The 57,671-nt window shown below is 33.8% G+C and carries 55 protein-coding genes and 1 tRNA gene (1 of these 56 running past the window's edge); 38 read left to right on the top strand and 18 right to left on the bottom strand.

The genetic code is table 11. The annotated features are described in order from the left end of the window. From sov to BLV91_RS14265, 13 genes are all read left to right on the top strand, one after another. Positions 1-6,713, top strand: partial view of a T9SS outer membrane translocon Sov/SprA gene (sov, locus tag BLV91_RS14325; protein ID WP_091434479.1) — the 3' portion only. Its footprint begins 445 nt before the window's first position; 6,713 of the gene's 7,158 nt are visible here — the last part of the coding sequence; the start codon falls outside the window, past its left edge; it ends in the stop codon at positions 6,711-6,713. 87 nt (positions 6,714-6,800) lie between these two features. Next, positions 6,801-7,181, top strand: a complete 381-nt coding sequence (gcvH, locus tag BLV91_RS14320; RefSeq protein ID WP_091434549.1) for a glycine cleavage system protein GcvH — start codon at positions 6,801-6,803, stop codon at positions 7,179-7,181. A gap of 13 nt (positions 7,182-7,194) precedes the next feature. After that, positions 7,195-7,557, top strand: coding sequence for a VanZ family protein (locus tag BLV91_RS14315; protein WP_245709714.1), 363 nt, complete (start codon positions 7,195-7,197; stop codon positions 7,555-7,557). A gap of 209 nt (positions 7,558-7,766) precedes the next feature. Then, positions 7,767-8,510, top strand: coding sequence for a deoxyribose-phosphate aldolase (deoC, locus tag BLV91_RS14310; protein ID WP_091434478.1), 744 nt, complete (start codon positions 7,767-7,769; stop codon positions 8,508-8,510). Positions 8,511-8,530: 20 nt separating this feature from the next. After that, positions 8,531-10,654: a gliding motility protein RemB gene (locus tag BLV91_RS14305; RefSeq protein WP_091434476.1), complete on the top strand. Its 2,124-nt coding sequence runs from the start codon at positions 8,531-8,533 to the stop codon at positions 10,652-10,654. Between the two features lie 174 nt (positions 10,655-10,828). Beyond that, positions 10,829-11,731 (top strand): heme o synthase, encoded by a 903-nt coding sequence (cyoE, locus tag BLV91_RS14300; protein ID WP_175514020.1) that lies wholly within the window; start codon positions 10,829-10,831, stop codon positions 11,729-11,731. Positions 11,732-11,733: 2 nt separating this feature from the next. Then, positions 11,734-12,321 carry a cytochrome c oxidase subunit 3 gene (locus BLV91_RS14295; protein WP_091434472.1) on the top strand — a complete coding sequence of 196 codons (588 nt, stop codon included), beginning with the start codon at positions 11,734-11,736 and terminating at the stop codon, positions 12,319-12,321. 42 nt (positions 12,322-12,363) lie between these two features. Continuing rightward, positions 12,364-13,392, top strand: a complete 1,029-nt coding sequence (locus BLV91_RS14290; RefSeq protein ID WP_091434471.1) for a cytochrome c oxidase subunit 3 — start codon at positions 12,364-12,366, stop codon at positions 13,390-13,392. Positions 13,393-13,410: 18 nt separating this feature from the next. Beyond that, positions 13,411-13,761, top strand: coding sequence for a cytochrome C oxidase subunit IV family protein (locus BLV91_RS14285; RefSeq protein ID WP_091434469.1), 351 nt, complete (start codon positions 13,411-13,413; stop codon positions 13,759-13,761). Between the two features lie 87 nt (positions 13,762-13,848). After that, on the top strand, positions 13,849-14,490 hold the full coding sequence (locus BLV91_RS14280) for a hypothetical protein (RefSeq protein ID WP_091434467.1): 642 nt from the start codon (positions 13,849-13,851) through the stop codon (positions 14,488-14,490). A gap of 11 nt (positions 14,491-14,501) precedes the next feature. Continuing rightward, positions 14,502-15,188, top strand: a complete 687-nt coding sequence (locus BLV91_RS14275) for an SCO family protein (RefSeq protein ID WP_091434465.1) — start codon at positions 14,502-14,504, stop codon at positions 15,186-15,188. 5 nt (positions 15,189-15,193) lie between these two features. Beyond that, the gene (locus BLV91_RS14270; RefSeq protein ID WP_091434463.1) at positions 15,194-15,733 is read left to right on the top strand and encodes a DUF420 domain-containing protein; all 540 of its coding nucleotides are present in this window, start codon (positions 15,194-15,196) and stop codon (positions 15,731-15,733) included. Further along, a complete protein-coding gene (locus BLV91_RS14265; protein WP_091434461.1) occupies positions 15,726-15,962 on the top strand; it encodes a hypothetical protein in 237 nt (78 codons plus the stop codon). The genes BLV91_RS14270 and BLV91_RS14265 overlap by 8 nt, the downstream gene beginning before the upstream one ends. Positions 15,963-15,974: 12 nt before the next feature. Here BLV91_RS14265 and BLV91_RS14260 read toward each other — a convergent pair whose 3' ends face one another. After that, complete coding sequence (locus BLV91_RS14260; RefSeq protein WP_091434459.1) at positions 15,975-17,378, bottom strand: DUF4403 family protein; 1,404 nt, start codon at positions 17,376-17,378, stop codon at positions 15,975-15,977. Between the two features lie 178 nt (positions 17,379-17,556). Here BLV91_RS14260 and BLV91_RS14255 point away from each other — a divergent pair, with 178 nt between their 5' ends. The 7 genes from BLV91_RS14255 (at position 17,557) to tsaB (ending at position 25,466) form a co-directional block, all read left to right on the top strand. After that, positions 17,557-18,258 carry an ABC transporter ATP-binding protein gene (locus BLV91_RS14255; protein WP_091434457.1) on the top strand — a complete coding sequence of 234 codons (702 nt, stop codon included), beginning with the start codon at positions 17,557-17,559 and terminating at the stop codon, positions 18,256-18,258. Then, positions 18,251-19,495 carry an ABC transporter permease gene (locus tag BLV91_RS14250; protein ID WP_091434455.1) on the top strand — a complete coding sequence of 415 codons (1,245 nt, stop codon included), beginning with the start codon at positions 18,251-18,253 and terminating at the stop codon, positions 19,493-19,495. Before BLV91_RS14255 ends, BLV91_RS14250 begins: the two co-directional genes overlap by 8 nt. Before the next feature lie 2 nt (positions 19,496-19,497). Then, on the top strand, positions 19,498-20,763 hold the full coding sequence (locus BLV91_RS14245; RefSeq protein ID WP_091434453.1) for an ABC transporter permease: 1,266 nt from the start codon (positions 19,498-19,500) through the stop codon (positions 20,761-20,763). A gap of 39 nt (positions 20,764-20,802) precedes the next feature. Beyond that, positions 20,803-21,915 carry an efflux RND transporter periplasmic adaptor subunit gene (locus BLV91_RS14240; RefSeq protein ID WP_091434451.1) on the top strand — a complete coding sequence of 371 codons (1,113 nt, stop codon included), beginning with the start codon at positions 20,803-20,805 and terminating at the stop codon, positions 21,913-21,915. 84 nt (positions 21,916-21,999) lie between these two features. Then, on the top strand, positions 22,000-23,436 hold the full coding sequence (locus tag BLV91_RS14235; RefSeq protein WP_091434450.1) for a TolC family protein: 1,437 nt from the start codon (positions 22,000-22,002) through the stop codon (positions 23,434-23,436). 6 nt (positions 23,437-23,442) lie between these two features. After that, the gene (locus BLV91_RS14230; RefSeq protein ID WP_091434448.1) at positions 23,443-24,732 is read left to right on the top strand and encodes an efflux RND transporter periplasmic adaptor subunit; all 1,290 of its coding nucleotides are present in this window, start codon (positions 23,443-23,445) and stop codon (positions 24,730-24,732) included. A 65-nt stretch (positions 24,733-24,797) separates the two neighbouring features. Beyond that, positions 24,798-25,466: a tRNA (adenosine(37)-N6)-threonylcarbamoyltransferase complex dimerization subunit type 1 TsaB gene (gene tsaB, locus BLV91_RS14225; RefSeq protein WP_091434446.1), complete on the top strand. Its 669-nt coding sequence runs from the start codon at positions 24,798-24,800 to the stop codon at positions 25,464-25,466. Between the two features lie 26 nt (positions 25,467-25,492). On the opposite strand, the gene BLV91_RS14220 is transcribed toward tsaB, so the two are convergent. The 4 genes from BLV91_RS14220 to BLV91_RS14205 form a co-directional block, all read right to left on the bottom strand. Further along, the gene (locus tag BLV91_RS14220) at positions 25,493-26,320 is read right to left on the bottom strand and encodes a mechanosensitive ion channel family protein (RefSeq protein ID WP_091434444.1); all 828 of its coding nucleotides are present in this window, start codon (positions 26,318-26,320) and stop codon (positions 25,493-25,495) included. Positions 26,321-26,417: 97 nt separating this feature from the next. Beyond that, positions 26,418-26,738, bottom strand: a complete 321-nt coding sequence (locus tag BLV91_RS14215) for a prolipoprotein diacylglyceryl transferase (protein WP_091434442.1) — start codon at positions 26,736-26,738, stop codon at positions 26,418-26,420. A 194-nt stretch (positions 26,739-26,932) separates the two neighbouring features. Beyond that, positions 26,933-27,133, bottom strand: coding sequence for a dodecin family protein (locus BLV91_RS14210; RefSeq protein WP_091434441.1), 201 nt, complete (start codon positions 27,131-27,133; stop codon positions 26,933-26,935). A 117-nt stretch (positions 27,134-27,250) separates the two neighbouring features. Beyond that, positions 27,251-28,150: a NifU family protein gene (locus tag BLV91_RS14205; protein ID WP_091434439.1), complete on the bottom strand. Its 900-nt coding sequence runs from the start codon at positions 28,148-28,150 to the stop codon at positions 27,251-27,253. A gap of 157 nt (positions 28,151-28,307) precedes the next feature. On the opposite strand from BLV91_RS14205, the gene BLV91_RS14200 reads away from it, so the two are divergent. Both BLV91_RS14200 and BLV91_RS14195 read left to right on the top strand, forming a co-directional pair. Beyond that, positions 28,308-29,306 (top strand): PorP/SprF family type IX secretion system membrane protein, encoded by a 999-nt coding sequence (locus BLV91_RS14200; protein ID WP_091434438.1) that lies wholly within the window; start codon positions 28,308-28,310, stop codon positions 29,304-29,306. A 19-nt stretch (positions 29,307-29,325) separates the two neighbouring features. Further along, positions 29,326-29,844 (top strand): gamma carbonic anhydrase family protein, encoded by a 519-nt coding sequence (locus BLV91_RS14195; protein WP_091434547.1) that lies wholly within the window; start codon positions 29,326-29,328, stop codon positions 29,842-29,844. A 20-nt stretch (positions 29,845-29,864) separates the two neighbouring features. Here the strand turns inward: BLV91_RS14195 and BLV91_RS14190 are convergent, their stop codons facing one another. The 5 genes from BLV91_RS14190 to BLV91_RS14170 are packed head-to-tail and all read right to left on the bottom strand — an operon-like array spanning position 29,865 to position 33,920. Beyond that, entirely contained in the window at positions 29,865-30,578 is a 714-nt protein-coding gene (locus BLV91_RS14190; protein ID WP_091434545.1) for a LytR/AlgR family response regulator transcription factor, read from the bottom strand. 37 nt (positions 30,579-30,615) lie between these two features. Continuing rightward, positions 30,616-31,704, bottom strand: a complete 1,089-nt coding sequence (locus BLV91_RS14185) for a sensor histidine kinase (protein WP_091434437.1) — start codon at positions 31,702-31,704, stop codon at positions 30,616-30,618. Next, the gene (locus BLV91_RS14180; RefSeq protein WP_245709713.1) at positions 31,705-32,064 is read right to left on the bottom strand and encodes a DUF4907 domain-containing protein; all 360 of its coding nucleotides are present in this window, start codon (positions 32,062-32,064) and stop codon (positions 31,705-31,707) included. Next, positions 32,051-33,058 carry a Kelch repeat-containing protein gene (locus BLV91_RS14175; protein WP_091434435.1) on the bottom strand — a complete coding sequence of 336 codons (1,008 nt, stop codon included), beginning with the start codon at positions 33,056-33,058 and terminating at the stop codon, positions 32,051-32,053. Before BLV91_RS14175 ends, BLV91_RS14180 begins: the two co-directional genes overlap by 14 nt. 16 nt (positions 33,059-33,074) lie before the next feature. Beyond that, positions 33,075-33,920 carry a DUF6268 family outer membrane beta-barrel protein gene (locus BLV91_RS14170; RefSeq protein WP_091434433.1) on the bottom strand — a complete coding sequence of 282 codons (846 nt, stop codon included), beginning with the start codon at positions 33,918-33,920 and terminating at the stop codon, positions 33,075-33,077. A 230-nt stretch (positions 33,921-34,150) separates the two neighbouring features. Here BLV91_RS14170 and BLV91_RS14165 point away from each other — a divergent pair, with 230 nt between their 5' ends. Both BLV91_RS14165 and BLV91_RS14160 read left to right on the top strand, forming a co-directional pair. Next, a complete protein-coding gene (locus BLV91_RS14165) occupies positions 34,151-35,467 on the top strand; it encodes a DUF4270 family protein (protein WP_091434432.1) in 1,317 nt (438 codons plus the stop codon). Continuing rightward, on the top strand, positions 35,468-36,706 hold the full coding sequence (locus tag BLV91_RS14160) for a BamG family beta-barrel-assembly machinery protein (RefSeq protein ID WP_091434430.1): 1,239 nt from the start codon (positions 35,468-35,470) through the stop codon (positions 36,704-36,706). Position 36,707: 1 nt separating this feature from the next. Here BLV91_RS14160 and murI read toward each other — a convergent pair whose 3' ends face one another. The 8 genes from murI to BLV91_RS14120 all read right to left on the bottom strand — a co-directional run bounded on the left by murI (position 36,708) and on the right by BLV91_RS14120 (position 45,040). Next, positions 36,708-37,484: a glutamate racemase gene (gene murI, locus BLV91_RS14155; RefSeq protein WP_091434428.1), complete on the bottom strand. Its 777-nt coding sequence runs from the start codon at positions 37,482-37,484 to the stop codon at positions 36,708-36,710. A 115-nt stretch (positions 37,485-37,599) separates the two neighbouring features. Beyond that, positions 37,600-38,100 (bottom strand): OmpH/Skp family outer membrane protein, encoded by a 501-nt coding sequence (locus BLV91_RS14150; RefSeq protein WP_091434426.1) that lies wholly within the window; start codon positions 38,098-38,100, stop codon positions 37,600-37,602. Positions 38,101-38,125: 25 nt separating this feature from the next. Beyond that, positions 38,126-39,130: an OmpH/Skp family outer membrane protein gene (locus tag BLV91_RS14145; protein ID WP_091434424.1), complete on the bottom strand. Its 1,005-nt coding sequence runs from the start codon at positions 39,128-39,130 to the stop codon at positions 38,126-38,128. Positions 39,131-39,164: 34 nt separating this feature from the next. Continuing rightward, positions 39,165-41,894, bottom strand: coding sequence for an outer membrane protein assembly factor BamA (gene bamA, locus BLV91_RS14140; RefSeq protein WP_091434422.1), 2,730 nt, complete (start codon positions 41,892-41,894; stop codon positions 39,165-39,167). Next, positions 41,827-42,567, bottom strand: coding sequence for an isoprenyl transferase (locus BLV91_RS14135; protein WP_091434419.1), 741 nt, complete (start codon positions 42,565-42,567; stop codon positions 41,827-41,829). Before BLV91_RS14135 ends, bamA begins: the two co-directional genes overlap by 68 nt. A 4-nt stretch (positions 42,568-42,571) precedes the next feature. Beyond that, positions 42,572-43,255: a type IX secretion system protein PorG gene (gene porG, locus BLV91_RS14130; protein WP_091434417.1), complete on the bottom strand. Its 684-nt coding sequence runs from the start codon at positions 43,253-43,255 to the stop codon at positions 42,572-42,574. Between the two features lie 170 nt (positions 43,256-43,425). Next, on the bottom strand, positions 43,426-44,310 hold the full coding sequence (locus tag BLV91_RS14125) for an NAD kinase (RefSeq protein ID WP_091434415.1): 885 nt from the start codon (positions 44,308-44,310) through the stop codon (positions 43,426-43,428). Between the two features lie 73 nt (positions 44,311-44,383). Next, entirely contained in the window at positions 44,384-45,040 is a 657-nt protein-coding gene (locus BLV91_RS14120; RefSeq protein ID WP_091434413.1) for a CBS domain-containing protein, read from the bottom strand. A gap of 116 nt (positions 45,041-45,156) precedes the next feature. On the opposite strand from BLV91_RS14120, the gene BLV91_RS14115 reads away from it, so the two are divergent. The 14 genes from BLV91_RS14115 (at position 45,157) to BLV91_RS14055 (ending at position 57,417) form a co-directional block, all read left to right on the top strand. Then, entirely contained in the window at positions 45,157-45,870 is a 714-nt protein-coding gene (locus BLV91_RS14115; protein WP_091434412.1) for a pyridoxine 5'-phosphate synthase, read from the top strand. 75 nt (positions 45,871-45,945) lie between these two features. Further along, a complete protein-coding gene (locus BLV91_RS14110; RefSeq protein ID WP_091434541.1) occupies positions 45,946-46,707 on the top strand; it encodes an alpha/beta fold hydrolase in 762 nt (253 codons plus the stop codon). A gap of 46 nt (positions 46,708-46,753) precedes the next feature. Continuing rightward, complete coding sequence (locus tag BLV91_RS14105; protein ID WP_091434410.1) at positions 46,754-47,098, top strand: phage holin family protein; 345 nt, start codon at positions 46,754-46,756, stop codon at positions 47,096-47,098. Positions 47,099-47,196: 98 nt separating this feature from the next. Then, on the top strand, positions 47,197-47,565 hold the full coding sequence (locus BLV91_RS14100; protein WP_091434408.1) for a hypothetical protein: 369 nt from the start codon (positions 47,197-47,199) through the stop codon (positions 47,563-47,565). A gap of 152 nt (positions 47,566-47,717) precedes the next feature. Further along, on the top strand, positions 47,718-48,554 hold the full coding sequence (locus BLV91_RS14095; RefSeq protein WP_091434407.1) for a DUF3347 domain-containing protein: 837 nt from the start codon (positions 47,718-47,720) through the stop codon (positions 48,552-48,554). Positions 48,555-48,572: 18 nt separating this feature from the next. Continuing rightward, positions 48,573-49,097, top strand: a complete 525-nt coding sequence (locus BLV91_RS14090; protein WP_091434405.1) for a heavy-metal-associated domain-containing protein — start codon at positions 48,573-48,575, stop codon at positions 49,095-49,097. After that, complete coding sequence (locus tag BLV91_RS14085; RefSeq protein WP_091434403.1) at positions 49,098-49,901, top strand: hypothetical protein; 804 nt, start codon at positions 49,098-49,100, stop codon at positions 49,899-49,901. A 51-nt stretch (positions 49,902-49,952) separates the two neighbouring features. Beyond that, complete coding sequence (locus BLV91_RS14080; RefSeq protein WP_091434401.1) at positions 49,953-50,651, top strand: DUF3347 domain-containing protein; 699 nt, start codon at positions 49,953-49,955, stop codon at positions 50,649-50,651. Positions 50,652-50,863: 212 nt separating this feature from the next. Further along, the gene (locus BLV91_RS14075; protein ID WP_175514018.1) at positions 50,864-51,424 is read left to right on the top strand and encodes a helix-turn-helix domain-containing protein; all 561 of its coding nucleotides are present in this window, start codon (positions 50,864-50,866) and stop codon (positions 51,422-51,424) included. A gap of 86 nt (positions 51,425-51,510) precedes the next feature. Continuing rightward, positions 51,511-54,228, top strand: a complete 2,718-nt coding sequence (locus BLV91_RS14070; protein ID WP_091434399.1) for a heavy metal translocating P-type ATPase — start codon at positions 51,511-51,513, stop codon at positions 54,226-54,228. A gap of 28 nt (positions 54,229-54,256) precedes the next feature. Next, entirely contained in the window at positions 54,257-54,394 is a 138-nt protein-coding gene (locus BLV91_RS17055; RefSeq protein WP_175514017.1) for a hypothetical protein, read from the top strand. Between the two features lie 24 nt (positions 54,395-54,418). Further along, complete coding sequence (locus BLV91_RS14065) at positions 54,419-54,805, top strand: DUF302 domain-containing protein (protein WP_091434397.1); 387 nt, start codon at positions 54,419-54,421, stop codon at positions 54,803-54,805. A 34-nt stretch (positions 54,806-54,839) separates the two neighbouring features. Then, on the top strand, positions 54,840-57,125 hold the full coding sequence (locus BLV91_RS14060) for a multicopper oxidase domain-containing protein (RefSeq protein ID WP_091434396.1): 2,286 nt from the start codon (positions 54,840-54,842) through the stop codon (positions 57,123-57,125). Positions 57,126-57,345: 220 nt separating this feature from the next. Further along, positions 57,346-57,417, top strand: a tRNA-Glu gene (locus BLV91_RS14055). Positions 57,418-57,671: the final 254 nt, after the last annotated feature.

The following is a 57,671-nucleotide window of genomic DNA, read 5'->3' as shown; positions in this document are numbered from 1 at the left end:
TACGTTACACAAAACAAGACAACCCGTCTTTTTCTCCAAGAAATAGATCTAATCTATCTTTTGATTTTAACCAAAGGATTAGTATGAGCTTAATGGGGAAAGTGGGTACGAGACTGAATGTAAATGCCAACTACGATACCCAGTCAACATTTGCTTTTCAGAACTTAATGAAATTAGAATATACCCCTTCAGAAGATGATATTGTCCAAAAAATTGAAGTGGGAAATGTTAGTATGCCTCTAAATAGCTCATTGATTCGTGGAGCACAAAGTTTATTTGGAGTGAAAACTCAATTGCAATTTGGAAAAACTACCGTTACGGGTGTTTTCTCAGAACAAAAATCTCAGACCAAAAGTGTCGTTGCACAAGGCGGTGGGAAAATTGAGGATTTTGAAATGTTTGCTTTGGATTATGATAATGACAGGCATTTTTTCTTATCTCAATACTTCAGGAACAAATACGATGCTTCACTTAAAAATTACCCTTTTATCGATAGTAGAGTCCAAATAACAAGACTTGAAATTTGGGTTACCAATAAGCAGACACGCGTTAGTACTAACTCTAACAATTTAAGAAATATAATTGCGCTTCAAGATTTAGGGGAAGGTCAATTGACCGACTCTAATGGCAATCCAATAAACGATAATGAAATCGTTGTCTTAGATCCTTCGACTGGAATTTTTAATAATCCTTTTAATTCCCCTTCGGATAATTCAAATAATGACTTTGATCCGGCACAGATTGCTACTGGAACTGGTTTGTTGAACAAAAACATTCGTGAAATTGTAACAGCAAGTTCTGGTTTTAATGTTTCTGTTAGCGAAGGTCAGGATTATTCCAAATTAGAAAACGCAAGGAAATTGACAACAAATGAATATACCTTTAATGCGCAATTAGGGTATATTTCATTGCAGCAAAGATTAGCTAATGATGAGATTTTGGCTGTTGCGTACCAATATACAATTGGAGATAAAGTGTATCAGGTTGGAGAGTTTGGGAGTGATGGCGTAGATGCAACGGTTGTAACTGGAACAGACGCTTCGCAAGCAATTATCACCCAAAGTTTGATTTTGAAAATGTTAAAAAGCAATTTGACGAATGTCAAAAACCCTGTTTGGAATTTGATGATGAAAAATATTTATCAAATACAAGGTGCTTATCAGGTTAAGCAAGAAGATTTCAGGTTTAATATTCTTTATAGTGACCCTTCACCTTTAAACTATATTACAGCGGTTGAAGGTAGTCCGTTTCCACCGAGTCCATCGGCGGAAAATAAAGTTGCAGAAACTCCCTTACTTAAGGTCTTTAATTTAGATAAACTGAATTACAATAATGACCCACAAACTGGTGGTGATGGTTTTTTTGACTTTATGCAAGGTATTACTATTGATTCTCAAAATGGTCGCGTAATATTCACAACTAAGGAGCCGTTTGGAGAGTTGCTATTTTCTAAACTTTCAAATACTGGAAGCGGTGAAAATTATGATGATGAAGCTACTTATAATGCAAATCAAAAGAAGTATGTATTCAGAAATATGTACCGCAATACTCAATCAGGGGCATTGCAGGATAGTGATAAGAATAAATTCCTTTTAAGGGGACGATATAAATCATCAGGAGATGATGGAATTCCAATTGGGGCATTCAATGTTCCTCAAGGCTCTGTTGTTGTTACGGCGGCAGGAAGAGTTTTAGTAGAAGGGATTGACTATAGCGTGAATTATCAATTGGGAAGAGTACAAATTTTAGATCCGTCGCTACAGGCTTCTAATACACCAATTAATGTTTCATTGGAAAACAATTCCATATTTGGTCAGCAAACCAGACAATTTATGGGAGTAAACGTGGAACATAAAATTTCAGATAATTTTTTGATTGGAGGTACCTATCTCAAAATGACCGAAAAACCATTCACCCAGAAATCAAGTTTTGGTCAGGAATCTGTTAACAATACAATTTTTGGATTCAATACTAATTTTTCTACTGAAGTTCCTTTTTTGACTCGATTAGTAAATAAATTACCCAACTTAGATACGGATGTACCTTCAAACCTTTCTGTAAGGGGGGAAATTGCTTTTTTAAAGCCAGATTCGCCAAAAGCTGATCAGTTCGAGGGAGAATCAACTATTTATGTTGATGATTTTGAAGGGTCACAATCTACTATCGATATGCGTTCAGCCTATGCTTGGAGTCTATCTTCAACACCAGATAGGAATGTTCGAAGCACGTATGATTTTAACGCTAGTTCAAATGATTTGAGTTATGGTTTTAAAAGAGCAAAATTGGCTTGGTATTCTATCGACCCTGTTTTTTATACCCAAAAACCTCCTGGAATTACAAATGATGATTTGTCATTCAACAGTACAAGACGTATATATAGTGAAGAATTGTACCCTCTAACAGATATTGCTCAAGGACAGTCACAGGTAATAAATACCTTAGACTTGAGTTACTACCCATCAGATAGAGGACCGTATAATAACAATGCTAATTTTAAAGCTTATCCTGCAGAGAATTTTGGAGGAATTATGCGATCGCTAAACTCAACAAATTTTGAGCAAGGTAACGTTGAATATATCCAGTTTTGGGTTTTAGATCCATATGAGGGAGTAGGAAAAATTCTTCCAAGCAATACGGGTAAAATCTATTTCAATCTTGGGGAGATATCCGAAGATGTTTTGAAAGACGGAAGAAAGCAATATGAAAACGGACTTGGGCCAGACCAAATATTGGTAAATCCAAGACCAATATGGGGTGATGTTCCAGCTTCACAATCTTTAATTTATGCATTTGATGCTAATGCAAACAATCGAACCAATCAAGATATTGGTTTAGATGGTTTGGCTAATGTCAATGAAGGTGCTGTGTACAATAATTTTGCCTCTGATCCAGATCCGGCGGGGGATGATTATACTTATTATTTGAATACTTCTGGTAGCATTTTAGAACGATATAAAAACTACAATGGAGTTGATGGAAACTCGGCTGTTGATATTAGCAATCCTAACAGAGGATCATCTACCGTACCAGATGTAGAAGATATCAATAGGGATAATACAATGAATACAATCAATGCTTATTATGAATATAGCATTGACGTTCAGCCAAACATGACGGTTGGCCAAAATTATATTACTGACATAAGAAATACGCAAGTAACATTAGCTAACGGAGAAGTTACTGATTCAAGATGGATTCAGTTTAAAATTCCAGTTTCACAGCCAGAAAACACAATTGGAAATATATCTGATTTTAGATCGATCCGTTTTATGAGAATGTTTATGACAGGCTTTAATGAAGAGGTGACAGTTCGTTTTGGTGCTTTGGATTTAGTGAGAGGAGAATGGAGAAGATATACAAATACACTAGATTTTAATGATACAAATGTACTAGACGACAATACTGATTTAGATGTATTGGCTGTAAATGTTCAAGAGAATGGTGATAGATGTCCAGTGAATTATGTAGTGCCTCCAGGAGTACAAAGAGAACAATTATATAATAACAATACGCTTATTAATCAAAATGAACAAGCGCTATCTCTAAGAGTTTCAGGAGATGGGTTGGAGCCCGAAGATTCAAGAGCGGTTTTTAAAAATGTAAGTATTGACATGCGTCAATTCAAGAAATTAAAAATGTTTTTGCATGCCGAATCTTTGCCTAATGAAATCGTTCTTAGGGATGACCAAATGGTAGGTTTTATTCGTTTTGGAAATGACTTTACTCAGAATTTTTACCAAATAGAAATTCCATTGAAAGTGACAATACCCACATCATCTGGAGCTGATTGTTCTGCTTTGAGTGCTGAATTAGTTTGGCCAGAAGCCAATGAAATTGATTTGTCACTGGCGTTATTGACTCAGTTAAAAATTCAATCCATGAGTGTTGACTTAAGCACCTTGCCTTTGGATGGAATTTATTATCAAAACGAAGATGAACTCGATGCTTCGCTGGCCAGCAAATCAAATAAATTAAGGCTAGGGATCAAAGGAAATCCTAATTTTGGATTAGTTCGTACATTGATGGTGGGTGTAAAAAGTAATGAAACGCATCAGGATATCAAAGGAGAGGTTTGGTTCAATGAACTTCGTTTGGCTGATATGGATAATCAGGGTGGTATGGCAGCTGTCTTAAACGTAGATTCGAATCTTGCTGATTTTGCTACAATTTCAGCCACAGGAAAGAAAAGTACGATTGGTTTTGGTTCATTGGAACAAGGACCTAATGAAAGAAGTCGTGAAGATATTCAACAATATAACATTGTAACCAATGTGAACCTTGGAAAAATGTTACCTATCAAGTGGGGTATTAATTTGCCTTTTAATTATGCTGTTGGCGAAGAAACGATAACTCCTGAATACGATCCTTTTAACCAAGATATCAAACTAAAACAGTTGTTAGACAATACCACTGACTCTGAATTGAAAGATAATATCACTAACAGAGCTATCGATTATACAAAACGTACAAGTATCAATTTTATAGGTGTTAGAAAACAGAGAAGTCCAGAGCAAAAACAACACGTTTATGATCCGGAGAACTTCACTTTTTCTCAATCCTACAATAAAGTGGAGCGACATGATTTTGAAATTGAAGAGTATTTAGACCAACAAGCAAATTCATCTGTTGATTATGCATTTAGTTTTCAACCTAAGTCAGTTGAGCCTTTTAAGAAAATGGAGTTCATGAAGAAGAGCGACTATTGGAAATTACTAAGTGATTTTAATTTTAACTATCTGCCTTCGAATATTTCCTTTAATTCAAATATTAATAGACAGTTTAATCGTCAACAATTCAGACAGGTAGATGTTCAAGGTATTGGGCTTGATCCTTTATATAGAAGGAATTTTTCATTTAATTACCAGTATGGTTTTAATTATAATCTAACAAAAGCATTAAAACTGAGTTATACGGCTTCGTCAAGCAACATAGTTAAGAATTATTTGAATGAGGATAACGAACCAATTGACAGTTTTTCAATATGGGATAGTTATTGGGATATTGGAGACCCTAACCAACACATGCAACAGTTGGTAGTGAATTATGAAATTCCAATTAACAAAATTCCGGTATTCAGTTTTATTAAAGCAAATTATTCTTATACCGGAGACTATAGCTGGCAACGTACTTCAAATGCTTTATCTCAAATAGAGATTGAAGGAACTGCTTACAATTTAGGGAATACTGTTCAGAATGCACGTTCTAATAGTTTGAATTCAAGTTTCAATATGGACATGTTGTATAAATATTTAGGGATTTCACCAAAGGGAAAGAACGCAGCACCAAAACCTAGAGCAACAGCACCAAAACCTGGTGAGAAAGTAGTGAATACTGCCGCGAAGCCACAGGCCAAAGACAATGAATTTGTTGATGGATTGATGGGGGTTTTAACCAGTGTAAAAAATATTCAAATTAATTATACTGAGAATAGTGGAACAGTTTTGCCAGGATATACGCCAAGCGTAGGGTTTCTAGGCTCTTCGAGACCTTCGTTAGGATTTATTTTTGGAAGTCAAGATGATGTAAGGTATGAAGCAGCTAAAAACGGATGGCTTACCAATTATCAGGACTTTAATCAAAATTTCTCGCAAGTGACCAATAGGATGCTTAAAGCGACTGCAAATGTAGATTTGTTTCCTGACTTAAAAATTGATTTGACTTCAGATAGATCTTATTCAAAGAATTACTCAGAACAGTATGACATTTTTGATGGTCAATACAATTCACGTTCACCTTATACATATGGTCTTTTTTCAATTTCGACAGTATTAATCAAGACTGCTTTTTCAGCTAGCGATGAAAATTCATCAGCTGCTTTTGATGACTTCAGGTCTAATAGGCTTATAGTGGCTACAAGATTAGCCACAGAAAGAGGTATTGATGTTACTAATCCTGCAAATATTGATGATGAAGGCTATCCTTTAGGTTATGGTAAAAACAATCAGGCAGTATTGCTGCCAGCATTTCTTGCGGCTTATTCCGGTAGCGATGCCTCAGGTGTTTCGCTGGGGATTTTTAGAAGTTTTCCAATTCCTAATTGGGCGGTGAAATATAACGGATTAATGCGATACGATTTGTTTAAAAAGAATTTCAAAAGATTTTCTTTGCAACATAATTATAGGGCTTCTTATACGATCAATCAATATCGATCGAATTTTGATTATGATAATACTCCTGACGGAGTTGATGATAGTGGGAACTTTTATAATAAGACCATTATGTCTAATATCAATTTAGTGGAGCAATTTAGTCCGCTAATCAGAATGGATTTTGAATTGAAAAGTTCGTTAAAAGTACTTACTGAGATCAAAAAAGACAGAGCATTATCTATGAGTTTTGATAATAACTTATTGACAGAAGTAAAAGGAATTGAATATGTTGTAGGACTTGGATACCGCTTTAAGGATGTGATTTTTTCTTCACGCCTGGCTGATAATCCTACTGGTATAATCAAAGGGGATATCAATATGAAAGCTGATTTTTCGTATCGTAATAATCAAACTGTAGTGCGATATTTAGATTACGATAATAATCAATTGGCGGGTGGGCAAAATATTTGGTCTTTGAAATTGACGGCTGATTATTCTTTCAGTAAAAACCTTACTGCAATATTCTATTATGACCATTCATTTTCCAAAGCAGTAATATCAACTTCATTCCCTCTAACTAACATTCGTTCCGGATTTACGCTTCGTTATAATTTTGGGAATTAAAATTTAGAATCTAAACTATATTTGAATAGAAGATTGTTACATTTGCGGAACAATAATTCAATTATCAATTATCAATTAGTATTTATTATGAATATACCTACAAATTTAAAGTACACGAAAGATCACGAATGGATTAGCCTTGAAGGTGATGTTGCAACGGTAGGGATTACCCATTTTGCTCAAAAAGAATTAGGGGATATCGTTTATGTTGAAGTAGAAACTTTAGACCAAACTCTAGAAAAAGATGAGGTTTTTGGTACAGTTGAGGCAGTAAAAACAGTTTCTGATTTGTTTCTACCATTAGCGGGAGAAATTATAGAATTTAACGATGCTCTTGAAAGTACTCCAGAAGCGGTAAATTCAGATCCTTATGGTGCTGGTTGGATGATAAAAATTAAAGTTTCAGATGTTGCGGATTATGATTCGTTACTTACAAGTGAAGCCTACAAAGAATTGATTGGTGCTTAAAAAATTATTTTTTTTGGCAGCGGTAATATGGACGGCAATTGTTTTTACCCTTTGTCTAGTTCAATCGGAGAGTCTCCCTGTTGTAAACATTGAGAATCTTGATAAATTCATTCATGCGTTTTTTCACTTTGTATTTACCTCACTTTGGTTTTTGTTTTTAATAAGCCATACCACGGATAAAAAAATATTTATGCCATTAATGATTGCATTTATGCTTTCAGTTTTTTTTGGAATAGCAATTGAAGTTTTACAAGGCTTGTATACAACTACAAGAAAGGAAGATGCGCTTGACGTTGCAGCTAATATTTCAGGAGCAACTTTAGCAGTTTTATCGATCGTTATGTATTATAAAATACGACGGTTAGATAAAAAATAAAATAAATTAAAATCCCGCTTCGGCGGGATTTTTTGTTATGGGCAGGGAGTGTTTACTTTCATTTATTATTTAATAACTAATTTGGTCTTTTATTAACTTTGCTGATCAAAAATTTTGTTGGTTAAAGTGCAAGTCTCTATAAAACTAATGCCGATTAAATATGTATTTTTGTGAACCATCAGGAATCATAATCGGGAAATAAGAAAACAATGAACATTAAACAATATTTAGATTCGACCTATTTAAAAACGGCAAGTCAGGCTGGACTAAGTGAAAGCCATAATGTTCTTGTTGTTGAAAAATTCATACAGGAAGCAATTGATGAGAATTTTAAGCTTATTATGATTCGGCCAGATATGGTTTCTATAGCCAGAAAGATGATTACAGCTGCTGATTCGAATGTACAAATAGGTACTGTAATTGATTTTCCGGAAGGGAAGTCGGGAGTTGAAGCTAAGCTTAATGAAGCGATGGACGCAATTCAAGACGGAGCTGATGATTTAGATTTTGTTTGCAATTACGAAGCGTTCAAGGAAGGAAATGTTGATTTGGTAAAGGAAGAAATTCTGAAATGCACGCAATTAGGACTTGATAATAATAAAGTGGTGAAGTGGATTATTGAAGTTGCGGCTTTAGATGACAAGCAAATTATACAACTATCAGCTCTGATAAAGAATGTGGTGGTTTCTAATTTTAAAGAAGAATATTTTAATTCCGTTTTTGTAAAATCGTCAACAGGTTTTTTTAAAACTGAAAATGACCTTCCTAATGGAGCGACAGTTTCGTCTATAATATTAATGTTAGAAAACGCATCGCCACTCCCTATAAAAGCAGCTGGTGGCGTACGGACTTATGAGGAGGCTTTGGGGATGATTCGATTAGGCGTAAAAAGAATAGGGACATCCGGAGCAAAAGCAATTGCTAATGGCGAAAGCACACAATCAGGATACTAAATTTTCAATCAAAAAGTAACATGACAAAAGGTTTCTTAGTTTTATTAATATCATTTTTTTCTTTCTTCGCATATTCTCAAACTGGGAATAATAATTCATCTCAATTGAATTCAGCTCCCGAGCGATTTCCAGTTTTTCCTAAATGTGAAAATTTAGAATCTACGGAATTGGAAAACTGTTTTTATAATAAAGTTCAAGACTTTGTTTTTCAAAATTTTGTAATGCCAGAAAACCTGATTCAAAATAATTTTTCTGGAAATATAATAGTACTTTTTGAAGTGGATAGCAATGGAATTTTTAAAGTGATTTACGTAAATGCTGTCGACGAGGAGTTAATACAGGAGGCGAAAAGAGTTTTTGCTAAATTTCCAAAAATCATTCCGTCTACTTATAATGGAAAACCAACGTATTCAAAATTCAATATCACGATTGCAATACCATTAAAAAATGCAGAAACAATGGCTGCAGAAGCGTTAGTGCGTGCTGATGTTTTACAAAACACTACAAAGCAGCTGACGGAACTGGATAGCATTGTCTATAAAAAATTTAATAATCCTGAGTTTGAAAGTCATTTGAATATTCCTTTTTCACATAGTTATTATGCTCAGTTTGACGGAGCTTTAAATCAAGTAGGTAGTAATAATCATACCGCTTCAAAACCATATACCTATTTAGAGGTTGCAAAATATTATGATATTAAAGCAGCAAATGATAAACTTAAGAAAAATGTATCAGGCTGGTGGGCTCGAAAATTATGGAATGAGAATGCGGTCGAAATTCAAGGGGAGGGTTATTGGTTAACTTTAAACCCAATTTTGGATTTACAAGTTGGTAAAGCGTCTCATAGTGATGTGTCTTATACTTATGTCAATACACGTGCACTTAATTTTCGTGGAGGCTTAGGGGATAACCTTAACTTCACAACTACGGTTTTTGAAAGTCAGGGGCGTTTTGCAGATTATTTCAATCAATATGCTGAATCTATTGAGCCAGCAGGTGGTAACCCGGCAATTATTCCGGGGATAGGGATAGCTAAAAACTTTAAATCAGATTCGTATGATTTTCCTTTGGCGGAAGCCAATATAACTTTTGCGCCAAGCAAGCATATTGATGTGCAATTAGGGTATGGGAGAAATTTTATAGGTGATGGATATCGTTCTTTATTAGAAAGTGATGGAGCGAGTCCGTATCCGTATTTTAAAATTAACACCAATTTTTGGAAAATAAAATACACGAATACTTATATGTGGTTAAAGGATGTACGTCCAGATGTTACACTTGAAAGAACCTATGCCACAAAGTTTATGGCGAACCATTATTTAAGTTGGAATGTTTCAAACAGGTTGAATATTGGTTTGTTTGAATCTGTAATTTGGACAAATACTAACGATAGAGGATTTGACGCTAGTTTTATAAATCCAATTATTTTTTATAGATCTGTTGAGTTTGCTTCGTCAGCGAGAACTGGAAATGCATTGTTAGGTTTCTCTTATAAATATAAATGGAGCAATCAGGTGAATTTGTATGGGCAATTTCTTTTGGATGAGTTTTCTCTTGGAGATATCAAAAGTGGCGATAACAGTTGGAAAAATAAATATGGATATCAGTTGGGTGTAAAGTATTTCAATGCATTTCATGTTGATAATTTATTATTACAGTTAGAATACAATCATGTACGACCTTATGTGTATTCACATAGTGTGCCTATTACTAATTATGGTCACAATAATCAGAGTATAGGACATCAGTGGGGAGGAAACTTCAAGGAGTTTATTGCAATTGCTCGATATCATAAGGGAAGGTATTTTGCTGATGCAAAAATAACAGCAGGTACTCGCGGTCTAGATTTTGACACTACCGAAGATAGTTTTAACTATGGTGGGAATATATATAAGGATTATGATGAAAAGAGACCTTTTGATTCAGGTGTAAAAGTAGGGCAGGGTAATAAAACTGCTGTGTTTGTTGCTGATATTCAAGGAGGTTATTTGGTGAATCCTGCCACTAATCTAAAGTTTTTCGGAAGTTATATTTACAGGAGTTTTGACCCTACGGTGAATACCGCAACTACTTTTAACCAAAGTACTAATTGGTTTACTTTAGGATTGAGAGCTGATATTTTTAATTGGTATTTTGATTATTAATATATTGCTTTAAAATCCAATGGCCTATAATTATAAATTAGTTCTAATATTTGTAATCATAGGCTTTGTGTTTTTCTAATGAGATTAGTTAAAAAAAATCTAATTTCTACAATCTAATTTCTCTATGTAATGTGTACCTTTGCAGCAGTTTTATAAAATCTAATGAAAACCGCATTGAATACTACGTCAAATACATTTTCCCTTAAATCGATTTTTTTGGATTTTAAAGAAATCACGAAGGCGGGGCTGGCTATCAGTGTTTTATTTTCCTCTATTGCGGGATATTTTCTGGGTTTTGATGATGAACATCCTTTTCAATGGTCTGTTTTGATAATGCTTGCCATTGGTGGTTACTGTATGGTGGGAGCTTCTAATGCTTTTAATCAAGTGATTGAAAAAGATTTAGACGCTTTGATGAACAGAACTAAAAACCGACCTGTTCCGGCCGGTAGAATGTCACCAACAGTTGCCTTGCTAATTGCTAGCTTGTTGACAATAATAGGAATTGGTTTGCTTTATATGATTAACCCCAAAACAGCAATGTTTGGTGCTATTTCTATATTTTTATATACAAGTGTTTATACTCCATTAAAAACGATGACTTCGTTGTCTGTTTTTGTGGGTGCTTTTCCAGGGGCAATCCCGTTTATGTTAGGTTGGGTTGCTGCAACAGGCGATTTTGGAATTGAGGCAGGGACTTTGTTTTTGATTCAGTTTTTCTGGCAATTTCCTCACTTTTGGGCTATTGGCTGGTTTTTATATGAAGATTACGAAAGAGCAGGATTTTTCATGCTTCCTACGGGAAAGAAGGATAAGGGAACTGCGCTACAGGTTATTTTATATACCGTTTGGTTGATTATTGCTTCTTTATTGCCTTCTTTAGGATATACAGGAAAATTATTCATATCACCTATTGCTGCGGTACTGGTTTTTTTACTAGGACTTTGGATGTTGTTTTATGCGGTACAACTATACAAATTGAGAACTGCTAAAGCAGCAAGAACTTTGATGCTGGTGAGTGTTTCGTATATCACTTTGTTACAATTCGTTTATATAATTGATAAATTTTTGAGATAATTATGGAGATTACAATGACAAAAGGCGAACATAAAGCAAGGACGGCAAGATCATACAAATTGATACTGTTGTTTGCTATGGTCAGTATGATTATGATGTTTGCGGGGCTTACAAGTGCCTTCGTAGTGAGTAAATCTAGGGTAGACTGGTTAAAGGATTTTGAGTTACCTTCGGCTTTCTATTACAGTACTCTGGTGATTTTAGGATGTAGTGTTACTTTTCATTTAGCTAAAAAAGCTATTCAAAAAGACAATAAAAGTGCTACTACTACATTTCTTTTAGCTACTTTAGCCTTGGGAATATTATTTGTTGTTTTGCAGTTTGTAGGGTTTGGTCAAATTGTAGAAAATGGATACTATTTTACAGGAACTGAGAGTTCGATTACAACAACATTTCTTTATATTGTAACGGTTGTGCACTTGATTCACCTTGCGGGAGGGTTGATTTCACTGCTAATTATAATTTATAATCATTTTAAACAAAAATACAATTCGACTCAAACTCTTGGAATAGAACTAGGTGCAATGTACTGGCACTTTCTTGATTTCTTGTGGTTGTATTTATTTGTATTTTTATATTTCTTTAAATAAGAAAAAAACGTAAATTTGGGAACTTTTTAACGAATAACTTTTATGGAAGCGACAGTTACTACTGCAAATAGTGAAGAAAAAACTTGGGGAGGCGGCAATGAGCCAATGGGAGCAAGTTATGGTAAATTAATGATGTGGTTTTTTATCGTGTCAGATGCCTTAACGTTCTCTGGATTTTTAGCAGCCTACGGTTTTTCTAGATTTAAATTTATCGAAACGTGGCCATTGGCCGATGAAGTGTTTACTCACTTCCCATTTATGCACGGTGTGTCTGCACCAATGTACTATGTGGCGTTAATGACGTTTATTTTGATTTTTTCATCTGTAACAATGGTTTTAGCCGTTGATGCAGGTCATCAAATGAAAAAGAACAAAGTGGTTCTTTACATGTTTTTAACCATTATCGGTGGTATGATCTTCGTAGGGTCACAAGCTTGGGAGTGGAATAATTTCATAAAAGGAGAATACGGTGCAATCGAAACAAAAGGAGGTAGTTTACTTCAGTTTGTTGACAAAGATGGAAAGCGTGTTGCACTTGCTGATTTTGCAGCGACTTTGCCTTTGGAAAGAGAGCAATTGAATAGAAATAAAGGAACTTGGTTCATGAGTGAATCTTCTTTGCCATCTTATTCAGTAGCGGAAGTTCAGGCTGGTTTTAAAGCGCATCCTGATTTATTGATCAGAACAGAAGTTATTTATGAAGGAGATGAGGCAACGATGAAAGATGCTAAGATCAACCATGATTTAACTAAAATTAAGCACAAAACAATTCTAACTAGAGAGGAGTCTTTGCTAAGATTAGGACAAGCAACGTACGTTGTTGAAGGTGCGAATTTGACAAGAAATGAGTATGGTAGCAAATTATTTGCTGATTTCTTTTTCTTTATTACAGGTTTTCACGGTTTTCACGTTGTTTCAGGGGTGATTATAAATATCATCATCTTTTTTAATGTACTTCTTGGAACTTACGAAAAAAGAGGAAGTTATGAAATGGTAGAGAAAGTTGGTTTGTACTGGCACTTTGTCGATTTAGTTTGGGTATTTGTATTTACAGTATTCTATCTAGTTTAATTTTTAAAGATTATTATTATGTCACACGTACATGCATCAAATACAAGTAGAATTTGGAAGGTTTTTGGAATATTATCTGCTGTTACTATAGTAGAAGTAATTTTAGGTATTCTTAAGCCAGAATCATTACACTTAAATCATTTCTTGGGAATGAACTTGCTGAATTGGATATTTTATGCTCTAACTATATATAAAGCATACTACATTGTATATGCATTTATGCATATGGAAGGGGAAAAAAGTAGTCTGAGATATGCAGTTGTTTTACCTGTTGTATTTTTAATATTATATTTACTTTTCATTCTTTTGACTGAAGGGAATTATATTTATGGGGTTTTTAAAGATTCGACCATTAAATGGAATTTTTAACAATATATTAATTCAAAAAAAGGGTATCCGCTGCGGCAGATGCCCTTTTTTATTTTATTTTTGTACCTTAAATGACATCTACACATAATGAAAAAAAATATAGTTCTTTTTATCCTTTTTATATTGCCAATCGTTGCCTATCTTTTTTTTGCATCCGGTGTTAATGGTTTTACAAAATTACCTATTATTACCCCTAAAATTCCTGATTTTGGAAAATGGGAATCCTTGAATGGTGAAAAAGTAAGTTTAGATAATAAAATTACTATTTTGGGTTTTGCTGGTAGTGAGGTTTTAAAACACAGAGGGAACCTATTCAATCTTAACGAAAAAATATACCAACGTTACCATACTTTTCAAGACTTACAATTTGTCATGATCTGCCCATTAGGAACAGAAGATGATATTAGAAGTATTATGGATGCGCTTGATGAGTTTACTGATGTGTCGCAATGGCATTTCGTTTTTACTACTCCAGAAGAAATTAATGCGTATTATAGCCAACTGAAATTAGTTGGAAAATTAGATAAAGACGCAGGTACCTCAGATGTTTATATTGTAGACAAGGATAGAAGTCTTAGAGGTAGAAAAGAGAAGAAAGGATATAAAGAAGGATATGATACTTTTCATCCTGCTGATTTGAGTAATGAGATGTTAGATGATTTTAAGGTTATTCTTTATGAATACCGTGCTGCACTCAAGAAAAATCATAACGCTACAAAAAAACTTTAAAGTTATAATCCATGTTTAAAAATAAAGCTTACATCGGTATTTCATTTATAATTCTTGTTTTTGGAATTTATGCAGTGCCTAAAATTATATCTAAAATTCAAAATAACGAAATCGTAAAAGGAGATCGTTTGGATATGGTGACTGGTTCGAATAATGAAATTGAAAAATTAACGAAAATTGGGCCTGCGCCTAAATTTGAATTAATTAATCAAGACAATGTAAAAATCACCAATGAAACTTATAAAGGTAAAGTGTATGTATTAGAGTTTTTCTTTACTACATGCCCTTCCATTTGTCCAAAAATGAATCAAAGCATGCTTTTGATAGAAAAAACTTTTTTTGGAAATCCAAACTTCGGGATAGTGTCTATTACCATAGACCCATCGCACGATACGCCGGCAGTTTTGAAATCCCATGCAGAATTATTAGGAGTTAAATCTTCAAACTGGAATTTCTTAACAGGCGAGAGAGAGTATATATTTAATTTGGCGAACAAAGGTTTTAATCTTTACGCTGGTGAAAATGCTAATGTAGATGGGGGTTTTGAACATTCAGGTTTATTTGCTCTTGTAGACAAGAATGGTAATATTCGTTGTAGAAAGGATGACTTTGGGAATCCTATTCTTTACTACGATGGCTTAGACAAAAAAGGAGTAAGGGATATTCAGCAAGATATAAATGTATTGTTAAAGGAATAGTTATTATGAAAGATCAGAATTTAGAAAAAAAATATAGTAAATGGATTGTACTTTTATCAGTTACAATTCCCGTTGTCGTTGTGTTGCTTTTTAGTATTAATTTAAAAAAGTTAGGTTTCGCAGTGGAGCCACTTAATTTTCTTCCTCCTATTTATGCATCAATTAATGGTCTTACTGCAATACTTTTAATTGCTGCGGTGTTAGCAATAAAAAACGGTAATAAGAAATTACATGAGAACTTGATGAAAATGGCTATAGGTTGTTCTATTGCTTTTTTAGGGATGTATGTAGCGTACCACATGACTTCTGATTCAACAAAATTTGGAGGAGAGGGTATTATAAAATATGTTTATTATTTTATTTTGGTTACGCACATTATTTTATCTGTTATAATTATTCCGTTGGTTTTAATAACCTATGTTCGTGCATTGGCACAAGTATTTGATAAGCATAAAAAAATTGCCAAAATCACCTTCCCTATTTGGCTATATGTTGCCATTACGGGTGTTGTGGTGTATTTAATGATATCTCCTTATTATGTTTAAAAAAAGTAAATTACAAGCTTCTTTATTCGCTTTATGTCTATTTGTTTTTTCCGCTTCCGCAAATGCGCAATGTGCGATGTGTCGTGCTGCATTAGGTGGTGAAGGCAATAAAGTTCAGGCACAAGCAGTAAATGATGGGATTGTATATTTGATGTTGATTCCTTATATTTTAGTAGCCGGTATCGGTTATGCCGTTTATAGATTATATAAAAAGAAGAAATCTGAATAATATTTTAGCGGGTTACTTTAAACCGTCAATTGAAATATTGATTTCGCCGTTTACTGCAATAAATGCAATAATGGCATTGTTTGTTAATTGGATTTTTTTGAATTCAATGTCTTCCATTTTTCCATTAACAAAAACACCAGGTATTGGGTTGTAATTTGCTAAATAGCTCATCATAGTTTGCTTGCCTTCGTTTAAATTCGGTTGGATTGAATAGCGACAATTTTCCTGAATCTTCCTTAAGACCATTCCTTGTGCAAGCCAGTTAGCAGTTCGCATAAGTTTGTTTTTTGTGTCCAATATGTATTCTAATTTATCAAAGTAGATTTCCTTTTTTTCGTCGTTGTACTTTGGGAAACCAGATAAGTAGATTGTTCCGTTTACAGATCCTAATAGGTCTAGTGCAATCACCATTTTTCCATCTTTATGCCAAATGGAGACATTCTTTACTTTGACTTTCTTCCCTCCTGATCCAAACTCTTGTCCGATGAAATTCTTGGTCATTATTTTAGAAGCTTCATGGTAAGTTGAAACAGCGACAATGTTTGCTTTTACTTGATTTGGTATTTTAGTGACAGGTTTCAATATGATTTTATTGGCGTCAAATTTTGATTCGGGTTTTCGTCCAATCAAGGTTTCCATCGTGCATTTCATCCCCATTTGTAATTGAAAAGAATCCTCTTTTAGTTTAGCGGCAGTAGAGTATATTTCGACGGCTGTGATTCTAAGCCAGCTTTCATAATCATCATTCATTTTAAAAGGAATGGAAATTTGTTCTATTGCATTGATAACATTTGGTTTAAAGTCCATAGATTTTACAATAACTTCATCGATTTTTCTTTCTATTTTTGATTTGAATAGTTTTATTCCGGGGTTGATAAGGTAGGTTACGGGAACATTTTTTCCAAAAACAGACATCGTAGGTGTCTCATTCCAATCTAATGACTTTAATACAGTCTTTGTTTTTAGTTGCCAATTATTCAAAGCAACATCACTAGTCAGGGTAACTACTCCATTTAAATTAAATTCTCGGGTATTATATAACTCAACCCCCATCGTTTTTGTGCCAATTCTATACTTTACAATTGCCTTCAAAGGGAGAATGGTTTCAATTTTATCTCCAGATGTTCCATTGTTATTTCGTATTGTGATAGGGGCTAATTTCCAAATTTTAATCTCGATGTCGTCATCTTCTATGTCGCTATCATCATATATCAGTCCAGACAATATCGAATTAGTTTTGTTTTCGATGTCTTTTAGTTTTATGCTGATAGGTAGGTTTATAAAGGAAGGGCTGTTCTCGTATACCAAAGGAGTTGCATCGTCCGGTTCTGGTTTTAGGGTGTTAATTTTTTGCGAAGTGGAACAGCTCAATAATAAAGAGCAAAGAAAACAAAGGGTCACAATGTATTTGAGCATTTTTGATGTTTTTTTGAAGACGTAAAATTAGTAAAAGAAATATATTTTCTTTTAAAACTGTAACAATTAACTTGTAATTAAGTCTTATGAATTAAGATGTTATGCTGCGCTTCTGCTTTAGGGTAGATAGTTATTCTGCTTTTTAGTAGGAACTATTATTTTAAAATATAAAAAAAACATGATAGAAATTAAAGACTTACATAAATCCTATACAATGGGAAGCTCTGAATTGCATGTCTTAAAAGGTATTAATTTTAATATCAAAGAAGGGGAACTTGTTGCGATTATGGGTTCGTCTGGTTCAGGGAAATCCACACTATTGAATATTCTTGGGATTCTTGACGAAGCTGATTCTGGTGATTATATTTTGGATAATGTTCCAATTAAAAAATTAAATGAAACCATTGCATCTAGGTACCGCAACCAATTTTTAGGTTTTGTATTCCAATCTTTCAATTTAATAAATTATAAAAGTGCTTTAGATAACGTGGCTATGCCTTTGTATTATCAAGGTGTAAAAAGAAAAGAACGTTATGAAATTGCGATGAGTTATCTCGAAAAAGTGGGCCTTGCAACGCATTCTCATCATTTGCCTTCAGAACTTTCTGGTGGACAAAAACAACGTGTGGCAATTGCGAGAGCATTGGCATCAAATCCAAAAGTATTATTGGCAGATGAACCAACGGGAGCTTTAGATACAAAAACCTCCTATGAGGTAATGGAATTAATTCAAGGTATTAATGATGAAGGAAAAACAATATTAATTGTTACGCATGAGCCGGATATTGCCGCAATGTGCAAAAGGAATGTTGTTTTAAAGGACGGATTGATCATTGACGATAAAATGGTAGAACAAGTAAGAGCGGCAGCCTATGTTTAATGTGGAGCGCTGGCAGGAAATATTTGAGGCTATAGCCAAGAATAAGCTGAGAACCTTTCTCACTGGGATTTCTGTGGCTTCTGGTATTTTTATTTTAGTTATACTTCTGGGTGTAGGGAAAGGGCTTGAGAATGGCATATCCAAACAATTTGAAAATGATGCCGAAGGAGTTATTTGGATTTGGGCAGGAACCACTACAAAGGAATACAAAGGATTAAATCCAGGAAGACAGATTCAGTTGCGCAATAGTGACCATGAGCTTGCAATTCAGAAATTTGATAAAGAAATAGATAAAGAAAGTGCGAATTATGCGCTTTGGAATGCAAATATAGTTTATGGTAAGGAAACCGGAAACTATGATAATCAAGGGGTAACACCGGAACATCAAGCAATTGAAAGGTTGACCATTATAAAAGGAAGATTTGTAAATGTCAATGATATTATTAATAGTACCAAAGTGGCAGTTATTGGCGAAAAGTTGCGATTGGACTTGTTTAAAGATAAAGATGCAATTGGAAAAGAAATTTCAATAAGTAATATAAAATTTAAAGTGGTTGGGGTTTTTATGGACCCAGGCGGTGAACGTGAAGAATCTAGAGCATATCTACCTTTGAGTACTGTGCAAAAGGTTTTTGTGGGCGGAGACAAGATTAGTAATTTGGCTTTTACGCTTAATAAAAAAGATACTTATCAAGAAGCTTTAGCTGAGTCGGTTAAATTCACAACTGAAGTGAGTCAAATGCTAAAAGGGAAAAACACGATTGCGCCTGATGATTTGAGCGGTATCGGGATTAATAGCACGATTGAAAACGTCAAGCAATTTTATGATTTAAATCTCTATATCCGATTGTTTTTTTGGTGGGTTGGAATTTGTACCATAATTGCTGGAGTTGTTGGGGTAAGTAATATTATGATGATAATTGTAAAGGAAAGAACGAAAGAAATTGGAATCAGAAAAGCACTTGGAGCTTCTCCTTTCTCTATTGTTGTTATGATTTTGCATGAATCCATTTTTATAACTACTATTTCAGGATTTATAGGACTTTTATCAAGTTTGATATTACTTGAATTAGTGGGGCCAATGGTCAAAAGTGATTATTTTTTAAATCCAGAAGTGAATTTTGGTGTGGCATTAACCACCCTGATTTTGCTTGTGTTTGCAGGAGCTTTGGCAGGTTTTTTTCCAGCTTATAGAGCAGCAAGTATTAAACCAATTGTAGCACTTAGAGACGAATAATTATGTTTGATAGAGATAGATGGATTGAAATATTAGAGGCTCTTACGGCAAATACCTTCCGAACGGTTTTAACCGCTTTTGGAGTGTTTTGGGGAATTTTTATTTTAGTGATTTTATTGGCTGCTGGTAAAGGTTTAGAAAATGGAGTTAAAAAAGGTTTTGACGGAATTGCGACAAACACCATGTTTATGTGGAGTCAAACAACATCGAAACCGTACAAAGGGCTTCCTAAAACAAGACAATATAATTTTAAGAACAATGATGTAATTGCTCTAAAGGAAAATTTCCCTGATCTTCTTTATGTTTCTCCACGAAATCAGTTGGGAGGCCATAATGGAGCTAGTAATGCAATTAGAGGAACAAAAACAGGCTCTTATACTATTTTTGGCGATTATCCTGAGTTGGTTAAGCAAGAGCAAATGGAGATTGTGAACGGTCGATTTGTAAATCAACAGGACATTCTTTTAAAACGCAAGGTTGCAATTATTGGACGAGGTGTAATTAGCGAATTGTATGATAGAACCGAAGATGTTATTGGAACTTATATAAAAGTAAATGGCGTAAATTTTATGGTGGTGGGTGTTTATAATTCAAAATCCAGAAACAATGGAGATGCTGAATCTGCTCAAAAAAATATATTTATACCGTTTTCTACTTTTCAGCAAGCTTTCAATTATGGAGACACAGTTGGCTGGATGGCATTAACAGCAAATGATAATGCATCCATTACAGAACTAAAACCGCAGATTTTAGAGTTTATAAAATCCAGACATTCGATTCATCCAGAAGATGATAGGGCTATTGGAAATTTTGATTTATACCAAGAGTTCAGTAAGGTTCAAGGTTTGTTTATGATTTTAAAATTTATAGCTTATTTCGTCGGGACATTGGTATTGCTTTCCGGAGTTATTGGAATTTCTAATATTATGTTGATTGTAGTAAAAGAAAGAACCAAAGAAATTGGTATTCGTAGAGCATTAGGAGCAACCCCTGCTGCAATACGTTCTCAAATATTATTAGAGGCTATTTTTTTAACAATTATTGCTGGGATGTTTGGTATTGCAATGGCGACGGGAGTTGTTGCGGTAATCAATATGGTGTTAGATTCAATGCCAAGCGAAGGAATGATGTTTGCCGACCCAAGCGTTGATCTAACAGTAGTTTTTATCGCCTTGTTTATATTAGTAGGTTCTGGTTTGCTGGCGGGTTATATTCCGGCACAAACGGCAATAAATATCAAGCCGGTAGACGCGTTACGAACAGAATAAATTATCAATCAAAAAATAAACGATTAAATCAAAATCAAAATGAAAAAAGGAGGAACTATAACTATTTTAATTTTTATCACCCTAGTCTTTTTTGGAGCCTTGTATTATTTGTACGCAAAAAATCAGGAACCTCCGGTAGTCTTTAAAACGGATAAAGCTGAAATTAAATCCATTGTGAAGAATACAATTGCTACAGGTAATATTGTTCCAGACGAAGAGGTGTTGATAAAGCCTAATATTTCTGGAATTATTGAGGCGGTATATATCAAAGCGGGACAAACTGTTAAGGCAGGTGATTTGATAGCTAAAATTAAAGTGGTAGCTAATGTGTCAAATTTAAGTAATACACAAAATCAATTGCAGTCCTCTAAAATTGAATTAGATAATCAAGAAAAACTGCATCAAAGACAGAAAACTTTGTTTGATAAAGGAGTTATTTCTGCTAATGATTATGATGCAGCTCAATTAGCCTATAATAGTGCAAAGCAAAATTATAGTGCTGCAAGAAGGAGCTTGGATATTGTTAAAACAGGAACTACTTCGGGACTTGGTGGTTATGCTAATACTTTGATTCGTTCTACTGTAAACGGAATGGTGCTTGATGTTCCTGTAAAAGTGGGGAATCAGGTTATTGAAAGTAATAACTTTAATGAAGGGACAACTATTGCTAGTGTTGCTGATGTTGGGAGAATGATTTTTGTAGGTAAAATTGATGAGTCAGAAGTTGGGAAAATCAAAGAAAAGTTGCCTATTGAAATAACAGTTGGTGCAATTGAGAATAAAAAATTTGATGCTGTATTACAGTATATTGCGCCAAAAGGAGTGACAGAAAATGGAGCAATCCAATTTGAGATTAAAGCTTCTTTAGAGAATAGAGATGATACTTTTATCAGAGCAGGGTTAAGTGCTAATGCTTCTATTATTCTCGAAAAAGCAAATAAAGTTTTGGCTTTGAAAGAAGCACTAATTCAATTTGATAAAAAAACGCAATTGCCTTATGTTGAAGTAGAAACTGGCTCACAGAAGTTTGTTAGAAAAGACCTCGTTTTAGGAGTTAGTGATGGGATTTATGTTCAAATAAAAAGCGGAATTACAGCTTCAGATAAAATAAAAATTTGGAATCAAGGATTGAAAAGCCCTGATTCTAAATAATAAAAAAACCGCTTAAAAGAATTTCAGTTAGTAGATAATTGTTAAATTTGTGTAGTACCTTTGTTACACTTCCATTCAAAATATATGAAAAAAAATAGTTGGATACCCTTAGTTTTACTTTTTGCTTTTAGTTTGTCCTCACACGCCCAAACTAAAAAATGGACCTTAGAGGAATGTGTTAAATATGCATTAGATAATAATATTACAATCAAACAAACAGAGCTTGATACGCAATCGGCATTGATTGATAAAAAAGGGGCTATTGGGAATTTTTTACCATCCTTAAATGCGAATGCTAGCCATTCCTGGAATATTGGTTTAAACCAAGATATTACCACTGGGCTTTTACAAAATAAAACAACACAATTTACCTCTGCAGGTGCAAGCATAGGAGTTGATATCTATAAAGGCTTGCAAAACCAAAACACGCTTAGAAAGGCTAAACTCTCTATAATTGCAGCACAGTATCAGTTAACAAAAATGCAAGAAGACATTGCGCTTAATGTGGCCAATGCTTTTTTACAGGTTCTTTTCAATAAAGAAAATCTGAAAGTGCAAAATGAACAAATGGGAATTAATAAAAAGCAGCTGACTCGTTCACAAGAATTAGTTGATGCTGGAACAATTCCTAGGGGCGATTTATTAGATATTAAAGCGACCTTGGCGTCAGATAATCAAAATGTCATAACTGCCGAAAATACCTTGTTGATTTCTAAATTAAGTTTGTCTCAATTGCTGCAATTAGAGGATTTTGAGAATTTTGATGTTGAGGATGGAACTGAAATACAAGACGAAAACAATATATTGGCACAAACTCCTTTGTCTATTTATGATAAAGCCAAAGAAAATAGAACAGAACTGAAAATTGCGCAAACCAATTTAGAAATTGCTGAAAAAAATGTAGCCATTGCAAAAGGAAGTTTTATGCCAACCTTACAGGGTTTTTATAACTTCAGTTCGCGTGTTGCGTATGCTGACAGAGTAGTAGGTGTAGAGCCAAATACGGCTAACCCAACTTCAATTGTCGGTTTTGTTGAAGGTACAAACCAAAATGTACTGCAGCCCAATTTTTCTCCAATTACTGGTAAAGCAGATCCTTTTTTCGATCAATTTAGTAATAATAAAGGACAGTCTTTTGGAGCGCAATTAAGTATCCCAATTTTCAATGGGTTTTCAGCGAAAAACAATGTAGAGCGTTCTAAGGTAAATTTAGAGAAATCTAAAATTGCATTAGAGCAACAAAGTTTAGATTTACAAAGAAATGTCTATACAGCATTTGCAGATGCTAAGGGAGCTTTGAAATCTCATGAATCAGCGCTTGTAGCTTTAGAGTCTAGACAGGCATCATATTCTTATTCCAAAGATAAATTTGATGTTGGTTTAATGAATTCTTTCGATTTAAATCAATCTCAAACCTTGCTTTCAAATGCACAATCTGAAGTGCTTAGATCTAAGTACGATTATATATTCAAGATTAAAATATTAGAATTCTATTTTGGAATCCCTATCATTAAAAATTAATTAAACATGTCAAAAAAAACAATTTATATCTTAATAGGTAGTGCTGTTGCATTAATCGCATTGTTAATAGTGCTTTCAAAAACGGGAGTTATTGGAAATAAAGATGAGGGAAAAGAGGTGGAAATAGCGACGGTTGACGCTTCTACGATCGTAGAAACCGTTTCGGCTACTGGGAAAATCCAACCCGAAATTGAAGTTAAAATTTCATCAATGGTTTCTGGTGAAATTATTTCATTGCCTGTAAAAGAAGGTCAAGTAGTAAAGAAAGGGGATTTGTTAGTAAAAATAAATCCTGATTTATATACCTCAAGTTTAAATAGAACTGTTGCTGGTTTATCAGGATCAAAAGCAGGATTAACACAGGCTGATGCTCAGTTTAAGGAGGCTAAGTCTAGTTATGATAGAAATAAAACTTTATTCCAAAAAGGAATCATTTCTAAAGCGGATTGGGATAAGTCAATTGCTTCTTTTGAAGTGGCGAAAGCGACTAAGCAAAGTGCATATTTTAATGTGCAAAGCGCTTCGGCATCAGTAAGTGAAGCTAGAGATAACTTAGGAAGAACAATTATTTATGCTCCTGCTGATGGTACAATTTCTGTACTTAATGTTGAGTTAGGTGAACGTGTACTTGGGACACAACAAATGACTGGAACTGAGATTTTGAGAGTGGCCAACTTAAGTAACATGGAAGTTGAAGTGGATGTAAATGAGAATGACATCGTTAAAATAAAAGAAGGGGATTTTGCTAAAGTTGAAGTTGACGCTTATTTGAAAAAACAATTCAAAGGAGTTGTTACCAGTATTTCAAATTCAGCAAGTAGTACACTGACTTCAGATCAGGTAACTAATTTTAAAGTAAAAATCAGAATCTTAAAAGAATCATATGAGGATCTATTGGTAGGTAAACCAGCTGCTTACTCACCATTTAGACCGGGAATGACTGCAACGGTTGATATCATAACCAAAACAAAGAAAAATGTTTTGACAGTGCCAATAAGTTCGGTAGTTGTAAAAGCGGATACTACAGCAGTCAAAGAAATTAAAATGCCTGAGAATGCTGACGAAAAAAATGCAGCTCCTAAAAGCGACAAAAAATACGAATGTGTTTTTGTAAAAGTAGGGAATAAGGCTAAAATAAGAGTTATTAAGACTGGAATCCAAGATGATGCTAATATCGAGGTGATAAGCGGTCTGAAAAAAGGAGATGTTGTAATTACAGGTCCTTATAATACTGTCGCTAAAGAACTTAACTCAGGAGACCTAGTCTCTGAGAAAACAGATAAACAAAAAAAATAAAGTTGAAAGCTTATTTGGATTATAATCCAGATAAGCTTTCAAATTAATATCATAAATACTTACAATTGGATTATATTCTCAACATCGAGACATCTACTAAGAATTGTTCTGTCTCTATTGCCAAAGGGGGTGAAACTATCATTTGCAAAGAAATTGCGGAAGAAGGATACTCTCATGCAGAAAGATTGCACGTTTTTATAGAGGCAAGTTTAAAAGAAGCAGGAATAACATATAAAGATTTATCAGCGATTGCGGTGAGTCAGGGACCAGGTTCTTACACGGGACTTCGTATAGGTGTTTCAGCAGCGAAGGGACTGTGCTTTGCATTAGACCTTCCATTGATTGCGGTTGATACATTGAAAGTGCTGGCGTCGCAAGTAAAGATAGCAAGTGGATTGATTGTTCCAATGATTGATGCTCGTAGAATGGAAGTGTATAGCGCTATTTTTAATGCAAAAATAGAGAAATTAAGAGATGTGCAAGCCGAAATTATAAGTGAGGACTCTTTTGAAAATCTTCAAGAAACAGTTTATTTTGTAGGAGATTGCGCTGAGAAATGTAAAGCTGTTTTGACTAAAGAAAATTTTGTCTTCTTAGCGGAAATAAAATATCCTTCGGCTAAGGAAATGAGTACGCTTAGCTATGAAAAATATAAAAAAAGCGACACTGTTGATGTCGCCTATTTTGAGCCTTTTTATTTAAAAGATTTTTTGATAACTACTTCAAAAAAATAATAATAACATATGTTTGCTAATGGCTACTAAGTATTAGTCGCGGAAAATTCTTTAACATAAGGCTGGATTACAATACCTGCAGTATCAAAAGCAGTTTTGCAATTTTCTAATGTCTCTGTGAAAACTACGCCAAAATCCTCATTGCTCGCCCAAGGTCTAACTGCTAATTGAATGGCACTATCCGTCAGATTTTTTACGAAAACTTCTGGTTTGGGAGTTTGAAGTACTTTTGGGTTGTTATTTAATACCTCCATAATTAGATCTTTCGCCTTTTTAATGTTTGAATCATAAGAGATCGAGAAGGTCAGATCAGCTCTTCGGTATTTTTGTAAAGAGTAATTAGTGATGGTGCCGTTAGATAATATGCCATTAGGAACGAATACAGTCTGGTTGTTTGCTGTCGTTAATTTGGTTACAAAAATTTGTATTTCAGTAACTGTTGCTAATACTCCCTGTGCTTCGATTAGATGTCCTACTTTAAAAGGCTTAAAGAGAATAATCAACATGCCACCTGCAAAATTAGATAGCGATCCCTGTAGTGATAGTCCTACTGCAAGTCCCATAGCTCCCAGAATGGCGACAAATGACGAGGTTTCAATACCGAGTTTTGAAATAAATGAAACAAATAACAATACTCGCAGGACCCATAGTAATATGTCGGCCAAAAAATTGGTCAATGTTGGGTCTAATTCCCTTTTAATCATTACTTTTCTAATTAGCCTATTGATTAGCCTGATGGCATAAAGACCAATAAATAGAATTAGAAATGCAGAAATTAATCTTGGGGAATATTCAAGCAGCGTTTTAATAAAATTGCTTGCATAGTCAGCAACATAATCAGGTCTTAGGGTCATTTTTTAAGTAATAAAAAAACCTTCAAATGAAGAAGGTTTAGGTTTATAATACAAAATTACAAATTAATTTTTTTGGAATAGATGAATCGGTACTCTCTTATGATTTATTTGTATTTTCATCAGAGGCGCGTTCTTTTACTTTTTTGATAACATCGGCTATCGCCTCATTTGTTTTTTCGGCATAATCGCTAACAACTTCTTTTGCTTCTGCTGAAAATGATTCGGCTTTTTCGATTAACGGTTCTGATGCTTCTTTTACCTGTTCAAAAGTTTCCTGTGTAAATTTTTCTGTCTTTTCTAGATAAGGCATAGCAGTTTCTTTAACCTGCTCTACGGCTATTTCTGCTTTGTCAGCTAATTTACTCGAGGTTTTGTTGGCGGAGCCAAATAAATTTTTAAAAAATGATGATAATCCCATGTTCTTAGATGTTAAAATTAGGATACAATAGCAGGTATTTAGTTCTTACAGTTGTATCATTCTATTTGTAATAATTTGTAGCCAATCAATATATAGTCGTAGATGTATTTTGTGTTTTGATTTTTTAAGTCGAGACTAAACATCATAAAAAAAAAGCGTTTCTTATGAAACGCTTTTTTCTTTTTAAGATAGAGTTACTCAAGTTCGAATGTTACTTTTAGGGTGACTCTGTATTCCGCAATTTTACCATCACTTACCGCAGCACTTTGATCTTTTACATATACGGATCGTATATTTTTCACAGATTTTGATGCTTTAGTAATTGCTTTTTGAGCTGCATCTTCCCAGCCGATATTTGAGCTGGAAAGTAATTCAATAACTTTTAATACTGACATAATTTCTATTTTTTTAGTTGAACATTAAATTTAACTAAAATTTTTATAACTACATCGAAAAAGAGGTTAATAAATTTGTAATGTTAATAAAATCAGCATATTGTAATTTTGTTTTAGTTATCCGTTGACTGCTTCTACTTGTATTTTTTCGTCATTTAACATGCTTTTTAGCATGTTTTCAATTCCGGATTTTAAAGTAAATGTTGATGATGGACAACCACTACATGCGCCTTGAAGAACAACTTTTACTACTTTGTCAGTCTCATTGTAAGAGTCAAAAATGATATTACCACCATCAGCTGCTACAGCAGGTTTTACATACTCCTCTAGGATGTTGATGATTTGTTGTGAGGTAACATCTAATTTATCAAAATCTTCATTTTTGTGCTTTTCTTGATTTTCTTTGGCTATAATAACGCTTTCGTCAAGTACAACACCTCCGTTTTCAATATACTGTTTTATGAAGCTTCTTAGTTCTAATGTTATCTCGTCCCAGTTGTTTACTTCGTATTTAGTAACTGAAATATAATTTTCGTCAATGAATACTTCTTTCACATATGAAAATTTAAACAATTCTTTTGCTAAAGGAGAAGGAGCAGTTTGGTCGATGTTTTTAAACTCAATTGCATTTTTAGTTAGCATTCGGCTAACGACAAATTTTAAAGCGGCAGGATTTGGTGTTGTTTCACCATAAACTGTTATAGGTTGCTTTTTAGTTTTATTTTCCTCGATTGTGATTATTGTTCCTCCGTTGTTTAGGAAAGTGTCAATTTGTTCAGCAACAGCATCTTTAACATCATCCCATTCTACGATGCTATATTTTTCAATAGCTATAAAATTTCCGGAAATGTAAACTGTTTTTACGAATGGTAAATAAAATAATTGTTGTGCTAGGGGAGATGCTTTTGCCTCGTCTATATTTTTAAACTCGTAACTTTCATTTTGAGTAATAAAATCTTCGAATTCAAATTTTAGTATAGTAGGATTTTGCGTTTCTTTTATGGTAACTTTTGTCATAACTTTTGTAAATTTTTACAAATTTAGCAAAGTTATTTTCTACGAATACCTATATTTGATATAATAATGGATAAATTAACTTTATTTTAGTTGTTCGATGAGTTTGTATAGACCTTTTCTTCTGCACTAATGTTTAATTTTAAATAATAGTATTTCAATGTATATCAAAATTAAAATTTTATTAGTACTTTTTTTTATAACATCTTATTCTTTTTCTCAAGAAGGAATACCCGTTTATTCGGACTATTTATCAGATAATTATTATTTGATTCATCCTTCGATGGCAGGAGCTGCAAATTGCTCCAAAATCAGACTTACAGCCAGAAAACAATGGTTTGGTCAAGAGGATGCGCCTGAACTTCAAACCTTAAGCTTTAATGGTAGGGTGTCTGAAAAAGCTGGAGCTGGAATCATTTTGTTTAACGATAAAAATGGCTATCATTCTCAAAAAGGAGTTAAATTAACCTATGCATATCACCTTATGTTTTCTAGGGATGAAATTGATTTAAATCAATTGTCATTTGGAATAAGTGGAGGTTTAATCCAGAGTCAGTTAGACGAAACAAGTTTTTTACAATCTGGTGATTTTGATCCCATTATTGATGGAACGGTTGTTCAAAAAGACTCTTATTTCAATGTAGACTTTGGTGCCTCTTATAATTATTTGGACTTTTATGTTCATGGTACCGTTAAGAACGCCATTGAAACCAGAAGAGATATTTACACTGAATATGAAAGTGATAATTTAAGGAAATATCTTTTGAGTGCAGGTTATGTATTTGGGGATAGTGACCGCATATTGTTTGAACCATCTATATTGTTTCAACTTGTAGGTAAAACCAAAGAGAAATCAATAGATTTAAATATGAAAGCATACAAGAATTTAGACTTCGGACAACTATGGGGAGCTCTTTCCTATAGAAGAAGTTTTGATGGTGCTGAATATAATGACGGGAGCGGAGTTTCTGCTCAAAAACTGCAATACATTACTCCAATCGTAGGTGTAAATTTCAAAAATTTGATGTTTGCTTATACGTATTCGCATGTTACGGGCCCTGTGAAGTTTGATACAGGTGGCTATCATCAAATTACTTTAGGTGTTAACTTGTTTTGTAAACCAGTTAAGTACGAATGTGAATGTCCAGCTATTAATTAATTCTAATCTATCTATTTTAATGTTAATAAAATCTGTCAACGGGAAAACTCCTGTAATACCGAAGGATTGTTACGTAGCCGAAAATGCAACGATTGTTGGAGACGTAAGTTTTGGTGATTCTTGCAGTGTTTGGTTTAATGCAGTTATCAGAGGTGACGTTAATTTTATTAAGTTTGGAAACAAGGTAAATATCCAGGATGGGGCTGTAATACATTGCACCTATCAAAAGCATCCTACTATCATTGGGAATAATGTATCAATAGGTCATAATGCAATCGTTCATGGTTGTACTATTCACGATAATGTTTTGATAGGAATGGGCGCCATAGTGATGGATAATTGCGTAGTACAAAGCAATTCTATTGTTGCTGCTGGAGCGGTAATTACTCAAAATACTGTTGTTGAGTCTGGCTCTATTTGGGCAGGTGTTCCTGCTAAAAAGGTAAAAGATATAGATCAGTCAAATTTTGCTGGGGAAATAGCTCGTATATCAGATAATTATGTGATGTATTCCAGTTGGTTTAAAGACGAGGAATAAAATTCTGCAACGATAAGAAACTACAAGTTTATTCTTTCAAAGAATGAGTTTTTATAACTTTCACTAATAGGAATTCTTTTGTCGGCGATTACGGCTTTGTTTTTTTGGATGGATTTCACGTGTTTTATATTGATAATATAAGAGCGATGAACTCTAGCAAACCCTTTAGATGAAAGTAAGTTTTCTAGCTTTATTAAACTAATTAAGGTTAATGTATATTTAGAGTCAGTCGTATATATTTTGACATAATCTTTCAACCCTTCAATATATAAAATATCTGCGAAGTTCAATTTTACATTTTCATATTCAGCTCTAACAAACATAAAATCTTGTTCGATTTCAGGTGCTGAAATTAAAGTTGTAGTTGCAGCTGTATTTTGGGGGCTAAAAATTTGTTGTGCTCTTATTACCGATTTTAGAAATCTATGAAAAGGGATTGGTTTTACTAGATAGTCTACTGCGCCTAGGTTAAATCCTTCAACAGCATAGTCAGAATAGGCGGTGGTGAAAATGATAAGTGGTTTTTTATCAATTGCATTGATAAAGTCAATACCCGAAAAATGAGGCATTTCTATATCTAAAAAAATTAAATCAACATTAGATTGATTGATTATTGAGATGGCATCAATAGCATTGTTGAAGGTGTTTACTAGCTCAAGTGAATCTATTTTACTAACAAATTCTTTGATCAAATCAACTGCTAATGGTTCATCATCTATTATAACACATTTCATCATATTTTCTATTGTGGAGTTGAAATTCCTTTAATTTTTAGGTGTTTATCACTTGTGTTTTATCTAGGATCAAATTTAAATGTACACTGTAGCTATTTTCGGTTTCAGTTATTGTAAGCTGATGCGTATTTGGGTATAGAAGATCCAGTCTGCTTTCGATGTTTGTTAAACCAATTCCGGAATTCTCTGGGTCCTTAATGTAGTTTTCCATTTTGTTTTCTACCCAAAAATCTAAAACATTATCATTGATAATTATTTTAATTTTTACATAAGCCACTCCTTTGTAGTCCGTTCCGTATTTGAAAGCATTCTCAATAAAAGAAATTAAAAGTAATGGTTCTATGTATTTATTTCTAGTTTCTCCATGAATATTTATGAAAATATTCTCAATGTTATTTAATCGTAATTTCTGGAGCTCAATATAATTTTTGATATAGTTTATCTCCTTTTCAAGAAATACAGTTTTATTGTCGGTTTCATAAAGCATGTAGCGCATCATTTCAGATAAGGTTACTATGGCATCTGGTACCAAATCTGATTTTTTGTAGGCTAATGAATAAATACTATTGAGTGCATTAAATAGGAAATGTGGATTTGTTTGTTTCCTTAAATAGTTGAGTTCTGTGGTGGTTCTATGAGTTTCAGCAATAAGTTTATTTTGCTGATTATCATAAAACTCTGATAATGTTTTTATGATTGTACTGATTGCTATTATAAAAACATAAAAAATAGAAGGAGAGATTATCATGAAAAAGGGAGCTTTTCTACGAAAAGGCATTCTTCTTGTAATTTGATGCCCAGTTGCATCATAAACTTTGGGAGGCATCATTTCTCTAAAATCAGGAATGAAGTAAACAATCCTTACAATCGTAAAAAAAGTAATTATCGAAAGTACTATTGCTAAAAAAGACCAGTATTTTTTATGCAGCAGTAATTTTGGAACAAAATAAAAATAATTTAAATAAAATAAGGTGATCCCACTTATCCATTGCACGTAGAAATCGGGGTTAATCAACAAATAACTTTCGTAAAAAGAAATTAATGATGTAACAATAAAAAAGCTCCAAATAATACTATGAACTAGTATTTTGTTTGAACTATTATTTTTTATGTCGTCTAATTTCATCTAGGTTTTTATAGCTAATAAAAATAAATCTTTTTTTGTTACGGTAGGAGACAAATCGTCTTTCAGTTTTTGCAATACTAAGTTGCCTACACTTAAGGCCTCTTTTTCGGTTTTAAAGCTCTTATTGTCGCTAATAACGGGAATGACAGTTTGTTTTATAATGATTTTGTCATCTTTAGATATTGTGTAGCCCCAACCAGAATTAGTTTTTAAAGATTGGACTTTAAAACTCTCTGCTTTATTACATGAAACAAATAGAAACAAACACAATATAAAAAAAATAGTGTATTTGTTTGCTAATATAAGATTCTTCTGGAGTTTTGTCCAGAAGAATCTATTAGTTGAATTAATTATCATCATCGCTTTGCTCGTCTAATGGTTTAAATTCCCAAGAATCATCAAAGTAAGATGATCCAGATCTTCCTAGTAATAAAAACCCACGTTGGTTGATTGCAAAACCGGTGGCATCTGTTCTCGCTGAACCTTCAAGAGAAGTTCTTTCTTGCCATACATCAGTTGTAGGTTCGTATTCCCAAACAGATCTTGTGCTCTCGCCACAGGCTATATAACCTAATCCATTCATTGAAAAACTAGACGCATTAGATCGTACAATTACGTAGTCATCGTTATAAGAATAGTCATCATCATCATCTTGATCGATATCGCGTTTTCTTGTCCATTCATCCGTTGCGGGATCAAACATCCAGAAATCGACTTGGTATGTTCCACTATTTACTCCAGTTGCTAGGTATGCTTTGTCGTCAATAACAAATACAGTCGCACCTCTTCTTTTATTTCCACTAAAACCATTTACTAGTGTCCAAGTGTCGTTGGTTGGGGTATATTGGTAAAAATCTTTAAGATAATTTCCGTCATATCCTGTTCCAAAGTAGGCTTTTCCTCCTGCATGAAATCCTACAGCAGAATAACGAGCACTTCCGGCAAAATCTGCTTTTTGAGTCCAAGTATTACTTATAGGATTGTACTCATAAAAGTCTTTCAGTTTATTAGTACCATCGTAACCAAGACCAATATATCCTTTGTCATTTAGTTCAAAGCCTGAAGCGGCACTTCTTCCTACACCATTAAAATCTGCTTTTTGCTCCCAATAATCTCCTTCTGAATTATATGCCCATAGGTCTTTTAGGTATTCATCTCCAGTGTAGCCTGTAGCTACGTAAGCATAACTTCCTATCACAAAACTTGTGGCACTTGATCTAGCAGGACCATCAAAAGAGGATTTTTTAATCCAGTTCCCAACTAAATCGTCGTCTCCATCATCATTACTGCAGCTTACTAATGCTAGACTCATTATAAGCGTAGAAAATAATATTCCCTTTTTTAAACTATTCATATATTTATTGTTTTTGTTAATGTTTGAATTTTATACCTATGTTAAAAATATATCCGTTGCTATTATTGAAATCATACTTTAGATCTCCTTTATTATCCGTTAGATAATATTTATTGTTGAACCCATAACCTCCCTTAAAATTTAATGACCAGTTAGGATCTATATTTCTCTCATAGGTAAACGTTGTAGCCATTTGTGAGTAGGTCATTTTTGTTGCGTTGATAGCATTGGTATTTTCAGAGGAGTCTAAATTGTAAACAGCTCCTTGAAAGCTATTTTTGATTATGAACGAATTCCTACTGTTGTTTGAATAAGAGATCTGAGAGTCAGGAAAACCTATTGCTACAAATGTGTTTTTGTTGATGCTATGTGTTAGTGAAAAAGTGGGTAATACTTCTGTTTTTCCAAAAAGAGCTGCTCTTTTTACTCCTATGGATAAGGAGTTTGAGCCGTTAAAGGAGTGGCTTACTTCTAGACCACCAAATATATCTACATCAGAAATACCTATGTTTTTTTCGAAATTGACTGTTGGTTTTATTTCAATATTCAAATTTGTTTTTTGATTTATGGCATGTGTGATTTCGAATTTGTTTTCGAAACTTGAGAAAGCATTGAGATTGTCTTGTAAATTGTAATTTTCTAAATCATAAATAATTCCTGTGTTTTTGTATTTGAAAGTATTTGATATTTTATTTTTAGAACCAATGTTTTTGAAAAAACTAAACCCAATTTCGGTCTCGTTTTTAGTTATTTTTTCGGTTGGTTCTGTTTTTATGTTTAATTCTACAGAGTAAGTGCTTTGGGCTGATACTTTAAGAATAGCAAACAGAAACAGAAGGCTTGCAAAAATCTTTATTCTCATTTGTTTATTTTATTGATCCAAAAGTAGTAGCAATCTCTAATTTAAAAAAAGAAGATATATATATGGGCTTATTTCATAGACAAACAGCTCGTTTATACAGTTGAATCAGTATAGTGCTTTGGTATTACTGTTATCGATGTTATTGGGTCTTTTATAGACAAAATGTTTCGAGTGGTATATGTTATAATGCACTATAAAAAGGTCTCTTATATATTTGTTCAAAAAGATTTATGTATAAGGTATTGTTGTTCCTATTTCTTGGAGTTGTGATTGCCTCTTGTAGTTCGGATGTAGATGCAGGAGAGTTTGTAGTGGGGTCGGATTATTTATCCGTAAGTAATAAGGTAGTATTGATTGATACGCTAACTGTTGATGTTTCAACAATTAATTTAGATTCCTTGATTACATTTAGTCAAAATAGGATTTTGGTTGGGAATTATGATGATCTCTATTTTGGGAAAATAAAGTCGGAAAGTTATTTTCAATTGTCTTCAACAGGATATACTCTTAATACTGATTATTCTGATACAGATGCTCCAACCTATGTTTTCGACTCGATAAGAATGATTTTGCGACCAGACAAATATTACTATGGTGATACTACAAAAGTGCAGACTATTAGTATTCATCGATTACTTGAAAAAGTAAAACCTAGTGAAGATGATGACTATTTCTACAATGGTTCAAGTCTGAAATATGATGCAGAAAGTTTGGGTTCTGTTTCATTTAAACCTAAACCTATTAGTAAAGATACCGTGGTCGTAAGTATTAAAGATCTTTTTGGAGAAGCTCTTTTTCAAAAAATAAAGAAGCGAGAGATTACAAATTTTGATGAATTCACTGAATATTTTAAAGGGTTGGTTATAAAGTCAACATCAAATGGTTCTTCTAGTGTTGTTGGTTTCAATACTTCGAGCGTGCTTCGTTTATACTATTCAAAATATTTAGGAGATGCTGAAGAGTCTTTTTATAAGGATTTTAATATTCTAGATGGAACCAAGCAATTTAATAATATAACGTTGGATAGGAGTGCAACATCGATAAAAGATCTTCCTGATTTTACAAGTAGTTTGTCCAGTCTAAAAACGGGAAACAAGGCTTACATTCAATCTGGGACAGGTATCGCATGTAGGATTGATTTTCCTAATATAAAACAGTTGAAATACCTCTCAGAGAATGGTGCTATTGTTGATGCCCAACTGATTGTTAAACCTATAAATAATACCTATTCGGATGCTTATCCTTTAGTAGATTCTTTAAGAGTTTTTGTTGGTGATAAGTTGAATAGAATAACAGGGACCTTGAGTAATGGTGGTAGTACCTATGCAGTTTTGAATAAGCAAAAAGACGAGTTTAATGAGGATGTTGGTTATAGTGTTTCTATTGGGTCTTTTCTGCAAAATGAAATGATTAAAAAATCAGATTCTAAGCTGTCATTAATTCTTACTTTACCCAATATTTCAAAAACGGTAAATCGATTGTTAGTGGGTGATCAGAAAAACAGCAGTAACAAAATTCAATTGAAAATTTATTATATTTCTTATTAGATGAAAAATAAAATAGCACTTGCGGGATTGTTTACATTTTTTGTAATGACCGCATTTTCACAAAGTATAGCAAGTTCACCCTATTCAATTTATGGTTTAGGAAGTTTGTATGATTCTGATTTTGGTTCAATTTCTTCTATTGGATCTTCGGGTATTGCATTGCCATCAACTCAATCGATTAACAACCTTAATCCGGCTTCTTTAGGTTATATGTATCAAAATCATTTTTTGTTTGATGTGGGAGGGAAATCTATTTTTTCAACGTATGAAAATAGTGCTAAAAAAGAAAGTAGAAACAATGTTCAGTTCTCTCATATCGCTTTAGCTTTTCCAGTAACAACTAAATCAGCTGTTAGCTTGTCGTTACAGCCCTATTCGAGTGCTACCTACAAAGTGTCGAATTTACTTTTACCAATTGAAGAAAGTACAGAAGAATATGTTTTGAATGCATCGGGTAGTGGTGGCTTAAATAATTTTGATCTTTCCTATGGTTATAAAATTGGAAAGAAAATAGCATTAGGTATTTCTACTAATTTCCTTTTTGGAAATATAGTAGATGATAGAGACTATACTGTTTCAAACTCAATAACTACTATAAATAAAACTTCGTATTATAATGGAGTAAGAGTGTCTCTAGGTACTCAGGTGCAAATTGACTCGACATTATCAGTAGGTGTGACTGTTAAATCTCCTAGTCAAATAGCGGCGACGAAAACGCAATCTGTAGTTTCTTATAATAATTCGGTAAGTACAACAATTTCCAGTGATGAAAATTATGACGTAGATGATTATTATTTACCATTAGAATTTGGAGTAGGCTTAAGTAAAGTTTTCAAGAATAATTTAAACTTTACTTTAGATTATAAAAAGAGCTTGTGGAATGGTACTAATCAATCTGATATATATGGTAGCTATGTTAATCAAGATAAATTTGCAATGGGTTTTTCATATAGTAAAACAAAGAGTGTCAGAAGCTATTTTGATAGAATACAATATTCTACTGGGGTTAATTATGATTCTGGGTTTTTAGAAATCGATAATAAAAGAATTAACAATCTCTCTTTATCAGTAGGGGTATCATTACCGGTAGAGAATAAAGCTTTTTCGGCCCTTAATGTGACTTATTCTTATGGTCAAAAGGGAAGTATAAGTAATGGACTAATTAAGGAGAATTATCACAAATTGTCTCTTAATTTAAGCTTAGATGGTATTTGGTTTGTCAAAAGGAAATTTGAGTAGATTAAAAATTTTTTTCAATAACGGGGAATTTATTCTCAAGAATTCCCTGCAGCACTTTTGGATTAGTATTGGTGTAAAAAACAGCTTCGTTTGAAGTTGTTGACGAAAGTCCCACTTGTTCCTTTAGTATATTAAGTGTCTGTTTGGCCACGGCTCGGCCTGAATCAATAATCTGAATGTGGTCTGGAAGTATTTTTTTTATTTGAGGAATCAAATAGGGATAGTGGCTGCAACCTAGTACTAAATAATCGATATTGGCTTCAATCATTGGGGTTAAGTAGGAGTGTAGCAGTTTTTCCATCTCTGGGGAGTTCATGTTACCGCTCTCAATTAGTTGCACTAAACCATGACCTACCTGTTCTACTATTTTAGTATTACGAAACATCTCAGCGGTCTTGTTAAACAACTCGCTGTTTAATGTGCCTTGGGTAGCAAGGATTCCTATGATTTGTGTCTTAGAATTAGCTACCGCAGGTTTAATGGCGGGTTCAATTCCTATGAATGGAACGGTATACTTTTCTCTTAATTCTCGGATAGCGTTTGTCGTAGCAGTATTGCAGGCAACAACAATTAGTTTGCATCCCATTGCAAGCAATAAATCCGTATTTTTCATGCTTAAAGCAATGATTTCTTTTTGGGATTTCTGTCCATAAGGAGCATTCTTGCTGTCAGCTAGGTATATTGTTTTCTCATTAGGAAGTAAATTATGAATTTCTCTCCAAATTGAAGTGCCTCCTATGCCTGAGTCGAAAATACCTATTGGTTGATTGTTATCCATCAAAACAAAGTTAAGTTCTCTGGTTTATATATCCTAAATAATTTTGCCACAAAAAAACCGCTCTATCCTTAATTTTGGATGAGCGGTCTTTTAAATATATTCTGCTTTCTATCTACTAGAAACCTAAATCTTTCTTTACATCAGCAGTCAAGTTTGGACCGTCAGCAAGTAAAAGAGATGATCCGTCTAATACATATTGGAATCCTTTAGCTTTTCCTACCTTTTGGATAGAAGCTCTTACTTTTTCCATTAATGGTTTTACGATATCAGATTCTTTTTGTTGTAATTCTTTTTGAGCGTTGTCTCTAAAGTCTACAATTCTTTTTTGCATGTCTTGAACTTCTTTAGAACGGTCTCCGTTTACTGCATCAGTAACAGTAGCAGACTCTGCTTCGTATTTTTTTAATTTTGCTTGGTATTCTTCAACCATTTTTTTATAGTCAGAATCATAAGTTCCGCTTAATTTTTCAAGTTGTTTCTGAGCATCTAGCATTGCTGGCATTTTTGCCATGATTTCACTTACATCAACATGTGCTGTCTTAGCTTGTGCATTAATAGTTTGATTTGCACTGAAAATAAATAATGCAGCAATTAATAAAGTTTTGATTTGTTTCATCGTTTTTAAAATATTAAGTAATTAATTATTGTTTTAGTTTAATTGGTTCTTCTCTCGATTTTTTAATAGAATCTCGTACCTCAAGTGTTCTGATTCTTCTTTCTTCTACTGCTTTTTTACGTTCTTCAATCACTTTCTTGCGATCTTCTAGTATTTTAGCTCTTACATCAATTTGATTTTGTTTGGCTATTTCAACATCTGATTTTACAGCTTCTTTATCGTTAGTTGTAGTCGCTTTTTTATCTTCTGTTTTAGTAGAGGCAGAAACCGTGCCATTTTTTTTAGCTTCCCTGTCCGCAATTATTTTTTGTCGTCTATCCTCGAATTCTCGTTTCTTTTCTTCTTGAGCTAATTTTCGATCAGCGATGACTTTTTCTCTTGCAATTTTCTTATCATCTAATGCTTTTTGTCTTTCTGCCATTGCAGGATTTTCATCCATCGTATCTTCTTTACTTTCTTTGGCATCTTCAGCTTCAAGTTGTTTTTTTGTCAGCTGCTCTCTTTTTTCAGCCCTGTTTAAAACTCGTAAAACCTGATCGCTAATATCAAACCTTTTTGCTGAAAAAAGCATCGTTAAATCAGATGATTTATCGAATATGAAATCATATTTTTTTGCTTCAGCAATGTCTTGTACCGCAGTAAAGACTTGATCCTGAATTGGCTTTACTAATACAGATTTTTGTATCATCAAATCTCCATTTGCCCCAAACCTTTTTTGCTGAAAATCTAACATTTCATTTTCAAGAAACTTAATCTCCATCTCTCTTTCTTCAATCAGACCTTTTGTTAACAAAGCCTTCTCTGCTTTAAGAGCCTCTTTTATTTTGTCAATTTCGATTTTCTTGGATTCAATTTCTTGTTTCCATTTTTGTGCTTTTTGCTCTAATTGAACATTGGCTTCAGTATAGTTTGGTACATTTTGTAAAATGTATTCCATGTCAATGTAGCCTATTTTGGTCCCTCTTGTTTGTGATTGAATAGTGTGTGCTACTATCAATGCTAGAATCGGAATTAAAAAATGTTTTCTCATAGCTTTTGGTATTAGAAAATCTTAATGCATTCTCTTAAAATTGTTGTCCAATAATGAAATGGGTTTCCCATCCATTTGGTTTTGTTTCTCCTGGAAGTGCGTCAAAACCTTTTGCGAAATCGATTCCTAGTAACCCAAATGCTGGCATAAATACACGTAATCCAATACCTGCTGATCTATTTAATGCAAACGGGTTATAACTTTTGAAATTCTCATATGAAGAACCTGCTTCTAAAAAGGCCAATGCATAGATAGATGCTGATGCTTTTAATGTAATTGGATAACGCATTTCTAATGAAAACTTGTTGTATACTGTTGCACCAATTTGTTCTCCAGCACTATTGATTGGAGTTAATGAGTTGTTTGGGTATCCTCTCAATTGTATAGTTTCTCTTCCATCCATTGAATAATTCGCTAATCCATCTCCTCCAACATAGAATCTTTCAAAAGGAACTACACCTCTGTCTTGATTGTAGGCACCTAAGAAACCAAATTCAGTTAATGTACGAAGAACTAATTTACCATAAACTTTCGTATACCAATCAGCTTTGAATTTTATTTTATAATATTCTAACCAATTAAATTTCTTTTGATCCACTAATGCTGGATCAGCTGCTGCGTCTTGGTAAGTGAATACTTTGTTTCCTGAAGCATCGATATAATCGCCTATGTTAACAGTATTCCCATTAGCATCAACCTGATTCGATCTGTCAACAGTATTTTTTAATTTATACTCTTCTTTATCTCCCAATGTAGCATAATCAATTCCGTTTAATAATGAATAAGGTGGAGTCAATTTAGCAGAAAGGCTAAACTCCGAACCGTAAGTTGGGAAAATTGGATTAACTCCTTTATTACTTCTTGATAATCCAACTGTATATGCTAAGTTTCTAGAAGCTCCATTTCCAAATGTAAACAATCCTGTATTGTAATTATGTAAATCATAATGTTGGTAACTTACAGATTGCGATAATACAAAGTAGTCATCCGGCACTGTTAATCTTTTAGCCAATCCAACAGATAAAGTTAATATGTTAAAGCTTTTGTCTTTGTCTACTTTTTGAGTAATGTAATTATTCAAAAATTGCTTACTGTACGATATAGAAGAACTAAACTGTACTGGTTTCTTTTGTCCGAACCAAGGTTCTGAAAACGATACACTGTACGTTTGGAAATAAGTACTTCCTTGTAATCTTAATGACACTTTTTGACCATCTCCCATTGGTAATGGTTTGTATGCCTCTTTATTAAGTAAGTTTCTGGCTGAAAAATTGTTAAATGACAACCCTAATGTACCAATGAAACCACCTCCACCATAACCACCTTGAAGTTCAATTTGGCTGGAACCTTTCTCTACAAGTTGGTATTCAATATCTACCGTACCTGCAGCAGCATCAACATGTTTAAAGTCTGGATTAATAGCTTCAGGATCAAAAAATCCTAATTGCCCAATCTCACGGATGGTTCTTACTAATAATTCTTTACTGTATTTCTCTCCTGGTTTTGTTCTTAATTCTCTATAAATTACGCGGTCATTCGTTTTGTCGTTTCCAACAACCGTAATTTTATTGAAGTATGCTAACGGCCCTTCAGTAACTCTTATTTCGAAATCAATGGTGTCGTTTACCGTTTTAGTTTCAACTGCGTTGATTGTAGAGAATAAGTATCCGTTGTTTTGGTATAAGTTCGTAATATCCTCTCCGTCAGGTTTTGATTTATCAGCGATTCTTTTCTCAAGAAGTACACCATTATAAGTCTCTCCTTTTTTTACACTTAAGATTCTGCCTAAAAATTGATCTGAATAAACAGTGTTTCCTAGGAATTTAATGTTTCCAAAATAATATTTATTTCCTTCCTCTACATTTATCTTTATAGATAATGCGTTTTTGTCTTTATTATAGGTAATAGAGTCAGATAGAATTCTTGCGTCTCTATATCCTTTTTCCTTATAGGATGCTATAACCTTTTCTAAATCTGTTTTGTATTTTGACTTGATGAATTTTGAAGCTTTCAATATGCGAAATAGACTTTTTTCCTTGGTATCTTTCATCGCCTTACGTAAGGTTTTGTCAGAAAGTTTTTCATTACCAACAAAATCAATCGCATCAATTTTTATTTTTTGACCCTTATCAATGTTTACAACCATATTTACCTGGTTCACTGTCGAGGTGTCTTTTACAACGTTAATGTTTACTTTAGTGTTGTAGTAACCATCTTTTTTATATTTGTTTTCAATATAATTTTTTGTTGTAGTAATAAGATTCTCGTTTACAACTTTGTTTTTGGTTAGGCCATTGTCTTTAATTAAAGCTTCAGTCTTACTTTTCTTAATTCCTACAAATTTCACGTTACCTAATTTAGGTAATTCGTTAATTTCTAAATCAAGATATATACTATCGTTTTGGATTCTGTTGATATAAAAGGAGATCTCATCAAAAAGACCTAGTTTACCTAGTTTTTTGATGGCATTACTTATTTGTTCTCCTGGTACTGTGATTTCTTGGCCTTTTTCTAGCCCTGCAAAAGTAACAACGGTCTGGTCATTGAAGCTAATCTTGTTGGTTAGGACAACGTCAGCTAGGATGTATTTTTTACCTTGATCAAAAGGAACTCTATCTTGAGCTTTAATTTGTGAAAAACTTCCCAAAATTAAAAGGGTAAGGACTGCTTTTATACTTTTATTCAACACTAAAAAATTATTTAATTTGTTCACTTGTTTTTCCAAATCTACGTTCTCTTTTTTGATAACTAATAATAGCCTCATATAAATTCTGTTCTTTAAAGTCAGGCCACAATACATCAGTAAAATACAATTCTGCATAGGCTATTTGCCACAACAGAAAATTACTTATCCTATGTTCTCCACTTGTTCTTATTAATAAATCTACATCCGGTAAATTTTGCGTGTAAAGATGCTCATTTATAATTGAATCGTCAATAGAGTCTATTGAAATTATATTATTTTTAACTTTATCACTGATGTTTTTTACAACATTTATTATTTCTTCTCTTGATCCATAACTCAACGCAAGGGTCAACGTCATTTTAGTATTATCCTTGGTTTTTTCAATCACATCTAGAAGTTCTTTTTGAGCTGATTGTGGCATCTTTTCTAAATTGCCTATCGTGTTCAATTTGATGTTGTTGTTTTGTAATGTAGTAAGTTCTTTTTTTAATGATTTGATTAATATCTTCATTAAAGTGTCAACTTCTAATTTGGGTCTATTCCAATTTTCAGTAGAGAATGCGTAAAGCGTTAGGTTTTCGATACCTAATCTAGCGCAAGTTTCAATTATGATTTTTACTGATTTTGTTCCGCTCTCATGTCCAAAAGCTCTTAAGAGCCCTTGTTGTTTTGCCCATCGTCCATTTCCATCCATAATAATGGCTAAATGTTTGGGTAAATTATTTGTATCTATATTTTGTAGTAAATCCATTTTTTTAGTCTGCACAATAACAGGGTTTTTCGCCAAAGGTATACGTTAATGTTAACCCAGAAAAAACATACCAATCATTATTATTTATATTTCCAAATTTCAATTGTTCTAAATTCTTATTAGTGGGGTTGCTCCCGTCAATATCATCAGCAAATGTGTATCTTGCTCCAACCTCTAATGCTAATATAAAACGACCGTTTAAGTTTGTTTTAACGCCCAAAGTCATTGGGATGGCAATTGCTCCGTGGTCTGCGTCAAATCTTGTTTCGCCGTCTACAAAAAACAGACCATTGTATTGGGTGTAACTAATTCCGCTATGTATATAAGGAGTAAATTGTCTATCTAATTCATGAAGATTAAAATCAAAAAAATTGAATTCAAGCCCTAAAGATACTTCTTTTATGTTATTTTCAAAATGATAGCCTCTTTGACTTCTGCTGGGTTCTTTCGAATCAAGATCAGTAGATGTTATTTTTGACTGTGTATAGGAAAAACGATAGGAATGTCGTGGACTTTTATTCCACTTATATAGTATGCCTATTGCAGGTTCGTTGGGTGCAATATATGTCGTTGGACCTATCTCTCCTATGTAGTTACTACCGCCTAGAAAGACTCCAACTTCATGTATCTGAGAATGCATGGTTATAGCAAAGAATAAGCATATAAATAAGCTGAAGGTTTTAGTCATTTTAATTTAAAATTGCATGCAAATATAATAATTATCAATAGGAATCAATATCCATTATGTTAAATGTCATTATTATTTCATTTATGGACTGATCAATCGATAGGAATTGAAGTTGTTTAAGCAAAACGAAAAAAAAAGATAAAATCGTATAGCGTTGCAGCAAAAAAGATTTAATTTCTTTTGTCTTCTCCCCAGAGTAATTTAGTTCGAAGTGTTTTTAAAAAGGTCTCTTCGGGAATTTCGACCATGTTTATCTGAAATGGAGTTTTCTTAATGGTCAATATAGATTCGTTTCCAACGGAGGTGATCCTGGAGTCTAATGAAACCAAATAATTATCTTCTCTACCGGAAACTTTTAATTTAATTTCGGTCTCGTCTGGAATTACAAGAGGTCTTGCGTTTAGATTGTGTGGTGCAATAGGAGTGATTACTAGACTTTTTACATCTGGTGTAAGTATTGGACCTCCGCAACTTAAGGAATAGCCAGTCGATCCTGTTGGAGTTGAGATTATCAATCCGTCAGCCCAGTAGGAATTTAATATTTCGCCATTTAAAAAAGTGTCAATTGTAATCATCGAGGTTGTATCCTTGCGACTTACTGAAACCTCATTCATGGCAAAGTTAATGTCCTGCAATGCTTCATTAGGTGGGTCGCAGGTTAAACTCAGTAAGGTTCTTTTTGAAAGGGTGTATTTTTTATCGAGAACTATTTGTAAAAATTCATGAATGTTTTCTTTTTGGACTGTTGCTAGAAAACCCAATCGACCTGCATTTATTCCTAAGATAGGAACTCCTGAATCGCGAACTAAGGTGGCCGCTCTTAAGATTGTACCATCGCCACCTATACTTACAAGGATATCAAAAGTAGAATCTAGTTCTGTATGTGAAGAAAAAGTATTGTACTCTTTTTTGATAATTTCTTTTTCATAAAGCATTTCCAAAAAATTAGCCTCAATAACTAATTCTACGTTGTTTTGATTAAAAAAAACGAAGATATCTCTTATAATAGGTTCCGTACTGTTCTGGTAATATTGACCGTAAATGGCTACTTTCATTGGGCTGCTTAATCGTTTGCTTATTAATTTTTGATGCTATAAATGACGGTTGAATCAATAACCGAATAAACAATTACATATTAAGGTACTTGTCTAAATAGTCTGAACGTTCTTTTAAGGTATTAATATAATTGTCCTCTTGGTGTTCAGATGTAATTTCATAACCATACCTTCTAAAAGATTGGATAATTTCATTTATCGGGCCTAAGTTTATTTTGATAGTCACCTCAATTGTGTCAACATCTGATTCAGAAATGAATAGACCTAGGAGCTTTCCATTGTTGCTTTCCACTATCTGAGTGATCTGGCTCATTGAATAATCGACAATTCCTTTTTTAACTTTTATGATACTTCCCGGTTCTTTTAGAAAGGGGGTGTGATGGAAAAAACTCATAATGTCCTCTATTTCATAATAGCCAACATAGTTGTTGTTTTCGTCCAAAACGGGTATCAAATTCGCGCGATTTTTTGCAAAAATCTCTAAAACCTCAATCCAAATTGAATTTGTTCTAGTAAAAAAGGGCTCAAGTGTATATCTATAATCGTGAACTTTTTTATCATCATCAAAAGTTTCTATGTCATCAGTAGCAATGCTACCAATGAAAACTCCTTCTTCAACGACTGGGAAATGCGAGTAGTTTACGTCCGCAAAAAAATCTTTAACAGCCGCAATTGTCTCTTGGCTGTCAATGGCTTTAAAATCAGTGGTTATGTAGTTTGTAATTTCCATCTTAAATAAATCCTCAATTTTTATGCAAAATAATCAAAAAAAGGCAAAAACCCCTACCTTTTACTTTGTATTTTTGCTTCAATTAAACCCTTATTCAATAATCAAAAAGTATTCCAATGACAAAGTTAAGTGTAAATATCAACAAAATAGCTACTTTACGTAATGCTCGCGGAGGAAATGTGCCTGATTTATTAAAGGTGGCAACTGATATTCAAAAATTTGGTGCTGAAGGAATCACCATACATCCACGTCCTGATGAGCGCCATATTCGTTATCAAGATGCTCGCGATCTAAAATCAATAGTTTATACAGAATACAATATAGAGGGTAATCCACAGCATAATTTTATCGATTTGGTTTTAGAATGTAAACCAGACCAAGTTACTTTGGTGCCAGATGCAATTGGTGCAATTACCTCTTCGGCGGGTTGGGACACAGTAAAAAATCAAGCCTATCTTACTGAAATGATTCAAGAATTTCAACGCAACGGTATTAGAACTTCGATTTTTGTTGATCCAGTATTAGAAATTATCGAAGGAGCAAAAAAGACGGGAGCTGATAGAATTGAATTGTATACGGAAGCCTTTGCGCATCAATACAGTTTAGGAAATAAAAGCGGAATCGATCCTTATGTAAAATCAGCAATTCTGGCTAATGAATTGGGACTTGGGATCAATGCTGGACATGATTTGAGTCTAGACAATATTCAGTTTTTCAAACAGAACATTCCAGGTTTATTAGAAGTTTCTATAGGTCATGCCTTAATTTGTGAGTCGTTGTACTTAGGATTGGAAAACGTGGTTAGCATGTATTTGCAAAAGTTAAAATAGTTTTATAAATGAATGATTATAGGCGTTAGTGGCAATCTGCTATCTAAAGTCTGCAATCTAAAATCTAAAATAGAAATGCTATATTCAAAAATAGAAGGAGCAGGAAAACCATTATTGATACTTCACGGATTTTTAGGAATGTTAGACAACTGGAAAACACTTGGAACACAGTTTTCCACTGAGGGTTTTCAAGTTCATATGTTGGATTTACGCAACCATGGTAGAAGTGTGCAGTCAGAAGAATTCAGTTATGAGATAATGGCTAAAGATATTTATGATTATTGCCAAGCTAATAATTTAGAAAATGTTGATATAATAGGACATTCTATGGGAGGGAAAACAGCGATGTTGTTTGCTACCACTTATCCGGAAATGGTCGATAAACTTATTATAGCCGACATCGGACCCAAATTTTATCCCCAGCATCACCAATCTATTTTGGCAGGTTTGAATGCAGTTGATTTCTCAAAAAAACCAGGTCGCTCTGAAGTAGAGGCTATTCTTTCAGAGTACATAACTGACTTTGGTACTAGACAGTTCTTGATGAAAAGTTTGTATTGGCAAGAGCCAGGACAATTGGCTTATCGATTCAATCTATCCGTTTTTAATAAAAAAATGGATGAAATAGGAGTAGCGCTTCCAGAAGCAGCCATTTTTAATAATCCGACACTTTTTATTCGTGGCGGAAATTCTAATTATATTTTAGACAGTGATTTCGAAAACATTAAAAAACATTTCCCTGATTCAAAAATAGAAACTATACCAAATGCGGGCCATTGGCTTCATGCTGAAAACCCAAAAATGTTTCATGAATTGGCAATTTCTTTTTTAAAATAAATCCAACGAGAAAAAATAGTAGTACATTTAATAAAAATTAAACAATATGAAATTAATCATCAGAATTCTTATTACATCAGCATTGGTATTACTTATTGCTAACTTCATGACAGGAGTTCATGTAGATGGTTTTACCACAGCCTTAATTGTATCCGTTGTTCTTGGATTACTTAATATTTTTATCAAACCCATCATTGTTATTTTGACATTGCCAATTACCTTTATAACCTTGGGGTTGTTTCTATTAGTTATCAATGCGATAATTATTTTATTGTGTGACAATATTGTGGGAGGTTTTAGTGTAGATACTTTTTTTACTGCCTTGTTATTTAGTATTATTTTGTCTGTTTTACAGTCGATTATGTATCAGATATTAGGTGAAAACAAATAGTTTACTATAAAAGCGAATTGTTAGTAGAGCGATATTAACAGTTATTTAGCGTTGAACTAATTTAGTTTCAGTAATTTTGTCACTTATTACGGTAAAAAATGAAAAAAATCCACATCTTATTAATTGTTTTGCTTGGCGTCTTCCTGATGCCAACTTCAGCATTTGCATGTGGTGACCATTCAAATAAAAAATCCTGTACTAAAGAAATATCTTCAAAGCCAGGCATGAAAGATTGTTGTGGTAAGGATTCCAATTCAAAAAGCAAAAAACACGAAGGTTGCAAAGGAGAGTGCGGAAACGCTATGTGTAGTGTTTCCTCTTTGAGTATAGGAATAGTTTCATCTATCCCATTAGACACTGAAGACAATGTTTTTAATTTTTCTAGAAAAAAACAAAGGTTTTATCAATCAGTATCTTTCACTTCTGCAGGATATTCTTCCATTTGGCTTATACCTAAAATAGGCTAAATTCTTTTTTTGACAGCCAATTGTGTGTCAAATTCAAAGCAAGTATTGCTTTACAATCAATTATTTCTCGGCTATTTTTAATTATTAAAGTATAGTTTAATCGCTATGGTTTGGTAATTATTTAGCTCATTCAACTTCAAATTATATATAGAATGAAATCACTAAAAACAACAGTGACGGCAATGACACTATTGCTGTCAATTGCAGTTTCCAATGCGCAAATTAAAAATGCAAAAACTGAAAAAGTGAAAATTTTTGGTAATTGCGGAATGTGCGAAACCAATATTGAAAAAGCTGGAAATTTAAAAAACACAGCAATTGTCGATTGGGATAAAGACAGTAAAATAGCTACGATTAGTTATGACACCGCCAAAACTAATCCAGATGAAATCCTAAAACGCATTGCTTTGGCTGGTTACGACAGCGAAAAATTCTTGGCGCCAGATACAAAGTACGATAAACTTCACGCATGTTGTCAGTATGACCGTGATGCTAAAGAGCTAATCAAAATGGCTGTGAATGAAAGTACTGATATGGAATCAAATTACAGTGTCGCTATGCAAGAGCAGACAAATCAGTTGAAGTTAGTTTTTGATGATTATTTTGCCTTGAAAGATGCTTTGGTGAAAACTGATGCTGCAATGGCATCAATAAAAGCAAAAGACTTATTTGTAGCGATTAATGCTGTAGAAATGGAAACCTTAAAAATGGAAGAGCATATGGTTTGGATGAAAGTATATAAGAACCTAACTTCTGATGGTAAGAAAATTTCTGAAACGCAGGATGTTAAAGTTCAAAGAGAATTTTTTAAATCGGTTTCAAAAAATATGTATGAATTGATGAAAGTTTCAAAAGAAGATACACCAACTTATTATCAATATTGCCCAATGGTTAAAGCCAATTGGTTAAGTAAAGAAAACGAAGTGAAAAATCCGTATTACGGATCAAAAATGTTGACTTGTGGGTCAACTGTTGAAACAATCAAATAATAAATAAAATTCAAAAAAATGAAAGTATTTAATATAAAACAACTGATAATAGCCTTTTTAATGGTCTTTATGTCAGTCAATAGCTATTCGCAAATTACAAAAGCTGAAATCATTGCTATTGGTTTAACTTGCTCAATGTGCTCTAATGCAATTAATAAGCAGTTTAAATCAATGGCTGGAGTAGAAAGTGTAAGCACTGATTTAAACACAAATACATTTACTGTTAATCTAAAAAAGAACAGTTCATTAAGTCCAAATGCACTAAAAGAGAGTGTAGAAAAAACAGGTTTCTTTATTGGTTCTATGGTATTAACAGTGGATCTGGGAAGTATTGAAACTAAAGATAACTTAAACGTTAAGAAAGGAAATGGAACTTATGTGTTTGTTAATCCAGCTGATAAATTTATCAATGGACTGGTGAAAGTGAAAGTATTAAATGAGGGTTTTGTTACCAAAAAAGAATACAAAAAGTCAGAAAAATCACTTGTGAAATATCTTAGTTTTAGTTCTCCCGATAATACTTACCTTATAAAAGTTATTTAAATGAAATATTTAGGAATGGTGTTTTTGACTTTGATTTCTTTTCAAATCAAGGCACAAGAGTTGTTCGTTATGACTGAACCTGCCAGTAATATGCCAGCTGGTTCTATAGGAGTTCGCAATACAAGTTTACTTACTTTTAATAAAGAGGGAACTGCTGGTTACCAAGACATGCCTGAAATAATGTGGGGCGTTAATAGGAACTGGATGATACATGCTACTGCATTCATGAATGATAAAGAAGGTAATTTTATGTTTCAAGGGGCAAGTATATATGCTAAATATCGTTTTTTCTCTATTGATGATATCCACAGTCATTTTAGATTAGCCGCTTTTGGTAGGCTGAGTACTAATAATTCTCCTATTGATGAGGAGGGAATTGAAACTATGGGACTTAATTCTGGTTATGAAACAGGAATTGTGGCAACTAAATTAGTCAATAAAACGGCCATAAGTTCATCAATTAGTTATGAAAGAGCACTTGATAATAATCATTATGAGTTTCCCAATACCCAAAGCAATAGTGCTATGAATTATACGCTGTCGATAGGGCAGTTATTGCATCCAAAAAAATATACTAGTTTTAAACAGACCAATATTAATGCAATGGTAGAACTTTTAGGACAACGGCTCAATGAGAATGGGAAATCTTATTTAGACGTCGTACCTTCGCTTCAATTTATTATTAATAGTCAAGCAAGAATCGATTTAGCTTATAGACATCAAGTTTATAGTGATATGGATCGTTTAGCAAGAAACAGTATTTTAGTAAAGCTAGAGTATACTTTTTTTAATGTGACCAATTAATTATAACAAATAAAACATCTAGAAAAAAACAACTGTTTTAAATTTAAAAAAATGAAAAAAATAATTCTTTCTACAATACTATTGACACTTGTATTGGTTAGTTGTAACCAAAAAAACAAGGAAGATCAGACCACAAATGGAGAAGCTGTTGAGGCTACTACTGAGCAATATGCCTGCTCGATGCATCCTGAAATAACAGGGAAAAAAGGTGATGTTTGTACTGAATGCGGAATGGATTTGGTAGCAGTTGTAGCAGAAGCGCCTGCTGAAAAAGAGGAAGTGAAAGCAGTAATCAAAGTAAGCGACGAAGTAAAAGCATCACTTTCTACCGAAGCAATGATTAGTGATTATCTAAAAGTTAAAAATGCATTAGCTAAGGATGATTCAAATCAGGCAGCTATTTTTGGAAAGACATTAAGCGCTTCTATTGCGGCTACTAATTCTGATAAAGTGGATGCTAAATTAAAAGACAAGTATTTAAGCATTACAACAGCTGCTAAAAAGCAAGCGGGATTAATCGCTGATAATGCTGGGAAAATCACTGTTCAAAGAACCGCTTTTGCCAGTTTGAGTAAAGATATTAACGACTTGATTGACACTTTTGGGACAAATAAAAAGTTATACCAAGATTATTGTCCTATGTATGATCAAGGAAAAAGTGGCTATTGGATTAGCGAAATCAAAGACATCAAGAATCCTTACTATGGTGCAGAAATGCTAACATGTGGTGGCGTGATGAAAGAGATGTAATAACTTTCAAAAGTTCAATTATTATAAAAGTTCAAAAGACACAAAATCCTAGCTCTATTTAAGCTGGGATTTTTGGTTGTAATGAATAAGTGAAAAATAAGGTTATTTATGATTGAATAGTTATTGCTTTGTCTGTTAGTTTTTTATCCTCTAAAAATGACTAACTTAGCTATCAGGTAAAGAGATTTAAAATTTATAAAATAAAGTTGTTAATGAAACTCTATATCAAAAACATGGTTTGTGGTCGTTGCGAAATGGCTGTCAAATTGGAATTAGAAAGAATGAAATTGCCCATCATTTCCATAAAATTAGGGGAAGTCAATTTGTCTCGTGAATTAACAGATGAGGAGATTCAGGAATTCAGTAAGAATGTAGAAAGTCTAGGTTTTGAATTGCTGGAAGACGAAGTAAGCAAGACAATTGCACAGATTAAAAACGGAATCATTGATTTGGTTCATTATCGAAATGAAAAAATAAAAATTAATTTATCTAGTTACTTATCTAAAGATTTGAGGCAAGATTATAGTGCTTTGAGTAAGCTGTTTTCGGAAAGGGAAGGCATTACAATTGAACATTATTTTATTGCTCAAAAAATTGAAAAAGTAAAAGAGTTGCTTGTTTATGATGAATTAAGCTTGAGCGAAATTGCCATTCAACTTAACTATAGTAATGTAGCTCATTTGAGTAATCAGTTTAAAAAAGTGACTGGTTTTACGCCTACCTATTTCAAAAAAGTAGGCGAGAATACCAGAAAGCAAATTGACAGTTTATAAATCTTACAAATGGTTACCATAATTATGTAACTGAATATGATCATCTGAGTCGGATATTTGCAAGGCTAACTTAAAATAGCGTGAAAATGACACATGCCTATATTGTTACCGGAATGTCTTGCGACGGATGTCGTACCAAGGTAGAGAAAACTTTGAACGCCATTGATGGGGTTGAAGCAGTCGTTTCTTTAGATCCGGCAACTGCAACTATAACAATGGAAAAACATATTCCAACTGAGAGATTACAAGAAGCACTAACAGCTGCCGGAAATTATGCAATTGAGATGAGCCATCCTAACAAGCCATCTGACGAAATAAAAGAAGAAGCTGAGGTAAAAGCCTGTTGCGGTAATGACCATCATAAGCATACTGAAGGTAAAATGGAGGATGACCAAGACTCAGGCGTTTACTATTGCCCCATGCATTGCGAAGGAGATAAAGTCTATGACCAAGCGGGAGACTGCCCGGTATGTGGGATGCATTTAGAAAAAGCATCTGAATCAAAGGAAAAAAAAGCAGAGAAGTCCTGTTGTGGTACGAAGAAAGAGTCAGATAATAAAGCCGTTCCATCCGCCGCTCCAGGTAAATATTATTGCCCAATGCATTGTGAAGGCGATAAAGTCTATGACAAAGCGGGCGACTGTCCTGTATGTGGGATGGATTTAGTGCAACAGCCTATTCTGAACCAAAGACAACAATATACCTGCCCGATGCATCCGGAAATTATTCAGGACGGTCCGGGTTCATGTCCTATTTGTGGAATGGATTTAGTGCCTATGGAACCCACGGATAGTGAAGAAAATAAAACCTATAATAACTTAATGCGAAAGATGAAAATAGCGCTGATTTTTACAGTGCCCATTTTCATAATAGCCATGTCAGATATGATACCTAACAATCCTTTGATGCAAATCATGGATATGGAAAACTGGAATTGGGTGCAGTTTGTCTTATCTATACCAGTCGTTTTTTATGCAGCTTGGATGTTTTTCATTCGCGCTTGGAAATCTTTGGTTACTTGGAATCTCAATATGTTTACCCTTATCGGAATTGGTTCTGGAGTTGCATTTATATTTAGTGTTTTTGCACTTTTATTTCCAGATGTTTTTCCGGCCGAATTTAAAACTGAAACCGGAGCCGTTCACTTGTATTTTGAAGCGACAACGGTAATACTAACATTGGTTTTATTAGGGCAGTTATTGGAAGCCAGAGCACACAGCCAAACTAGTGGTGCGATAAAAGAATTATTAAAATTAGCACCTACAGAAGCCACCTTGGTCGCAGAAGGAAAAGATACAGTAATATCGATTCATGATATTAAAAAAGGAGATTTATTGCGTGTAAAACCAGGAGATAAAATTCCGGTTGATGGTAAAATCACTGATGGTGAAAGTACAATTGACGAGTCGATGATTTCAGGAGAACCTATTCCTGTTGATAAAAAAGTCGATGATGCCGTTGTTGCAGGAACAATAAATGGAAATAAATCATTTGTGATGGTTGCTGAAAAAATAGGGTCGGAAACCTTGCTTTCGCAAATTGTTGAAATGGTTAATAATGCCAGTCGATCTAGAGCGCCTATCCAAAAATTAGCGGATCGGATTTCGAAGTATTTTGTGCCTATTGTAGTAGTTGTATCTATAATAACTTTCTTTATTTGGGCAAAGTTTGGACCAGAACCTAATGCTTTAATCTATGGCTTTATCAACGCTGTTGCGGTTTTGATTATCGCATGTCCATGTGCTTTAGGTTTAGCAACACCTATGTCTGTAATGGTAGGAGTAGGTAAAGGAGCGCAGTCTGGAGTTTTGATTAAAAATGCCGAAGCGTTAGAAAACATGAATAAGGTGAATGTTTTAATTACAGATAAAACAGGAACTATCACTGAGGGAAAACCATCAGTAGAAAAGGTTTTTTCATCGAATAATCAGGAAGACGATTTATTGCAAAATATCGCTTCACTAAATCAATACAGTGAACACCCTTTGGCGCAAGCCGTAGTAAATTTTGCGAAAGCGAAAGAGCTGTCACTAATTGACGTAAAAGATTTTGAGTCTATTTCTGGAAAAGGAGTAGTAGGAACAGTATCGAATAAAAAAATAGCATTAGGGAATAAAAAATTAATGGAACAGGTTAATGCATCGGTTTTAGAGGATTTAGAAAATAAAATTATTGCAGAGCAAAAACTAGGTAAAACAGTTTCGTACATCTCAGTAGACAAAGTGGTTTTGGGCTATGTGACCATTACAGATGCTATAAAAGCGACAAGTGTTGCGGCTATAAAAGAATTAATGCGTCAGGGTGTTGAAGTGATTATGCTTACGGGTGATAATGAGAATACAGCAAAATCGGTGGCCGATGAATTGCAATTGACGTCTTTTATTGCGGGTTGTTTGCCTGAGGATAAACTCAATGAAATTAAACGCTTGCAAGCCGAAGGTAAAATTGTAGCGATGGCTGGTGATGGAATCAATGATGCTCCTGCTTTGGCACAAGCTGATATAGGTATAGCAATGGGAACAGGAACGGATGTGGCGATTGAAAGTGCCAAAATCACTTTGGTGAAAGGCGATTTACAAGGTATTGTAAAAGCCAAAAAACTGAGTCATGCTGTGATGAAAAACATCAATCAAAATTTATTTTTCGCCTTCTTTTACAATGCACTTGGAATACCGGTTGCTGCAGGAGTGTTATATCCATTTTTCGGAATTTTACTTTCTCCGATGATTGCTGCTTTGGCAATGAGTTTTAGTTCGGTTTCTGTTATTGCAAATGCTTTGCGTTTGAGAGCTTTGAAATTGTAGTAGAATATTAACCTAAACCTTAAAAGTTATGAATAATCATGGAAATGAAGGAATGCACATGGGATCCTATATGTTTATGGGAATGCATGTTTTTTGGTGGGTATCCATTTTGATTTTTGCGCTGGTATTATTAGCAGCTGCTCACAGGTACAGAAAAAGAAAATAATTTAAACTTAAAAAATAAAAAATCATGGAATATTACTTTAGTAAAACAATTAATGACAGTTTCGAAAATGCGATTCAAAAAGTAACAGAATCCTTAAAATCGGAAGGTTTCGGAATTCTGACCGAAATTGATTTGAAAGCGACATTCAAGAAGAAACTAGACGTTGATTTTTACAATTATACGATTCTGGGTGCTTGTAACCCACCATTTGCTTACAAAGCTTTGCAAGCCGAAGATAAAATAGGAACGATGTTGCCTTGCAATGTAATAGTTCAAGAAAAAGTGGCAGGCCAAATTGAGGTCTCTGCAGTAGATCCGGCGGCTTCGATGCAGGCAGTTGAAAATGATGAACTTGCTAAAATTGCTACTGAAATTAGAGACCGATTAAAGAAAGCGATCGATCAATTGTAGGATTATATTTTGTTCCTCAAATAACAACAAGAAAATGAAAATTAAATCAAGTCTGTTTCTATTACTTATTGCATTTGCGGCAAACGCTCAAAAGGTCGTTCGCTACGATTTGTATGTAAGAGATACGATTGTCAATTTTTCAGGAAAAGATAAAAAAGCAATAGCGGTTAATGGACAAATTCCTATGCCAACTCTTACTTTTACGGAGGGAGATATTGCAGAAATCTATGTTCACAACGAACTAGACGGAGGAACTTCCCTGCATTGGCATGGATTGTTTTTACCTAATAAAGAAGATGGTGTGCCATTTCTTACACAAATGCCAATAGCTCCGCATACCACTCACAAATACACATTCCCTATTGTACAAAGTGGAACCCATTGGTACCATAGCCATTCTGGTTTACAAGAACAAATAGGAATGTATGGGGCTTTGATTTTAAAGAAAAAGGATGGCGATCCTACTTTCAGAAAGGGAATTGATGATTTGCCAGCGATTCCTGTCGTTTTGAGTGAATGGACTGATTACAAGCCTGAAAATGTGCACCGAATGCTACATAACGCTTCGGACTGGTTTGCGATCAAAAAAGGAACTACACAAAGTTATGCCGAAGCCATCAGAAGCGGTCATTTTAAAACGAAATTCAATAATGAATGGAAACGCATGTTGGCGATGGATGTGAGTGATGTCTATTATGATAAATTCTTGATTAATGGACAAAATGAATCTATGGCAAACGTTTTAGGTAAATCAAAAGCGGGAGATAAAGTGCGATTGCGAGTTTCTAACGCTGGTGCTTCGTCCTATTTTTGGTTGACTTATGCTGGCGGAAAAATCACGGTCGTTGCCAATGATGGAAATGACGTAGAACCTGTTGAAGTGGATCGGTTGATTATTGGAGTTTCAGAAACTTATGACGTTGTGGTAAGTATCCCTGCGGATAATACGGCTTATGAATTCTTAGCCACGCCAGAGGATCGCACGAAATCAGCTTCTCTTTATATAGGAAGTGGCATCAAACAATTAATTTCTCCATTGCCAAAATTGAACTATTTTGAAGGGATGAAGATGATGAACGATATGATGAACATGGATGGCAGCATGAAAGACATGGGGATGAATATGAGCCTTCAAAAAATGGACATGAATACGGTGATGTATCCGGAAATCACAGGTAGTTCAACAATGAAAATGGATATGAAGTCGGACGAAATGGATCATTCAAAAATGGACATGAAATCGGACAAGATGGATATGAAGGATTCAAAAATGGATCATTCGAAAAATGCAATTGGTTCCGGGGATATTGTAACCTTAAACTATGGAATGTTAAAAGCGCCAAATGTTACCACACTTCCAAAAGATGCTCCTGTAAGAGAATTGCGTTTTGAGTTGACTGGAAACATGAACCGCTATGTGTGGAGTATGGATAATAAGGTTTTGTCTGAATCAGATAAAATTTTAATTAAAAAGGGAGAAAACGTTCGGATTGTATTGTATAATAATTCGATGATGCGTCACCCCATGCATTTACACGGTCATGACTTTAGGGTGTTGAATGGGCAGGGCGATTACGCTCCCTTGAAAAATGTTTTGGACATCATGCCAATGGAGACGGACACCATAGAATTTAATGCGAATGCCGATGGAGATTGGTTTTTTCATTGCCATATTTTATACCATATGATGGCAGGAATGAATCGTGTTTTTAGTTATGAAAATTCGGATGCAAATCCACTTTTGCCTGATAAAGAATGGGCGTACAAAAAATTGCAAAACGAAAGCAACCAACTTCATTTTATGGCCGAGAATGATTTCGCTACCAATGGAAATGATGGAAAAGCCATGGCGCAAAATGCAAGATGGAGTTTTGGTACTGAATGGCGTTTGGGTTATCACTATGAGCATGGTTATGAATCAGAAACCCATATAGGGAGATACATTGGTAAAAATCAATGGTTGATGCCGTTTATAGGTTTTGACTGGCGTTACCGCAAAATGGGGATGAATGAGGTAGAGAAAAATGTTTTTGGACAATCGAATAATAAAGACAATCGCGCTGTAGTGAGTTTAGGAGTTAATTATACTTTGCCTTTATTGGTCATAGCTCAAGCTGAGGTTTTTAGTGACGGGAATGTCCGTTTTCAATTAATGCGGGAAGATATTCCTGTTTCAAAACGACTGCGAATGGCTTTTATGGTCAATACAGATAAAGAATATATGGCTGGGTTGAAATATATAGTAGGTAAAAACATTGGCTTGACCACGCATTACGACAGCGATATGGGAGTGGGTTTTGGAGTAAATTTGAATTATTAAGTTGCTCGTAGGCCGTTTTATCAGAGAGAAAACCGCTTTGCTTTAAAATTATGAAGTAATAGTTGAAAAAACTTTCTCTTTCTTTATTTTGGCAAGTGCTAATTATGAATTAGTTATAATTTTTAATAATAAAAAATGCTATTTCCTCTCGCTGGATTTATGATTTGGCTTTGCGCATCTCAAAAATAGTGCTATTTTTGTACCCGCAATAGAAAAGCAAGGCCCGTTCGTCTATCGGTTAGGACGCATGGTTTTCATCCATGTAAGAGCGGTTCGATTCCGCTACGGGCTACAATATTCTACAAATTGCGATTTAGATTTTTTTAATTGATTTCGCTATTTGAATGTGTAAATTAATTTCAATTTACTTCCTACAAACTTAAAACAAGCCTCGAAAATTAAACTTTTCGAGGCTTTTTTTGTGGATTCATGTTTCAGACTGCCGTTTTTAGGATCATGTCCAAAACCTGTGGAGCGATAAAAATCACGCATAAATATTAGTTAGTCTAAAAAGAAAGAATTCCACATTTCTAACGCCTCTAAACT

This window comes from Flavobacterium degerlachei, from assembly GCF_900106645.1.
GTDB lineage: Bacteria > Bacteroidota > Bacteroidia > Flavobacteriales > Flavobacteriaceae > Flavobacterium > Flavobacterium degerlachei.
This window is presented reverse-complemented; position numbering and strand designations above follow the sequence as displayed.

What these genes read in the sequence shown, in the direction of transcription:
- gcvH (WP_091434549.1), top strand. Translation starts at nt 6,801, where the DNA reads ATGAATATACCTACAAATTTAAAGTACACGAAAGATCACGAATGGATT.
- deoC (WP_091434478.1), top strand. Translation starts at nt 7,767, where the DNA reads ATGAACATTAAACAATATTTAGATTCGACCTATTTAAAAACGGCAAGT.
- BLV91_RS14305 (WP_091434476.1), top strand. Translation starts at nt 8,531, where the DNA reads ATGACAAAAGGTTTCTTAGTTTTATTAATATCATTTTTTTCTTTCTTC.
- BLV91_RS14295 (WP_091434472.1), top strand. Translation starts at nt 11,734, where the DNA reads ATGGAGATTACAATGACAAAAGGCGAACATAAAGCAAGGACGGCAAGA.
- BLV91_RS14290 (WP_091434471.1), top strand. Translation starts at nt 12,364, where the DNA reads ATGGAAGCGACAGTTACTACTGCAAATAGTGAAGAAAAAACTTGGGGA.
- BLV91_RS14285 (WP_091434469.1), top strand. Translation starts at nt 13,411, where the DNA reads ATGTCACACGTACATGCATCAAATACAAGTAGAATTTGGAAGGTTTTT.
- BLV91_RS14280 (WP_091434467.1), top strand. Translation starts at nt 13,849, where the DNA reads ATGAAAAAAAATATAGTTCTTTTTATCCTTTTTATATTGCCAATCGTT.
- BLV91_RS14275 (WP_091434465.1), top strand. Translation starts at nt 14,502, where the DNA reads ATGTTTAAAAATAAAGCTTACATCGGTATTTCATTTATAATTCTTGTT.
- BLV91_RS14270 (WP_091434463.1), top strand. Translation starts at nt 15,194, where the DNA reads ATGAAAGATCAGAATTTAGAAAAAAAATATAGTAAATGGATTGTACTT.
- BLV91_RS14265 (WP_091434461.1), top strand. Translation starts at nt 15,726, where the DNA reads ATGTTTAAAAAAAGTAAATTACAAGCTTCTTTATTCGCTTTATGTCTA.
- BLV91_RS14260 (WP_091434459.1), bottom strand. Translation starts at nt 17,378, where the DNA reads ATGCTCAAATACATTGTGACCCTTTGTTTTCTTTGCTCTTTATTATTG.
- BLV91_RS14255 (WP_091434457.1), top strand. Translation starts at nt 17,557, where the DNA reads ATGATAGAAATTAAAGACTTACATAAATCCTATACAATGGGAAGCTCT.
- BLV91_RS14250 (WP_091434455.1), top strand. Translation starts at nt 18,251, where the DNA reads ATGTTTAATGTGGAGCGCTGGCAGGAAATATTTGAGGCTATAGCCAAG.
- BLV91_RS14245 (WP_091434453.1), top strand. Translation starts at nt 19,498, where the DNA reads ATGTTTGATAGAGATAGATGGATTGAAATATTAGAGGCTCTTACGGCA.
- BLV91_RS14240 (WP_091434451.1), top strand. Translation starts at nt 20,803, where the DNA reads ATGAAAAAAGGAGGAACTATAACTATTTTAATTTTTATCACCCTAGTC.
- BLV91_RS14235 (WP_091434450.1), top strand. Translation starts at nt 22,000, where the DNA reads ATGAAAAAAAATAGTTGGATACCCTTAGTTTTACTTTTTGCTTTTAGT.
- BLV91_RS14230 (WP_091434448.1), top strand. Translation starts at nt 23,443, where the DNA reads ATGTCAAAAAAAACAATTTATATCTTAATAGGTAGTGCTGTTGCATTA.
- BLV91_RS14220 (WP_091434444.1), bottom strand. Translation starts at nt 26,320, where the DNA reads ATGACCCTAAGACCTGATTATGTTGCTGACTATGCAAGCAATTTTATT.
- BLV91_RS14215 (WP_091434442.1), bottom strand. Translation starts at nt 26,738, where the DNA reads ATGGGATTATCATCATTTTTTAAAAATTTATTTGGCTCCGCCAACAAA.
- BLV91_RS14210 (WP_091434441.1), bottom strand. Translation starts at nt 27,133, where the DNA reads ATGTCAGTATTAAAAGTTATTGAATTACTTTCCAGCTCAAATATCGGC.
- BLV91_RS14205 (WP_091434439.1), bottom strand. Translation starts at nt 28,150, where the DNA reads ATGACAAAAGTTACCATAAAAGAAACGCAAAATCCTACTATACTAAAA.
- BLV91_RS14200 (WP_091434438.1), top strand. Translation starts at nt 28,308, where the DNA reads ATGTATATCAAAATTAAAATTTTATTAGTACTTTTTTTTATAACATCT.
- BLV91_RS14195 (WP_091434547.1), top strand. Translation starts at nt 29,326, where the DNA reads ATGTTAATAAAATCTGTCAACGGGAAAACTCCTGTAATACCGAAGGAT.
- BLV91_RS14190 (WP_091434545.1), bottom strand. Translation starts at nt 30,578, where the DNA reads ATGAAATGTGTTATAATAGATGATGAACCATTAGCAGTTGATTTGATC.
- BLV91_RS14185 (WP_091434437.1), bottom strand. Translation starts at nt 31,704, where the DNA reads ATGAAATTAGACGACATAAAAAATAATAGTTCAAACAAAATACTAGTT.
- BLV91_RS14180 (WP_245709713.1), bottom strand. Translation starts at nt 32,064, where the DNA reads ATGATGATAATTAATTCAACTAATAGATTCTTCTGGACAAAACTCCAG.
- BLV91_RS14175 (WP_091434435.1), bottom strand. Translation starts at nt 33,058, where the DNA reads ATGAATAGTTTAAAAAAGGGAATATTATTTTCTACGCTTATAATGAGT.
- BLV91_RS14170 (WP_091434433.1), bottom strand. Translation starts at nt 33,920, where the DNA reads ATGAGAATAAAGATTTTTGCAAGCCTTCTGTTTCTGTTTGCTATTCTT.
- BLV91_RS14165 (WP_091434432.1), top strand. Translation starts at nt 34,151, where the DNA reads ATGTATAAGGTATTGTTGTTCCTATTTCTTGGAGTTGTGATTGCCTCT.
- BLV91_RS14160 (WP_091434430.1), top strand. Translation starts at nt 35,468, where the DNA reads ATGAAAAATAAAATAGCACTTGCGGGATTGTTTACATTTTTTGTAATG.
- murI (WP_091434428.1), bottom strand. Translation starts at nt 37,484, where the DNA reads ATGGATAACAATCAACCAATAGGTATTTTCGACTCAGGCATAGGAGGC.
- BLV91_RS14150 (WP_091434426.1), bottom strand. Translation starts at nt 38,100, where the DNA reads ATGAAACAAATCAAAACTTTATTAATTGCTGCATTATTTATTTTCAGT.
- BLV91_RS14145 (WP_091434424.1), bottom strand. Translation starts at nt 39,130, where the DNA reads ATGAGAAAACATTTTTTAATTCCGATTCTAGCATTGATAGTAGCACAC.
- bamA (WP_091434422.1), bottom strand. Translation starts at nt 41,894, where the DNA reads ATGAGGCTATTATTAGTTATCAAAAAAGAGAACGTAGATTTGGAAAAA.
- BLV91_RS14135 (WP_091434419.1), bottom strand. Translation starts at nt 42,567, where the DNA reads ATGGATTTACTACAAAATATAGATACAAATAATTTACCCAAACATTTA.
- porG (WP_091434417.1), bottom strand. Translation starts at nt 43,255, where the DNA reads ATGACTAAAACCTTCAGCTTATTTATATGCTTATTCTTTGCTATAACC.
- BLV91_RS14125 (WP_091434415.1), bottom strand. Translation starts at nt 44,310, where the DNA reads ATGAAAGTAGCCATTTACGGTCAATATTACCAGAACAGTACGGAACCT.
- BLV91_RS14120 (WP_091434413.1), bottom strand. Translation starts at nt 45,040, where the DNA reads ATGGAAATTACAAACTACATAACCACTGATTTTAAAGCCATTGACAGC.
- BLV91_RS14115 (WP_091434412.1), top strand. Translation starts at nt 45,157, where the DNA reads ATGACAAAGTTAAGTGTAAATATCAACAAAATAGCTACTTTACGTAAT.
- BLV91_RS14110 (WP_091434541.1), top strand. Translation starts at nt 45,946, where the DNA reads ATGCTATATTCAAAAATAGAAGGAGCAGGAAAACCATTATTGATACTT.
- BLV91_RS14105 (WP_091434410.1), top strand. Translation starts at nt 46,754, where the DNA reads ATGAAATTAATCATCAGAATTCTTATTACATCAGCATTGGTATTACTT.
- BLV91_RS14100 (WP_091434408.1), top strand. Translation starts at nt 47,197, where the DNA reads ATGAAAAAAATCCACATCTTATTAATTGTTTTGCTTGGCGTCTTCCTG.
- BLV91_RS14095 (WP_091434407.1), top strand. Translation starts at nt 47,718, where the DNA reads ATGAAATCACTAAAAACAACAGTGACGGCAATGACACTATTGCTGTCA.
- BLV91_RS14090 (WP_091434405.1), top strand. Translation starts at nt 48,573, where the DNA reads ATGAAAGTATTTAATATAAAACAACTGATAATAGCCTTTTTAATGGTC.
- BLV91_RS14085 (WP_091434403.1), top strand. Translation starts at nt 49,098, where the DNA reads ATGAAATATTTAGGAATGGTGTTTTTGACTTTGATTTCTTTTCAAATC.
- BLV91_RS14080 (WP_091434401.1), top strand. Translation starts at nt 49,953, where the DNA reads ATGAAAAAAATAATTCTTTCTACAATACTATTGACACTTGTATTGGTT.
- BLV91_RS14075 (WP_175514018.1), top strand. Translation starts at nt 50,864, where the DNA reads ATGAAACTCTATATCAAAAACATGGTTTGTGGTCGTTGCGAAATGGCT.
- BLV91_RS14070 (WP_091434399.1), top strand. Translation starts at nt 51,511, where the DNA reads ATGACACATGCCTATATTGTTACCGGAATGTCTTGCGACGGATGTCGT.
- BLV91_RS17055 (WP_175514017.1), top strand. Translation starts at nt 54,257, where the DNA reads ATGAATAATCATGGAAATGAAGGAATGCACATGGGATCCTATATGTTT.
- BLV91_RS14065 (WP_091434397.1), top strand. Translation starts at nt 54,419, where the DNA reads ATGGAATATTACTTTAGTAAAACAATTAATGACAGTTTCGAAAATGCG.
- BLV91_RS14060 (WP_091434396.1), top strand. Translation starts at nt 54,840, where the DNA reads ATGAAAATTAAATCAAGTCTGTTTCTATTACTTATTGCATTTGCGGCA.